General features: G+C 59.6%; 55 protein-coding genes, 1 tRNA gene and 2 pseudogenes (1 of these 58 cut by a window edge). 32 read left to right on the top strand and 26 right to left on the bottom strand.

Going from position 1 to position 56,389, the window contains the following annotated elements; all coding sequences use genetic code 11:
• Nucleotides 1-129: 129 nt before the first annotated feature.
• Nucleotides 130-330: a hypothetical protein gene (locus D882_RS0124150; protein WP_007935837.1), complete on the bottom strand. Its 201-nt coding sequence runs from the start codon at nt 328-330 to the stop codon at nt 130-132.
• A gap of 675 nt (nt 331-1,005) precedes the next feature.
• Here D882_RS0124150 and pcaR point away from each other — a divergent pair.
• The 11 genes from pcaR (at nt 1,006) to pcaC (ending at nt 11,869) form a co-directional block, all read left to right on the top strand.
• The gene (gene pcaR / locus D882_RS0124145) at nt 1,006-1,848 is read left to right on the top strand and encodes a pca regulon transcriptional regulator PcaR (protein WP_027925617.1); all 843 of its coding nucleotides are present in this window, start codon (nt 1,006-1,008) and stop codon (nt 1,846-1,848) included.
• 142 nt (nt 1,849-1,990) lie between these two features.
• The gene (locus D882_RS0124140; protein WP_027925616.1) at nt 1,991-3,337 is read left to right on the top strand and encodes an MFS transporter; all 1,347 of its coding nucleotides are present in this window, start codon (nt 1,991-1,993) and stop codon (nt 3,335-3,337) included.
• 270 nt (nt 3,338-3,607) lie between these two features.
• On the top strand, nt 3,608-4,465 hold the full coding sequence (locus D882_RS0124135; protein ID WP_027925615.1) for a CoA transferase subunit A: 858 nt from the start codon (nt 3,608-3,610) through the stop codon (nt 4,463-4,465).
• Nucleotides 4,465-5,244, top strand: coding sequence for a CoA-transferase subunit beta (locus tag D882_RS0124130; RefSeq protein WP_027925614.1), 780 nt, complete (start codon nt 4,465-4,467; stop codon nt 5,242-5,244). The genes D882_RS0124135 and D882_RS0124130 overlap by 1 nt, the downstream gene beginning before the upstream one ends.
• Nucleotides 5,241-6,446: a 3-oxoadipyl-CoA thiolase gene (gene pcaF, locus D882_RS0124125; protein ID WP_172825950.1), complete on the top strand. Its 1,206-nt coding sequence runs from the start codon at nt 5,241-5,243 to the stop codon at nt 6,444-6,446. Before D882_RS0124130 ends, pcaF begins: the two co-directional genes overlap by 4 nt.
• A 37-nt stretch (nt 6,447-6,483) precedes the next feature.
• Nucleotides 6,484-7,188 (top strand): protocatechuate 3,4-dioxygenase subunit beta, encoded by a 705-nt coding sequence (gene pcaH, locus D882_RS0124120; RefSeq protein ID WP_027925612.1) that lies wholly within the window; start codon nt 6,484-6,486, stop codon nt 7,186-7,188.
• A 1-nt stretch (nt 7,189) separates the two neighbouring features.
• Nucleotides 7,190-7,756 (top strand): protocatechuate 3,4-dioxygenase subunit alpha, encoded by a 567-nt coding sequence (pcaG, locus tag D882_RS0124115; protein WP_027925611.1) that lies wholly within the window; start codon nt 7,190-7,192, stop codon nt 7,754-7,756.
• Between the two features lie 192 nt (nt 7,757-7,948).
• Nucleotides 7,949-9,253 (top strand): MFS family transporter, encoded by a 1,305-nt coding sequence (locus D882_RS0124110; RefSeq protein ID WP_027925610.1) that lies wholly within the window; start codon nt 7,949-7,951, stop codon nt 9,251-9,253.
• Between the two features lie 45 nt (nt 9,254-9,298).
• Nucleotides 9,299-10,663, top strand: a complete 1,365-nt coding sequence (locus tag D882_RS0124105) for a 3-carboxy-cis,cis-muconate cycloisomerase (RefSeq protein WP_027925609.1) — start codon at nt 9,299-9,301, stop codon at nt 10,661-10,663.
• A gap of 11 nt (nt 10,664-10,674) precedes the next feature.
• Nucleotides 10,675-11,463, top strand: a complete 789-nt coding sequence (gene pcaD, locus D882_RS0124100; RefSeq protein WP_027925608.1) for a 3-oxoadipate enol-lactonase — start codon at nt 10,675-10,677, stop codon at nt 11,461-11,463.
• Between the two features lie 13 nt (nt 11,464-11,476).
• Nucleotides 11,477-11,869, top strand: a complete 393-nt coding sequence (gene pcaC / locus D882_RS0124095; protein WP_027925607.1) for a 4-carboxymuconolactone decarboxylase — start codon at nt 11,477-11,479, stop codon at nt 11,867-11,869.
• 129 nt (nt 11,870-11,998) lie between these two features.
• On the opposite strand, the gene D882_RS0124090 is transcribed toward pcaC, so the two are convergent.
• From D882_RS0124090 to emhA, 7 genes are all read right to left on the bottom strand, one after another.
• On the bottom strand, nt 11,999-12,817 hold the full coding sequence (locus tag D882_RS0124090) for a methyltransferase domain-containing protein (protein ID WP_027925606.1): 819 nt from the start codon (nt 12,815-12,817) through the stop codon (nt 11,999-12,001).
• A complete protein-coding gene (locus D882_RS0124085) occupies nt 12,814-13,206 on the bottom strand; it encodes a DUF1641 domain-containing protein (protein WP_027925605.1) in 393 nt (130 codons plus the stop codon). Before D882_RS0124085 ends, D882_RS0124090 begins: the two co-directional genes overlap by 4 nt.
• A gap of 26 nt (nt 13,207-13,232) precedes the next feature.
• Nucleotides 13,233-14,423, bottom strand: coding sequence for an FAD/NAD(P)-binding oxidoreductase (locus D882_RS0124080; RefSeq protein WP_027925604.1), 1,191 nt, complete (start codon nt 14,421-14,423; stop codon nt 13,233-13,235).
• Nucleotides 14,424-14,615: 192 nt separating this feature from the next.
• Nucleotides 14,616-15,875, bottom strand: coding sequence for an OprD family porin (locus D882_RS0124075; RefSeq protein WP_027925603.1), 1,260 nt, complete (start codon nt 15,873-15,875; stop codon nt 14,616-14,618).
• 437 nt (nt 15,876-16,312) lie between these two features.
• A complete protein-coding gene (gene emhC, locus D882_RS0124065) occupies nt 16,313-17,773 on the bottom strand; it encodes an efflux RND transporter outer membrane subunit EmhC (RefSeq protein WP_027925602.1) in 1,461 nt (486 codons plus the stop codon).
• The gene (gene emhB, locus D882_RS0124060; RefSeq protein WP_027925601.1) at nt 17,770-20,934 is read right to left on the bottom strand and encodes an efflux RND transporter permease subunit EmhB; all 3,165 of its coding nucleotides are present in this window, start codon (nt 20,932-20,934) and stop codon (nt 17,770-17,772) included. The genes emhC and emhB overlap by 4 nt, the downstream gene beginning before the upstream one ends.
• Before the next feature lie 3 nt (nt 20,935-20,937).
• The gene (gene emhA, locus D882_RS0124055) at nt 20,938-22,095 is read right to left on the bottom strand and encodes an efflux RND transporter periplasmic adaptor subunit EmhA (RefSeq protein WP_027925600.1); all 1,158 of its coding nucleotides are present in this window, start codon (nt 22,093-22,095) and stop codon (nt 20,938-20,940) included.
• Between the two features lie 265 nt (nt 22,096-22,360).
• Here emhA and emhR point away from each other — a divergent pair, with 265 nt between their 5' ends.
• A complete protein-coding gene (gene emhR, locus D882_RS0124050) occupies nt 22,361-22,993 on the top strand; it encodes an efflux system transcriptional repressor EmhR (protein WP_027925599.1) in 633 nt (210 codons plus the stop codon).
• A 223-nt stretch (nt 22,994-23,216) separates the two neighbouring features.
• Here emhR and D882_RS0124045 read toward each other — a convergent pair whose 3' ends face one another.
• Genes D882_RS0124045 through D882_RS0124035 form a run of 3 tightly spaced genes read right to left on the bottom strand, consistent with a single transcriptional unit; the run spans nt 23,217 to nt 25,798 of the window.
• Nucleotides 23,217-24,266, bottom strand: coding sequence for an alkene reductase (locus tag D882_RS0124045; protein ID WP_027925598.1), 1,050 nt, complete (start codon nt 24,264-24,266; stop codon nt 23,217-23,219).
• A gap of 28 nt (nt 24,267-24,294) precedes the next feature.
• Nucleotides 24,295-25,461 (bottom strand): MFS transporter, encoded by a 1,167-nt coding sequence (locus D882_RS0124040; protein WP_027925597.1) that lies wholly within the window; start codon nt 25,459-25,461, stop codon nt 24,295-24,297.
• A gap of 34 nt (nt 25,462-25,495) precedes the next feature.
• Nucleotides 25,496-25,798: a helix-turn-helix transcriptional regulator gene (locus tag D882_RS0124035; protein ID WP_007983055.1), complete on the bottom strand. Its 303-nt coding sequence runs from the start codon at nt 25,796-25,798 to the stop codon at nt 25,496-25,498.
• A 171-nt stretch (nt 25,799-25,969) separates the two neighbouring features.
• On the opposite strand from D882_RS0124035, the gene D882_RS0124030 reads away from it, so the two are divergent.
• Nucleotides 25,970-26,548, top strand: a complete 579-nt coding sequence (locus D882_RS0124030; protein ID WP_027925596.1) for an ACP phosphodiesterase — start codon at nt 25,970-25,972, stop codon at nt 26,546-26,548.
• Nucleotides 26,549-26,655: 107 nt separating this feature from the next.
• Here the strand turns inward: D882_RS0124030 and D882_RS0124025 are convergent, their stop codons facing one another.
• Both D882_RS0124025 and olsB read right to left on the bottom strand, forming a co-directional pair.
• Nucleotides 26,656-27,447, bottom strand: a complete 792-nt coding sequence (locus D882_RS0124025; protein WP_027925595.1) for a 1-acyl-sn-glycerol-3-phosphate acyltransferase — start codon at nt 27,445-27,447, stop codon at nt 26,656-26,658.
• Nucleotides 27,447-28,202: an L-ornithine N(alpha)-acyltransferase gene (gene olsB, locus D882_RS0124020; protein WP_027925594.1), complete on the bottom strand. Its 756-nt coding sequence runs from the start codon at nt 28,200-28,202 to the stop codon at nt 27,447-27,449. The genes D882_RS0124025 and olsB overlap by 1 nt, the downstream gene beginning before the upstream one ends.
• Nucleotides 28,203-28,356: 154 nt before the next feature.
• Here olsB and D882_RS0124015 point away from each other — a divergent pair, with 154 nt between their 5' ends.
• The 5 genes from D882_RS0124015 (at nt 28,357) to D882_RS0123995 (ending at nt 32,763) form a co-directional block, all read left to right on the top strand.
• Complete coding sequence (locus tag D882_RS0124015; protein WP_027925593.1) at nt 28,357-29,235, top strand: acyl-CoA dehydrogenase; 879 nt, start codon at nt 28,357-28,359, stop codon at nt 29,233-29,235.
• A gap of 157 nt (nt 29,236-29,392) precedes the next feature.
• On the top strand, nt 29,393-30,487 hold the full coding sequence (locus D882_RS0124010) for a serine hydrolase (RefSeq protein WP_027925592.1): 1,095 nt from the start codon (nt 29,393-29,395) through the stop codon (nt 30,485-30,487).
• The gene (locus D882_RS0124005) at nt 30,484-30,804 is read left to right on the top strand and encodes a hypothetical protein (protein ID WP_027925591.1); all 321 of its coding nucleotides are present in this window, start codon (nt 30,484-30,486) and stop codon (nt 30,802-30,804) included. The genes D882_RS0124010 and D882_RS0124005 overlap by 4 nt, the downstream gene beginning before the upstream one ends.
• A gap of 209 nt (nt 30,805-31,013) precedes the next feature.
• Nucleotides 31,014-31,604, top strand: a complete 591-nt coding sequence (locus tag D882_RS0124000) for a YceI family protein (RefSeq protein WP_027925590.1) — start codon at nt 31,014-31,016, stop codon at nt 31,602-31,604.
• A gap of 1 nt (nt 31,605) precedes the next feature.
• Nucleotides 31,606-32,763: a phosphatidylserine/phosphatidylglycerophosphate/cardiolipin synthase family protein gene (locus D882_RS0123995; RefSeq protein WP_027925589.1), complete on the top strand. Its 1,158-nt coding sequence runs from the start codon at nt 31,606-31,608 to the stop codon at nt 32,761-32,763.
• Between the two features lie 149 nt (nt 32,764-32,912).
• On the opposite strand, the gene bglX is transcribed toward D882_RS0123995, so the two are convergent.
• A complete protein-coding gene (bglX, locus tag D882_RS0123990; protein WP_027925588.1) occupies nt 32,913-35,204 on the bottom strand; it encodes a beta-glucosidase BglX in 2,292 nt (763 codons plus the stop codon).
• A gap of 235 nt (nt 35,205-35,439) precedes the next feature.
• On the opposite strand from bglX, the gene D882_RS0123985 reads away from it, so the two are divergent.
• From D882_RS0123985 to D882_RS0123970, 4 genes are all read left to right on the top strand, one after another.
• Nucleotides 35,440-36,048: a LemA family protein gene (locus tag D882_RS0123985; RefSeq protein WP_027925587.1), complete on the top strand. Its 609-nt coding sequence runs from the start codon at nt 35,440-35,442 to the stop codon at nt 36,046-36,048.
• 34 nt (nt 36,049-36,082) lie between these two features.
• Nucleotides 36,083-36,838: a YgcG family protein gene (locus D882_RS0123980; RefSeq protein ID WP_027925586.1), complete on the top strand. Its 756-nt coding sequence runs from the start codon at nt 36,083-36,085 to the stop codon at nt 36,836-36,838.
• A 28-nt stretch (nt 36,839-36,866) separates the two neighbouring features.
• Nucleotides 36,867-37,484, top strand: a complete 618-nt coding sequence (locus D882_RS0123975; RefSeq protein ID WP_027925585.1) for a TPM domain-containing protein — start codon at nt 36,867-36,869, stop codon at nt 37,482-37,484.
• A 123-nt stretch (nt 37,485-37,607) separates the two neighbouring features.
• Entirely contained in the window at nt 37,608-38,822 is a 1,215-nt protein-coding gene (locus D882_RS0123970) for an SAM-dependent methyltransferase (RefSeq protein ID WP_027925584.1), read from the top strand.
• Nucleotides 38,823-38,908: 86 nt separating this feature from the next.
• Here D882_RS0123970 and D882_RS0123965 read toward each other — a convergent pair whose 3' ends face one another.
• Complete coding sequence (locus tag D882_RS0123965; protein WP_027925583.1) at nt 38,909-39,799, bottom strand: DMT family transporter; 891 nt, start codon at nt 39,797-39,799, stop codon at nt 38,909-38,911.
• A 301-nt stretch (nt 39,800-40,100) separates the two neighbouring features.
• On the opposite strand from D882_RS0123965, the gene D882_RS0123960 reads away from it, so the two are divergent.
• From D882_RS0123960 to D882_RS0123950, 3 genes are all read left to right on the top strand, one after another.
• Nucleotides 40,101-40,682, top strand: coding sequence for a DJ-1/PfpI family protein (locus tag D882_RS0123960; RefSeq protein ID WP_027925582.1), 582 nt, complete (start codon nt 40,101-40,103; stop codon nt 40,680-40,682).
• 14 nt (nt 40,683-40,696) lie between these two features.
• Nucleotides 40,697-41,002: a ribbon-helix-helix domain-containing protein gene (locus D882_RS0123955; RefSeq protein WP_027925581.1), complete on the top strand. Its 306-nt coding sequence runs from the start codon at nt 40,697-40,699 to the stop codon at nt 41,000-41,002.
• Between the two features lie 165 nt (nt 41,003-41,167).
• Nucleotides 41,168-41,512: a YegP family protein gene (locus tag D882_RS0123950; RefSeq protein WP_027925580.1), complete on the top strand. Its 345-nt coding sequence runs from the start codon at nt 41,168-41,170 to the stop codon at nt 41,510-41,512.
• A 118-nt stretch (nt 41,513-41,630) separates the two neighbouring features.
• On the opposite strand, the gene D882_RS0123945 is transcribed toward D882_RS0123950, so the two are convergent.
• Nucleotides 41,631-42,650: a DUF4917 family protein gene (locus D882_RS0123945; protein WP_027925579.1), complete on the bottom strand. Its 1,020-nt coding sequence runs from the start codon at nt 42,648-42,650 to the stop codon at nt 41,631-41,633.
• 156 nt (nt 42,651-42,806) lie between these two features.
• Between D882_RS0123945 and yiaY the strand changes: the two genes are divergently transcribed.
• Nucleotides 42,807-43,955 (top strand): L-threonine dehydrogenase, encoded by a 1,149-nt coding sequence (gene yiaY, locus D882_RS0123940; protein ID WP_027925578.1) that lies wholly within the window; start codon nt 42,807-42,809, stop codon nt 43,953-43,955.
• Here yiaY and D882_RS0123935 read toward each other — a convergent pair.
• Nucleotides 43,952-45,118: a multidrug effflux MFS transporter gene (locus tag D882_RS0123935; protein WP_027925577.1), complete on the bottom strand. Its 1,167-nt coding sequence runs from the start codon at nt 45,116-45,118 to the stop codon at nt 43,952-43,954. The two genes, yiaY and D882_RS0123935, sit on opposite strands and share 4 nt — an antisense overlap.
• An 18-nt stretch (nt 45,119-45,136) precedes the next feature.
• Nucleotides 45,137-46,369, bottom strand: coding sequence for an aminotransferase class I/II-fold pyridoxal phosphate-dependent enzyme (locus tag D882_RS0123930; protein WP_027925576.1), 1,233 nt, complete (start codon nt 46,367-46,369; stop codon nt 45,137-45,139).
• Between the two features lie 446 nt (nt 46,370-46,815).
• On the opposite strand from D882_RS0123930, the gene D882_RS0123920 reads away from it, so the two are divergent.
• The 4 genes from D882_RS0123920 (at nt 46,816) to D882_RS0123905 (ending at nt 49,676) form a co-directional block, all read left to right on the top strand.
• A complete protein-coding gene (locus D882_RS0123920; RefSeq protein ID WP_027925574.1) occupies nt 46,816-47,454 on the top strand; it encodes a LysE family translocator in 639 nt (212 codons plus the stop codon).
• 18 nt (nt 47,455-47,472) lie between these two features.
• Nucleotides 47,473-48,822, top strand: coding sequence for a bifunctional diguanylate cyclase/phosphodiesterase (locus tag D882_RS0123915; RefSeq protein ID WP_027925573.1), 1,350 nt, complete (start codon nt 47,473-47,475; stop codon nt 48,820-48,822).
• A 116-nt stretch (nt 48,823-48,938) separates the two neighbouring features.
• Nucleotides 48,939-49,097 carry a KGG domain-containing protein gene (locus D882_RS1000000132320; RefSeq protein ID WP_081744010.1) on the top strand — a complete coding sequence of 53 codons (159 nt, stop codon included), beginning with the start codon at nt 48,939-48,941 and terminating at the stop codon, nt 49,095-49,097.
• A gap of 75 nt (nt 49,098-49,172) precedes the next feature.
• On the top strand, nt 49,173-49,676 hold the full coding sequence (locus D882_RS0123905; RefSeq protein ID WP_027925572.1) for a DUF4142 domain-containing protein: 504 nt from the start codon (nt 49,173-49,175) through the stop codon (nt 49,674-49,676).
• A 66-nt stretch (nt 49,677-49,742) separates the two neighbouring features.
• Here D882_RS0123905 and D882_RS0123900 read toward each other — a convergent pair whose 3' ends face one another.
• Nucleotides 49,743-50,153, bottom strand: a complete 411-nt coding sequence (locus D882_RS0123900) for a low affinity iron permease family protein (protein ID WP_027925571.1) — start codon at nt 50,151-50,153, stop codon at nt 49,743-49,745.
• Nucleotides 50,154-50,444: 291 nt separating this feature from the next.
• Between D882_RS0123900 and tam the strand changes: the two genes are divergently transcribed.
• Nucleotides 50,445-51,215 (top strand): trans-aconitate 2-methyltransferase, encoded by a 771-nt coding sequence (gene tam, locus D882_RS0123895; protein ID WP_027925570.1) that lies wholly within the window; start codon nt 50,445-50,447, stop codon nt 51,213-51,215.
• Nucleotides 51,216-51,476: 261 nt separating this feature from the next.
• On the opposite strand, the gene D882_RS0123885 is transcribed toward tam, so the two are convergent.
• Nucleotides 51,477-52,205 carry a bifunctional 2-polyprenyl-6-hydroxyphenol methylase/3-demethylubiquinol 3-O-methyltransferase UbiG gene (locus D882_RS0123885; protein ID WP_027925569.1) on the bottom strand — a complete coding sequence of 243 codons (729 nt, stop codon included), beginning with the start codon at nt 52,203-52,205 and terminating at the stop codon, nt 51,477-51,479.
• A gap of 612 nt (nt 52,206-52,817) precedes the next feature.
• Between D882_RS0123885 and D882_RS0123880 the strand changes: the two genes are divergently transcribed.
• Nucleotides 52,818-53,003: a hypothetical protein gene (locus D882_RS0123880; protein ID WP_027925568.1), complete on the top strand. Its 186-nt coding sequence runs from the start codon at nt 52,818-52,820 to the stop codon at nt 53,001-53,003.
• 491 nt (nt 53,004-53,494) lie between these two features.
• On the opposite strand, the gene D882_RS0123875 is transcribed toward D882_RS0123880, so the two are convergent.
• The 6 genes and pseudogenes from D882_RS0123875 to D882_RS0123860 all read right to left on the bottom strand — a co-directional run.
• Nucleotides 53,495-53,764: a hypothetical protein gene (locus D882_RS0123875; protein WP_027925567.1), complete on the bottom strand. Its 270-nt coding sequence runs from the start codon at nt 53,762-53,764 to the stop codon at nt 53,495-53,497.
• A 709-nt stretch (nt 53,765-54,473) separates the two neighbouring features.
• Nucleotides 54,474-54,839 (bottom strand): hypothetical protein, encoded by a 366-nt coding sequence (locus D882_RS0123870; RefSeq protein ID WP_027925566.1) that lies wholly within the window; start codon nt 54,837-54,839, stop codon nt 54,474-54,476.
• Nucleotides 54,824-55,069: pseudogene (locus D882_RS1000000133280) on the bottom strand (hypothetical protein); the annotation flags it as partial. The pseudogene D882_RS1000000133280 and the gene D882_RS0123870, both read right to left, overlap by 16 nt.
• Nucleotides 55,066-55,320: pseudogene (locus tag D882_RS1000000132310) on the bottom strand (PAAR domain-containing protein); the annotation flags it as partial. The pseudogenes D882_RS1000000133280 and D882_RS1000000132310, both read right to left, overlap by 4 nt.
• A 328-nt stretch (nt 55,321-55,648) precedes the next feature.
• Nucleotides 55,649-55,722 (bottom strand) — tRNA-Gly (locus D882_RS0123865).
• Nucleotides 55,723-55,903: 181 nt separating this feature from the next.
• Nucleotides 55,904-56,389 carry the 3' portion of an alpha/beta fold hydrolase gene (locus tag D882_RS0123860; RefSeq protein ID WP_027925565.1) on the bottom strand. 399 nt of this gene lie beyond the right edge of the window, so only the last 486 of its 885 coding nucleotides appear in the window; the start codon falls outside the window, past its right edge; it ends in the stop codon at nt 55,904-55,906.

Here is a 56,389-nt window from a genome sequence, read left to right as displayed (position 1 = left end):
AGCCATTTGCCTCATCCGAGGGGTGAGGAGGCCGCTGCCCGCTTGTAGCGGGCACGAAAGGCTTGATCGATGCCACCCGCTTTTAGCGGGAGCAGACGCAGACCCCTGAAAGAATTCGGGCCGAGTCGGTCAAGGCTCTTCGGCTTTGAGTTCCTTTTCCATCTTCTGCAGTTCTTGGGTGAACGCCTGGTCCTGAACGGTGGCGCGTTTACGCCAGGGTTTACGTTCCGGTTCGGGCTGGGCGGCGTAGGTGGTGACTTCCCCGCCGTAAACTTCCTTGTAACGTTGTTCCTGGCGCTCAAGTTCCGCGCGCAGTTCGTCTTTCGTCACAGTGCTACCTGTATGAGTTGGGATAATTTCCGGTGAAACGCGCTGCATCGAGTCGATTGACCACGCTCATAAAAGGGTAATGCCCGGGAAGGCAACCTTTTGACGGCATGTGAACAATACTTCCATGTTGCAGGCGGCCACGACACCAGAGAAAAACAGCTGACGTAGCATCAGGTTCCTGTTTCAGCGAGCGCATTGGCGGAGCATATGAAATGAGCGTCAGGCGCTTGCTGTGGGCAACGACAATGGGACATCGCGCTGCCGGGTGACAGAGTCGGTGGATAAAAAACCGCTTCGCCACTGGATTGCATTATAGCGGTCGATTCGAAGAACACTATCACCGAGGCGTTAAAAGTAGTTCGTCATGTGTGATTGTTTTGTTACTGACAAGTGTTAACGGCAACTAGGAGGCCGATGATGTCATTGTGCAGCGATGTCTTTCTGGCGCCATTAAGGCGAACAACTTAAACCGCTTACATCGACCTTTAAGAAGTCGACCAGACAAAAAATAAAAACGGGCAGTTAATGGCGTGAGTCGCATCAGGCCTTGCGTGGCATTGATTGCGATTATCGGCCTGCCGTCCGATAATCGCCCAATCTTGGCGGTCCCGGACTTGTGTGCAGAAGCAGGGGCCGCGTGTAATAGCCGCTGATCCGCCTCGGAAAGGACCTGTCATGAATGATCAAATGCGCAACTCTTTCACTTCAGTGGCGCCGCCGATCGTCGCCTCACCCGCGAAGCGAATCCAGGCCCTGACCGGCGACCCTGATTTCATGACGTCCCTGGCGCGTGGCCTGGCGGTGGTGCAAGCGTTTCAAGAGCGCAAGCGCCACCTGACCATTGCCCAGATCAGTCACCGCACGGAAATTCCCCGCGCCGCCGTGCGCCGTTGCCTGCACACCCTGATCAAACTTGGTTACGCCACCACCGACGGTCGTACCTATTCGCTGCTGCCCAAGGTGTTGACCCTGGGTCATGCTTATTTGTCTTCGACGCCACTGGCGGTATCAGCCCAGCCGTACCTGGACCGCATGAGCGAGCAACTGCACGAAGCCTGCAACATGGCCACGCTGGAAGGCGATGACATTTTATACATCGCGCGCTCGGCGACCACACAGCGGCTGATTTCGGTCGACCTTTCAGTCGGCGGTCGCCTTCCGGCCTATTGCACGTCAATGGGCCGGATTCTGCTCGCCGCACTGGACGATACCTCGCTGCGCGAATATCTCGATCACGCAGAGTTGCAAGCCAAGACCAGCCGCACCCTGCATACACCCGAGGCGTTGCTCGAATGCCTGCAAGAGGTGCGGCAACAAGGTTGGTGCATCGTCGATCAGGAGCTGGAACAGGGTCTGCGTTCGATTGCTGTGCCGGTGTATGACGCATCCGGTCAGGTGGTGGCCGCCTTGAACGTCAGCACCCACGCTGGCCGTGTCAGTCGCAACGAACTGGAACAACGCTTCCTGCCCGGACTGCTCAGCGCCAGTCGCGACCTCAGCGCACAGCTCTTCGCCTAAGCCTCTTCTATTTAAGCTGTTCGATAAACGCACAGACTCGCGTTTATCGAATTGACGCTCTTTCCCTTGGATCATTACTGTCGCGGCAGCGCCAGCTCAGGCTGGCACCTGTCCGACTGCGTTCTTGCGTGGAATAAAAATAATGAACCAGCCCCAGTCTGCTGTAGGTCACTGCCTCGATGTGCAGTCCTTCATCAATGCTCAACCCATTTCGCGCTATCAGTGGCGAGTGGTGATCCTGTGTTTCCTGATTGTCTTCCTCGATGGCCTCGACACCGCGGCCATGGGCTTTATCGCGCCTGCGTTGTCGCAGGATTGGGGGATTGACCGCGCCAGTCTCGGCCCTGTGATGAGTGCCGCGTTGATCGGCATGGTCTTCGGCGCGCTGGGTTCCGGCCCGTTGGCTGACCGCTTCGGGCGCAAAGTCGTGCTGGTGGGGGCGGTGTTGTTGTTTGGCGCGTTCAGCCTGGCGTCGGCCTACAGCACCAATGTCGATCAATTGCTGGTGCTGCGTTTCCTCACCGGCCTGGGTCTTGGTGCCGGCATGCCGAACGCCACCACCCTGCTGTCGGAATACACCCCGGAGCGCAAGAAGTCCCTGCTGGTGACCAGCATGTTCTGCGGCTTCAACCTCGGCATGGCCGGTGGCGGGTTTATCTCGGCCAAGCTGATCCCGGCGTTTGGTTGGCACAGTTTGCTGCTGATCGGCGGGATTCTGCCGCTGATCCTCTCGGTCGTCCTGCTGTTGTGGCTGCCGGAGTCGGCGCGCTACCTCGTGGTCCGTAACCGTGGCACCGACAAAGTGCGCAAGACCCTGGCGCCCATCGACCCGACCATCGTCGCCCAGGCTTCAAGCTTCAGCGTGCCGGAACAGAAAACCGTGAAGGCGCGCAACGTGTTCGCGGTGATCTTCTCCGGCACCTACAGCACCGGCACCTTGCTGCTGTGGCTGACCTATTTCATGGGCCTGGTGATCGTGTACCTGCTGACCAGTTGGCTGCCGACACTGATGCGTGACAGCGGCGCGAGCATGGAGCAGGCCGCGTTCATTGGCGCACTGTTCCAGTTTGGCGGGGTGCTGAGCGCGGTGGGCGTGGGCTGGGCGATGGACCGGTTCAATCCGCACAAGGTCATCGGCATTTTCTACCTGCTGGCCGGGGTGTTTGCCTACGCGGTAGGGCAGAGCCTGGGCAACATCACGCTGTTGGCGACGTTAGTGCTGGTGGCGGGCATGTGCGTCAACGGTGCGCAATCGGCGATGCCTTCCCTGGCGGCGCGGTTTTATCCGACACAAGGGCGGGCGACCGGGGTGTCATGGATGCTCGGGATTGGCCGGTTTGGCGCGATTCTCGGGGCTTGGATGGGCGCGACGTTGCTCGGGCTGGGCTGGAATTTTGAGCAAGTGCTGACGGCGCTGGTGATTCCGGCAGCGTTGGCGACTACGGCGGTGGTGATCAAGGGCATGGTCAGTCATGCGGATGCGACTTGATCGCCTGATCTGGAATCTTCAGCGGCTCTGATGGCCTCTTCGCGAGCAGGCTCACTCCTGCAGGTGACCGCGTTCCCCCTGTGGGAGTGAGCTTGCTCGCGATGCTTTTGATCTTCGATAGGCAGACAACAATCTGTTCGATAAACGAACGCTTAGTCGATTATCGGATTGTTTGGTGTTTTGCATAGGCTTAACCTTCAGTCATTCCGGCGCTGCGCATCGCGCCTTTTTCTTCCACTGTCGGTTGATCACAAAACGGGAGCCTGCCCCATGGCTGAAATCCTTTCGCTGCACGACGCGGTGAAGCAATTCGTAAACGACGGCGATACGGTCGCGCTCGAAGGCTTCACCCATCTGATCCCTACGGCGGCGGGTCATGAAATCATTCGTCAGGGCAAGAAAGACCTGACGCTGGTGCGCATGACCCCGGACTTGATTTACGACCAGTTGATCGGCGCCGGTTGTGCTCGCAAATTGATTTTCTCCTGGGGCGGCAACCCGGGTGTGGGTTCGCTGCACCGTCTGCGTGATGCCGTCGAAAAGCAGTGGCCGCATCCACTGGAGATCGAAGAGCACAGCCACGCCGACCTGGCCAATGCCTACGTCGCCGGCGCATCCGGCCTACCGTTCGCGGTGCTGCGGGCCTACGCCGGCTCCGACCTGCCGAAGGTCAATCCACTGATCAAGACCGTGACCTGCCCATTCACCGGTGAAGTGTTGGCGGCCGTGCCGTCGGTGCGTCCGGACATCACCGTGATTCACGCGCAGAAGGCTGACCGCAAAGGCAACGTGCTGCTGTGGGGCATTCTTGGTGTGCAGAAAGAAGCCGCACTGGCCGCCAAGCGTTGCATCGTCACCGTCGAAGAAATCGTCGACGACCTCAATGCCCCGATGAACGCCTGCGTCCTGCCAACCTGGGCCTTGAGCGCGGTTTGCCTCGTCCCTGGCGGCGCACATCCGTCCTACGCCCACGGTTACAACGAGCGCGACAACCGCTTCTACCAGGCCTGGGACCCGATTGCCCGCGACCGTGAAACCTTCACCGCGTGGATCAACGAATACATCCACGGCTGCGCTGACTTCAGCGAGTTCCAGGCCAAGCTGGCCGATGCTTCGGAGGCCAAGTAATGACTTACACCACCAATGAAATGATGACCGTCGCCGCCGCGCGCCGTTTGAAGAACGGTTCGGTGTGCTTCGTCGGCATCGGCCTGCCGTCGAAAGCGGCCAACCTGGCGCGCCTGACGTCGTCGCCGGATGTGGTCTTGATCTACGAATCGGGTCCGATCGGTGCCAAGCCGAGCGTATTGCCGCTGTCGATTGGTGACGGTGAGCTGGCGGAAACCGCCGACACCGTGGTCCCGACCGGTGAGATTTTTCGCTATTGGTTGCAGGGCGGGCGCATCGACGTCGGTTTCCTCGGCGCTGCGCAGGTCGACCGTTTCGGCAACATCAACACCACCGTGGTCGGCGATTACCATGCGCCGAAGGTTCGCCTGCCGGGTGCCGGTGGCGCGCCGGAGATCGCCGGTTCGGCTAAAAGTGTGCTGATCATCCTCAAGCAGTCGGCGCGTTCCTTCGTCGATAAACTGGACTTCATTACCTCGGTCGGCCATGGCGAGGGCGGTGATTCACGCAAGCGTCTCGGTCTGCCGGGCGCTGGTCCGGTCGGCATCATTACCGACCTGTGCGTCATGGAACCGGAAGCCGGCACCCATGAATTTGTGGTCACCGCGCTGCACCCCGGCGTGACCCGTGAGCAAGTGGTCGCCGCCACCGGTTGGCCGATTCGTTTTGCCGACACGGTTGAAAACACCGCTGAGCCCACCGACGTCGAACTGACGGCGCTGCGGGATCTTGAAGCCCGCACTGCCGCCGCCCACGGCCAAGCACCCGGAGAAGCCTGATGCGTGACGTTTATATCTGCGACGCCATTCGCACCCCTATCGGCCGTTTTGGCGGCGGTCTGTCGACCGTTCGCGCTGATGATCTGGCCGCTGTGCCGATCAAGGCGCTGATGGAACGCAACCCGTCGGTGGACTGGACGGCGGTGGACGAGGTGTTCCTCGGCTGCGCCAACCAGGCCGGCGAAGACAACCGGAACGTCGCCCGCATGGCATTGCTGCTGGCCGGGCTGCCGGAAAGCATTCCCGGCGTCACGCTCAATCGCCTGTGCGCATCGGGCATGGACGCCATCGGCACGGCGTTCCGCGCCATCGCCAGCGGTGAAATGGAACTGGCGATTGCCGGCGGCGTCGAGTCGATGTCCCGCGCACCGTTCGTGATGGGCAAGGCCGACGCGGCGTTCTCGCGCAACATGAAGCTGGAAGACACCACCATCGGCTGGCGTTTCATCAACCCGTTGATGAAAGCGCAATACGGTGTGGATGCGATGCCGCAGACCGCCGACAACGTGGCCGACGATTACGAAGTGTCTCGCGAGGATCAGGACGCTTTCGCGCTACGCAGCCAGCAGCGCACAGCCGCCGCGCAGGCCGCAGGATTTTTCGCTGAAGAAATCGTCGAAGTGCGGATTGCCCACAAGAAGGGTGAAACGGTCGTGACGCAGGACGAGCATCCTCGTGGCGACACCACGCTGGAGATGTTGGCCAAACTCAAACCGATCAATGGCCCCGACAAAACCGTCACTGCAGGCAACGCTTCGGGCGTCAACGACGGTGCAGCAGCGCTGATTCTGGCCTCGGCCGAAGCCGTGAAAAAACACGGCCTCACCGCCCGCGCCAAAGTGCTGGGCATGGCGAGTGCCGGTGTCGCCCCACGGGTGATGGGCATTGGCCCGGTCCCGGCGGTGCGCAAACTGACCGAGCGTCTGGGCGTGGCGGTCAGCGATTTCGACGTCATCGAACTCAACGAGGCCTTCGCCAGCCAAGGCTTGGCGGTGCTGCGTGAACTGGGCATTGCCGACGACGCGGCCCAGGTCAACCCGAACGGTGGCGCCATTGCTTTGGGCCATCCGCTGGGCATGAGCGGTGCGCGCCTGGTCCTGACCGCGTTGCATCAGCTGGAAAAAACCGGTGGCAAGAAAGGCCTGGCGACCATGTGTGTCGGTGTCGGCCAAGGTCTGGCCCTGGCGATCGAACGCGTCTGACACGTCGCGTCGACAAATAAGAACAGAGGAAAGCGCAATGACTGACAAGCCTGGTTACCGTCGTCCGCAGGAAGGCACTCAGCCGGAATACCTGCACCCGACGTATCAATCCACCAACCTTCGCTCGCCGTCCAAACCGTTGGTGTTTCTGCCCCATTCGCTGTCGGAAATCACCGGCCCGACCATCGGCGCCGAACGCGTCAACGAGAAGGACAACGACCTGACCGTTCAGCACAAGGGCGAGCCGCTGGGTGAGCGGATCATCATTCACGGCCGTGTGCTCGATGAAAACGGTCTGCCGGTGCCGGGTATTCTGGTAGAGATCTGGCAGGCCAACGCCGCCGGTCGCTACAACCATGCCCGCGACCTGCACGACGCGCCGCTCGACCCGAATTTCACCGGCACCGGCCGCACCGTGACCGATGCCGATGGCTGGTATCAATTCCAGACCATCAAGCCCGGCGCCTATCCATGGGGCAACCACCACAACGCATGGCGTCCGGCGCATATCCATTTCTCGTTGTTCGGGCCGAGCATTCTCACGCGGCTGGTCACGCAGATGTATTTCCCGGGTGACCCGTTGCTGGCTTACGACCCGATCTACAACTGCGTGCCGGACACCCGCGCCAAAGAGCGTTTGATCGCCACGTTCGATCTGGAAAAAACCGTCCCTTCCTACGCCCTCGGTTATCGCTGGGACATCGTCTTGCGCGGCCGCGACGCCACGCCGATGGAGAAATAAGATGACGCTGAACGCGACCACGTCCCACACCGTCGGGCCGTATTACCACATCGGCCTGACCTGGCTGAACCGCGAAGACCTGACCGTCGAACAAACCCTGGGCCAACGCGTGGCGATCACCGGGCAAGTCATCGATGGCAACGGTGATGTCGTCAACGACGCGATGCTGGAAGTCTGGCAGGCCAACGCCGCCGGCAAATACGACCATCCGGAAGACGACCAGGACAAACCGCTGGACCCGAACTTCGAAGGCTTTGGCCGGGTGCCGGTGGATGCAGAAGGGCGCTTTCGTTTCACCACCATCAAGCCGGGCACGGTCGAAGGCCTGAAAGGCTCGACCCAGGCGCCGCATTTGGTGGTGCTGGTGTTTGCGCGCGGGTTGGTGAAGCATTTGCTGACGCGGATTTACTTTGAGGGTGACGCGGCGAATGTGTCGGATCCGCTTCTGGAGTGTGTACCGGCCGAGCGTCGCAGCACGTTGCTGGCGAAGCAGGATGCGTCCGGCGTGTATCAGTGGAATGTGATCCTGCAAGGGACTGAAGCCGAGACGGTGTTCTTCGACTATTAAACGTACACCGCAAATCCCTGTGGGAGCGAGCTTGCTCGCGATGGCGGCCTGTCAGTCAACGTTGACGACAGTTACACCGCTATCGAGAGCAAGCTCGCTCCCACAAGGGGATTTGTGTGCCTGATCTATCTGGGGAACAGGACTGTTGCGAAGTGTGTCTAGACTCTCACTGTCCCCATTGAGTGAAAAACAATGACAACGACCGCTGCTTCAACAGAACACTACACCGGCGAAGAGCGCAGCAAGCGCATCTTCGCCATTGTCGGCGCCTCGTCCGGTAACCTCGTGGAATGGTTCGACTTCTACGTCTACGCCTTTTGCGCGATTTATTTCGCCCCGGCCTTTTTCCCCTCCGACAACCCCACGGTGCAGTTGGTCAACACCGCTGGCGTGTTCGCCGCCGGGTTCCTGATGCGCCCCATCGGCGGCTGGATTTTCGGCCGGGTAGCGGACAAGCACGGGCGCAAGAACTCGATGATGATCTCGATTCTGATGATGTGCTTCGGTTCGTTGCTGATCGCTTTCCTGCCGACCTACAAGGACATCGGCGTCTGGGCGCCGGTGCTGTTGCTGCTCGCGCGTTTGATTCAAGGGTTGTCGGTGGGCGGCGAGTACGGCACCACCGCCACCTACATGAGCGAAGTCGCGCTCAAGGGCCAGCGCGGCTTTTTCGCCTCGTTCCAGTACGTGACGCTGATTGGCGGGCAATTGCTGGCGGTGTCGCTGGTGGTGATCCTGCAACAGTTTCTCACCGAGGATGACCTGCGTGCCTACGGCTGGCGGATTCCGTTTGTGGTCGGTGCGGCAGCCGCGCTGATTTCATTGTTCCTGCGCCGTTCGCTGAAGGAAACCAGCAGCAAGGAAATGCGTGAAAACAAGGACGCAGGCAGTATCGCAGCACTATTCCGCGACCATAAAGCCGCGTTCATCACCGTGCTCGGTTACACCGCCGGTGGCTCGCTGATTTTCTACACCTTCACCACGTACATGCAGAAATATCTGGTGAACACCGCCGGCATGCAGGCCAAGACCGCCAGCTACATCATGACCGGTGCACTGTTCCTTTATATGTGCATGCAGCCGTTCTTCGGCATGCTCGCCGACAAGATCGGCCGGCGTAATTCGATGCTCTGGTTCGGCGCCCTCGGGACCTTGTGCACCGTGCCGATTCTGTTGAGCCTGAAAAGTATCAGCAGTCCGTTCCTGGCCTTTGTGCTGATTACCGTGGCGCTGGCGATCGTGAGTTTCTACACCTCGATCAGTGGCCTGGTGAAAGCCGAGATGTTCCCGCCGGAAGTGCGCGCCCTCGGCGTTGGCCTGGCGTACGCGGTGGCGAATGCGATCTTCGGTGGTTCGGCGGAATACGTGGCCCTGAGCCTCAAAGCCGTGGGCATGGAAAACTCCTTCTACTGGTATGTCACGGTGATGATGGTGGTGGCGTTCCTGTTCAGTTTGCGCCTGCCCAAGCAGGCAAAGTATTTGCACCACGACCTCTGATCTTTCCGCGCGGGCCTGACGGGCCCGCGCCATCAAGGACTGTTTATGAACGATCGACCGGGCAATCAATTGTTCGATGCCTATTTCACTGCCCGCGATATGCGTGAAGTGTTCTGCGATCAGGGCCGCGTGCAGGCCATGCTCGACTTCGAAGCGGCACTGGCCCGGGCCGAGGCGCGTGTCGGGCTGATTCCGCAAACGGCTGTCGCTTCGATTGAAGGCGCGTGTCAGGCCGGGCATTACGACTTCGCCGCCCTCGGCGAGGCGATTGCCACTGCAGGCAATTCCGCCATTCCGTTGGTCAAGGCGTTGGGCAAGCGGATCGCGGCCAATGATGCTGACGCCGAGCGCTATGTGCATTTGGGCGCCACCAGCCAGGATGTGATGGACACCGGACTGGTGTTGCAACTGCGCCAGGCACTGGCCTTGATCGAAAGCGATCTTGCGCAACTGGGCGACACCCTCGCCACTCAAGCCCAGCGTTATGTCGCCACGCCGCTGGCTGGACGCACCTGGTTGCAGCACGCCACACCGGTCACCCTCGGTATGAAAATCGCCGGGTGGCTGGGGGCGGTCACCCGCAGCCGTCAGCGCTTGCAAGAACTCAAGCCACGTTTGCTGGTGCTGCAATTTGGTGGCGCCTCGGGAACCCTGGCCGCCCTCGGCGCGCAAGCGATGCCGATTGCCGAAGCGCTGGCCGGCGAGTTGCAACTGACCTTGCCGGATCAGCCTTGGCACACTCAACGTGATCGTCTGGTGGAGTTTGGCTCGGTGCTGGGACTGATCGCCGGCAGCCTCGGCAAACTCGGTCGCGACATCAGTCTGTTGATGCAGACCGAGGCGGGCGAAGTATTCGAACCCTCGGCGCCGGGCAAGGGTGGATCCTCGACCATGCCGCACAAGCGCAACCCGGTGGGTGCTGCGGTGCTGATCGGTGCGGCGACTCGGGTTCCCGGTTTGCTCTCGACGCTCTTCAGCGCCATGCCCCAGGAACACGAGCGCAGCCTCGGTCTGTGGCATGCCGAATGGGAAACCCTGCCGGAGATTTGCTGCCTGGTGTCCGGCAGCCTCAAGCAAGCCTTGCTGGTGGCGCAGGGGCTGGAAGTGGATGCGGCTCGCATGGCGCACAACCTTGATTTGACCCAGGGCCTGGTGCTGGCCGAAGCGGTGAGCATCGTCCTTGCCCAGCGGGTCGGCCGCGACACCGCGCATCATTTGCTGGAACTCTGCTGCAAACGTGCGGTGGCTGAACAGCGGCATCTGCGCGCCGTCCTGGGTGACGAGCCGCAAGTGACCGCCGAGCTTTCGGCGGCTGAACTCGATCATTTGCTGGACCCCGCCCATTACCTCGGCCAGGCCCATACCTGGGTCGAGCGGGCGGTGGCTGAACATTCTGCGTTGACTGCCTGAAGGAGATTGCTGTGGCTTTTGTACAACTCGCCGAGGGCGAACTGCACTACCAAATAGAGGGGCCTGAAGATGCACCGGTCCTGGTGCTGTCCAACTCGCTGGGCACCGACCTGCACATGTGGGACGCACAGATTGCAGCGTTCACCGAACACTTCCGGGTGTTGCGTTTCGACACCCGTGGCCACGGCCTGTCTCTGGTGACCCCCGGCCCGTACAGCATCAAGCAACTGGGCCATGACGTGCTGGCGCTGCTGGATGCCTTGCACATTGAGCGTGCGCATTTCTGCGGGTTGTCCATGGGTGGTTTGATCGGCCAATGGCTGGGGATCAACGCCGCTGATCGACTGAACAAACTGGTGGTGTGCAACACCGCGGCGAAAATCGGCGATCCGTCGATCTGGAACCCGCGCATTGAAACCGTGCTGCGTGACGGTCCGGCCGCGATGGTCGCGCTGCGCGATGCCTCGATTGCGCGCTGGTTTACTCCGGACTTTGCTGCCGCCAATCCGTCTGCCGCGAAGCGAATCACCGACATGCTGGCCGCCACGTCGCCAGAGGGGTACGCCGCCAATTGCGCAGCCGTGCGGGATGCCGATTTCCGTGATCAGTTGTCGTCGATCAAGGCGCCGCTGCTGGTGATCGCCGGCACCGAAGACGCCGTGACGCCGCCGTCCGGTGGGCACTTCATTCAAGAGCACGTGGCGGGCGCCGAATACGCCGAGTTCTACGCCGCGCACTTGTCCAACGTCCAGGCCGGCGCCGCGTTCAGCGCGCGGGTGTTGGCGTTTTTGTCAGCTTAGTAAGGGGATGGTTGTGGACGAAAAACAACGTTACGACGAGGGCATGAAAGTCCGTCGCGCAGTACTCGGCGACGCTCACGTCGACCGCAGCCTGACCGCCCTGACCGAGTTCAACTCGGAGTTCCAGGAGATGATCACCCGCCACGCCTGGGGTGATATCTGGACCCGCCCGGGCCTGCCGCGCCACACCCGCAGCCTGATCACCCTTGCCATGCTGATTGGCATGAACCGCAATGAAGAACTGAAATTGCACCTGCGCGCCGCCGCCAATAATGGCGTATCCCGTGGCGAGATCAAGGAAGTGATCATGCAGAGCGCAATCTACTGCGGCATCCCGGCGGCGAATGCGACGTTCCATTTGGCGGAGTCGGTTTGGGATGAGTTGGGGGTTGAATCGCGGGAGTGACCTCGGGTTTTGATGGTGCCTGAGCTGAGGCCTTCGCGAGCAGGCTCGCTCCTACATTAGACCGCATTCTTCCGGGAGGATTTCGGTCAACTGTAGGAGTGAGCCTGCTCGCGATAGCGATGCCATGGCTTACACAGTAGCCACAATGAAAACCCGCTTGAACGGAAACAACGTGTGCCCATCCCCCTCCCGCGGATATTGCGCATGCACCCGCATCATGAAGTGATAGATGAACCTCGCCTGTTCGTCATCCTTCAATCCCTGCATGACCTCCCTTAACGCCGACACCTTGATCCAGTCATAAATCGGCGACTTGCCGTCAACCACCTGTAGCTGCTCGGTTTCCCAGATATCCAGCGTGGCACAGAGCGGCGCCAGTAATCGGTAGTAGTCCTCCAACGACAACAGTGGCCGCCGGGTCATGGTTTCGCGCAACTGCGGTGTGCCCAACGGCTGACCGTTGTGGCCGCCATCGTCGAGGGTTTCGAGCATCAGCTGATACCACGGCGCATCCCGCCAGTCAGGCATGTGCGCCGCCAGACAACCGCCCGGGTCGAGGTGTGTGAGCAATCGGGGCAACAGCCGTTGATGATCGTCGATGAAATGCAGCACGGCGGCGGCAAATAGCAGATCGGCGGGTTGTTCGGGCTGCCAGTTTTGCAGGTCGCACTGCTTCCAGTGGGCCCTGATCGGCAAGGCTCTGGCCTCCTGAAGCATTTGCTCAGAACTGTCGATACCCATCAAGTGCGCGCGGGGCCAACGCTTGGCCAGCAGCTGTGTCGCAATGCCCGTGCCGCAGCCCAGGTCGTAGATGCGACGGGGGTTCTTGATGTCGACACGGTCGAGCAGTTCGTTGACCGGTCGTTGCCTGAGGCGGGAAAACTGCTGGTACGCCTTGGCGTCCCAGTGAGTACAGGCGTTCCCTGCCGTTTCGAGTTTGACGCTCATGAGGTGATCCTCTCTGGCGATGACAGTTGCCTTCCGATGACATTCAGGGATTTCAGGACAACCGCCACGCCTTTGCGTGTGTCCGGATCGTTCAGCATTTTGATCAGCGCATAGGCGCCTGGTGGGGCGGCGGCGCTGACCTCGGCTTTGGCCAGGCGCACGGCATTGCCAATCATCCAGGTGGACGCCGTGGCGTTTTCGAACAGCTGCGCCAGTTTTTCTACCATTGCAGGGTCCAGCAGGTCGATCATGTCCGAGACCAGCGACAGCGCATCGACAATATTGTCCAGCCGCCCGCCGTCGAGCAACGGCTGAAGTTTGGCCATCAAGGCGTTCAGCCCCGGCGTTCCGGTCGCACCGACCGCCAGTGTTTCATCCAATGAGTTCATCACCGTTCACTCCTCCCTGTGCAGGGTCAAAGCATTCCGCGGGCAACCGCCCAATACAGGCCACGATTGAAGCCATGCCTGAGCAGGCCGCCAAGTTTGGTCGGCGGAGTCGGCGACACGTCACGGGCATAGTTGTACACCAGTGGCATGCCGGCATTGAGGCCCATTTGCGCGACGGCCTGAACACGCCCGTCATAGACGCTGTTGGGCGCGCCAAGGCGAATCTGCGCGGTAATATTGTTGGCGATCACCGGCGCCTGGTTGTGGCAGGCGCCTCCGGCCTTGCTCACCGGCAGGTCGACGGTGTCGCCAATCACGTAGACGTTTTCGAGGCCATAAACCTGCAGGGTTTCGTGGTTAGTCGGCAGCCAGCCTTCGTTATTCGGGGCTTGCGAAACGCCGCACTCCAGCACTGCATCCACGGCGCGGATCGGTGGCGTTGCCATCAGGATGTCGAACGGTTGCGCGTCGCCTTCTGCCGAGTAGGCGATCTTCTGATCCGGATCGACCCGGTCGAGGGTGAAGCCGCGTTGGAAGTGAATGTTTTTCTGCTCGAAAATGCCGGGCAGTATTTCTCCCGTAGGCCTTTGCAGAAACAGGCAGTTGCGCAGCAGCTGAGCGGTGGTCGGGTAGGTGTAGATGATTTCCACCTTGTCGCGTACACCCCGAAGCCGCAGAAAATCATCGAGCATCAGCGTGGTTTCCACCGGGGCAATGCCGCATTGATGCGGCACGTTGGGTGTGTGCGGAAAGGACACTGTGATGAAAATCCGGCCCTTCTTGATCGTGCTCAGGCGTTCTGCCAGTTGCCGGGCGGGTTGATATTGGTAGAAGTGGTCGCCGGCTTCTTTCAAGCCTTCGATACGCTCCGGTGCGGGTACGCAACCGGTGGCGATGACCATAAAGTCATAGCCATAACATTTGCCGCTGCGGGTTTTCAGGCTTTGGCCGGGAAAATCGAAGTGTACGACTTCCTCGATGTGAAAGCTGATTTCCGGGCGCAACAATGAACGTTCCGGGCGCTTGAGTTCTTCTTCAAAGAACTGATTGAACGCCACATACATGAACGCAGGTTTGTAGAAGTGATCGGGGGAATTGGACAGTAATGCAATCGAGACTTCGCCACGCAGGATTTCTGGATACAACTTGCTGGCCAGTTGATTGGCCAGCATGGTTCCACCTACGCCGCCACCGACGATAACTATTCGCTTGCTCATACCTGACCTCCATGGTCATGGCAGCTTCGCGTACAGCATCCGGAGATAACGGAAGAAAAAATGGGGCTCCTACATCAGGCTGGAGAATTTAAACGCACAGCCTGACTGTATCTGCGCTTGTGCAAACCGCCAGTACCAAGTGACCAGTGGTTAGCGCCGGCATTACCTGAGCGCGCATGCCGGCGCTGAGTTTTATAACAAACTGATCGGATAGCTGACGATCAACCGGTTCTCGTCGAATTCGTTGTTGCTGAAGTCGCGGCGGATGGTCGAGTTGCGCCATTTGAGGTTGAAGTCCTTCAGCGCGCCGCTTTGCACGGTGTAGCCCAGTTCCGACTCGCGGCCCCATTCCTTGCCGTCGGTGACGGTGCCGGTGTGGACGTTGTCGCCGCTGATGTAGCGGTTCATCAGGGTCAGGCCCGGAATGCCGAGGGCGACGAAGTTGTAGTCGTGGCGCACCTGCCAGGATTTTTCCTGTGCGTTGTCATAACTGGCGTTGTAGCTGTCGTTGGCCAGGGTGCCGCCGCTGGTGCCGTTGACGCGCATCCAGGCGCTGTCGCCAGTGAGTTTTTGCAGGCCGACGTAGAAGGTGTTGCCGCCGTATTTGGCCGAGAACAGGCCAGACCAGGTCTTGTTGTCGAGATCGCCGGCGCGGGCGCTGCCGTCATCCTTGCCGTAGAAAAAGCCGAGGTTGGCGCCCAGGGTCCAGTCGCCCAGTGGCTGGCTGTGGATCAGATTGACGAATTGCTGGCTGTAGATGTCCTTGAGTTCGGCGTTCCACAGGCCAATCTGGGTGCGCTTGTCGTTGAAGGCGTATTCACCGCCCTGGAAGTTGAAGCGGTCGGAGGTGAAGGCCGGTTTCCCGTTCATCGACATGTCGCTCATGCTGCTGTCGTCGCGTGGGCTGTTGGCGCGGAACTGGCCGCCGTAAAGCGTCAGGCCGGCGATTTCCTTCGAGGTGATCTGGCCGCCACGGAAGGTTTGTGGCAGGGAGCGACCATCGTCTGAACGCAGGATGGGCAGCACCGGCATCCATTCACCGACCTTGACTTCAGTCTGGGACAGCTTGGCCTTGAACGCGACGTTGGTGCGACCGAAGTTGTCCGCCGGGCGTCCGTCATGGTCCAGTGGCAGCAACTGCGTACCGCCGGTGCCTTTGCCGCCGTCGAGCTTCACTGAATACAAACCCAACACATCCATACCGAAACCGACAGTGCCCTGGGTGAAGCCGGATTTGGCGTCGAGGATGAAGCTTTGCGTCCACTCTTCAGCCTTGCCTTGAGCCTTGGTCGGGTTGGTGAAATTGCGGTTGATGTAGAAGTTGCGCAGGTTCAGGTTGACCTTGGCGCCGTCGACAAAACCCGCTTCCTCGGCCATGACAGGCAGGGCAGCGCTGGCCAGGGCGATGGCGATTAGGCTGGGAAGATAATACTGCGCGGTGGAAGGCGTCATGGGGCGGTCTCTCTAATTGTTAGGGATGAAACAGGGCGCTGCCGCAACGTCGGAATTGCGGACAAAGGATTCGAAGTTGTGAAAATCGGAACGGATCAGCCGGACAGGGCAGGGCGCGGGGACATGGTGTCGAACCTGATGTTATTGGTCTTGTGGGGGCAGATGGTGAGGGGAATGAACCAGCTGGTTCAATTGGCAAAAGCGGGTTTTGGGCGATAATCGAACGTAAGATTGGATTAGATTTTGTGTCGTTTGCGCGGGCCTCATCGCGGGCAAGCCCGCTCCCACAGGTTTCTATGTTTGCCGCAAATCACATACACACAGAAATCCCCTGTGGGAGCGGGCTTGCCCGCGATGAGGCCAGTGCTGACAACACAGTGTTCGGCAGACAACAAAAAGCCCACCAAAAGGTGGGCTTGATGTTTTTCATAACGCGATCAGAACAACTTCATCTTCGGCGCGTCTTCTTTGAGCGGTTCGACTTTCGCCGTCTGCTCATTCCAGCCACCGCCCAAGGCCTTGTACAGATTGACCGCACTGACCAACTGCGCCAGGCGATCAGTGATCAGCACTTGTTGCGCGTTGAACAGCTGACGCTGGGCGTCGAGGAAGGTCAGGTTGCTGTCGACACCAATGCGGTAACGACGCTCGGCCAGGCGGTAGTACTCCTGGTTGGCGGTGACGTTGTCACGCTGCGCCTGCAACTGGTGGGTGTAGGTCTCGCGGGCAGCCAGGCCGTCGGCGACTTCCTGGAAGGCCGTTTGAATGGACTTCTCGTAGTTCGCCACGCCGATGTCTTTCTGGATTTTCGAGTAATCCAGGCTGGCGCTCAGGCTGCCGGCGTTGAAGATCGGCAGGTTGATCTGCGGCGAGAACAGCCAGGTGCCCGAACCGCCCTTGAACAGACCGGACAAGTCCGGGCTCAGGGTGCCGGCGTTGGCCGTCAGGCTGATGCTCGGAAAGAACGCAGCCCGTGCCGCGCCGATGTTGGCGTTGGCAGCTTTGAGGTTGTATTCGGCCTGGAGGATGTCCGGACGACGTTGCAGCAAGTCCGATGGCAGGCCGGCGGGTACGTCGCTCAGCAAATCGTCGGACAGTGGCTTGGCCGCTTGCAGGTTGGTCGGGATGCCGGTGCCAAGCAGGAGCACCAGGCTGTTTTCATCCTGAGCGACCTGGCGGGTGTACTTCGCCAGTTGAACCCGGGCGGTTTCCACCGAGGTGCGCGACTGGGCGAGGTCCAGCGCAGACGCAACACCGACTTCGGCACTGCGCGCGGTGAGCTTGTAACTCTCCTCGAACGCACCGAGGGTGTCCTGGGTCACTTTCAGCAGTTCCTTGTCGGCTTGCCAGGCCAGGTAGGCGTTGGCCACGCTGGCCACCAGGCTGAGCTGCGTGCTGCGTCGACCTTCTTCAGTAGCGAAGTACTTCTGCAGCGCTTCTTCGCTCAGGCTGCGAACCCGACCGAACAGGTCGAGTTCATAGGCACTGATGCCGACCGTCGCCGAGTAGGAACTGGTGATGCCCGCCTGGCCGGACTGCGAAGCGTCAGCCGGAACGCGCTGACGGCTGCCGGTGCCGTTGGCCGACACGGCCGGGTACAGGTCGGCGCGCTGGATGCGGTACTGCGCTGCAAAGGCGTCAATGTTCAAGGCAGCGACACGCAGGTCACGGTTGTTTTCCAGTGCGACCTGGATCAACTGTTGCAGGGCCGGGTCATGGAAAAACTGCTTCCAGCCTTGCTCCGCTGCCGCCTGGCCAGGCGCCTGGGCCGGCGAATACGCCGGGCCTTGCGGGTATTGGGCTGCCACCGGTGCCGCAGGTTGCTGATAATCAGGTATCAGCGAGCAACCACCGAGCACAAACGCGGCAACGGCTAGGGAGAGTAGCGACTTGCTCATTGGCCAGCCTCTTTAGGAGTTTCAGTGGCGTCATCCTGGTCGACTTTTTTGCGCTGACCGATGGACGACACAGTGACGAAGAACAGTGGGACCCAGAAGATCGCCAGAACGGTGGCGGTGATCATACCGCCAATCACCCCGGTGCCGATGGCATGCTGGCTGCCCGAACCTGCACCGGTGGAAATCGCCAGGGGTACCACGCCCAGAACGAAGGCCAGCGAGGTCATGATGATCGGTCGCAGACGCATCCGGCAGGCTTCAATCGCCGCATCGCGCAAGCTACGCCCTTGTTCATGCAGTTCCTTTGCAAATTCGACAATCAGAATGGCGTTTTTCGCCGCCAGGCCGATGGTCGTCAACAGGCCCACCTGGAAGTACACGTCGTTGGACAGGCCACGCAGGCTGGTCGCCATCAGTGCACCGATGATCCCCAGCGGCACCACCAGCATCACCGCAATCGGGATCGACCAGCTTTCGTACAGCGCCGCCAGACACAGGAACACCATCAGCAACGACAGGGCGTACAGCGCTGGCGCTTGCGAACCGGACAAGCGTTCCTCGTAAGACAGGCCGGTCCAGGAAATACCGACACCCGCCGGCAGTTTCGCGGCAATGGCTTCGACTTCGGCCATGGCTTCACCGGTGGAGTAGCCCGGCGCCGGGGAACCGAGGATTTCCATCGCTTCCACGCCGTTGTAACGGGCCAGCTTCGGCGAGCCGTAAATCCATTCACCCTTGGCAAACGCCGAGAACGGAACCATGGTGCCGACGCTGTTGCGCACATACCATTTCTTCAGGTCTTCCGGGCTCATACGCGAGCCGGGCTGGCCTTGCACGTACACCTTCTTCACTCGACCACGGTCGATGAAGTCGTTGACGTAGCTACTGCCCAACGCAATCGACAGGGTGTTGTTGATGTCGGCGATGGTCACGCCCAGGGCGCTGGCCTTCTCGTCGTCGATTTCCAGTTGGTATTGCGGTTCGTCGTTCAGGCCGTTCGGGCGCACTTGCGTCAGAATCTTGCTTTGCGCGGCCATGCCGAGGAACTGGTTACGGGCAGCCATCAGCTTTTCGTGACCAATGCCGGCACGGTCTTGCAGGAACACGTCGAAACCGGTGGCGTTACCCAGTTCCAGTACCGCCGGTGGCGCAAAGGCAAACACCATGGCATCGCGGAAGGTGAAGAAGTGCTGCTGTGCACGGGCCGCCACCTTGAACACGTTGTTGTCGGCGTTACGTTCGTCCCATGGGCGAAGCATGATGAACGCCATACCCGAGCTCTGGCCGCGACCGGCGAAGTTGAAGCCGGTCACGGTAAACACCGAGTTCACTGCATCGCCTTCACCGCCATCCTTGCCCGGACGCAGCAGGAATTCACGCATCTCGTCCACGACCACCTGGGTTCGCTGGGCCGTTGAACCGGCCGGCGTCTGCACCTGGGCGAACAGTACACCCTGGTCTTCTTCCGGCAGGAACGCTGTTGGAATACGGGTGAACAACCAGATCATGCCGACAATGATGATGAGGTAGGCCAACAGGTACGGCGCCTTGTGCGCGAGCATGCTGCCCACGCCGCGCTCGTAGCGTTTTACGCCACGGTCGAAATTACGGTTGAACCAGCCGAAGAAGCCGCGCTTGGGTGTGCCGTGCTCACCCTTCGGAATGGCCTTGAGCATGGTGGCGCAGAGCGCCGGTGTGAAGATCAGTGCAACCAGTACCGACAAGGCCATGGCCGAGACGATGGTGATCGAGAACTGCTTGTAGATCACGCCGGTGGAGCCGCTGAAGAACGCCATTGGCAGCAGAACCGCCGACAGCACCATGGCGATACCGACCAGTGCGCCCTGGATCTGCCCCATGGATTTCTTGGTGGCCTCCTTGGGTGACAGGCCTTCTTCACTCATGACCCGTTCGACGTTTTCCACCACGACGATGGCGTCGTCCACCAGCAAGCCGATGGCCAGGACCATACCGAACATGGTCAGGGTGTTGATGCTGAAACCGGCGGCCGCGAGGATGCCGAATGTACCGAGCAGTACCACCGGCACGGTCATCGTGGTGATGATGGTGGCGCGGAAGTTTTGCAGGAACAGGAACATCACCAGGAACACCAGCACGACGGCTTCGACCAACGTGTGAACCACACCTTTGATCGACTCGGTCACCACTGGAGTGGTGTCATACGGAAACACCACTTCCATCCCTTGCGGGAAGAACGGCTTGAGGTCGTCGATGGTCTTGCGCAGGGCTGTGGCGGTATCCAGGGCGTTGGCGCCGGTGGCCAGCTTCACGGCCAGGCCGGACGCCGGAGCGCCGTTGAACTGGGCGTTGATGCTGTAGTTTTCACCGCCCAGACCCACCTCGGCGACATCTTTCAAGCGAACCTGAGAGCCGTCCTTGTTGACCTTGAGCAGGATTTTATTGAATTGCTCAGCGGTCTGCAGACGGGTCTTGCCGATGATCGTGGCGTTCAGCTGCGTGTCGGGCAGGGCCGGCAAACCGCCGAGTTGACCGGACGAGATCTGCACGTTTTGCGCGGCAATGGCGGTTTTGACGTCAACCGGGGTCAGGTTGAAGTTGTTCAACTTGGCCGGGTCGAGCCAGATACGCATGGCGTACTGGGAACCGAACACCTGGAAGTCGCCGACGCCGGCGGTCCGCGAGATCGGGTCCTGCATGTTCGACACGATGTAGTTGGACAAGTCGTCCTTGGTCATGCTGCCGTCACGCGAGACCACGCCGATGACCAACAGGAAGTTCTTCACGGCCTTGGTCACGCGGATACCTTGCTGCTGCACTTCTTGCGGCAGCAGCGGGGTGGCCAGGTTCAGCTTGTTCTGGACCTGAACCTGCGCGGTATCGGAGTTGGTGCCTTGCTCGAAGGTCGCGGTGATGGTCATGGTGCCGTCGGAGTTACTTTCCGAGGACACATAACGCAAGTGGTCGATGCCGTTGAGCTGTTGCTCGATCACCTGCACCACGGTGTCCTGTACCGTTTGTGCCGAAGCACCCGGGTAGGTCACAGAGATGGCGATCGCCGGAGGCGCGATGCTCGGGTATTGGTTGATCGGCAGCTTGAGGATCGATAGTGCCCCGACCAGCATGATCACCAGGGCAATTACCCAGGCGAAAATCGGACGGTCGATAAAAAATTTCGACATGGTTTACTCCCCTTTGCCGCTGGAAGCCTTATCAGCTGCCTGTGCGGGGGCCGGGTTCTTTACGCCAACGTTGGTCGCTTCACTGGCTTTGACTTCGATACCAGGTTTGACGAATTGCAGCCCTTCGGTGATCAGGCGATCGCCTGCCTTCAGGCCGTCCTCGATCAGCCATTGGCTGCCGACGGTGCGGCTGGCCTTGAGCTGACGCAACTCGACCTTGTTGTCAGGACCGACGACCAGTGCAGTCGGGGTGCCTTTCAGGTCACGGGTCACGCCTTGTTGCGGCGCCAGAATGGCTGCTGCGTTCACACCGGACTGCAACTGGGCGTGCACGAACATACCCGGCAGCAGGGTGTGTTCCGGGTTCGGGAACACGGCGCGCAAGGTCACGGAACCGGTGGTCTGATCAACCGAGACTTCGGAGAATTCGAGCTTGCCGTCCAGCTTGTACTGGCTGCCGTCTTCGAGGGTCAGCTTGACCGTTGCCGCGTTGTCGCCAGCCTTTTGCAGGCGACCGCTTTCCAGTTCACGGCGCAGTTGCAGCAATTCCACCGAGGACTGCGTCACGTCGACGTAGATCGGGTCGATTTGCTGGATCACTGCCATCGGATCGGCCTGGCCGCTGGTGACCAGCGCGCCTTCGGTCACGTTCGAGCGACCGATACGACCGGTCAGCGGCGCGTAGACCTTGGTGTAGCGCACGTTGATCTGGGCGGTTTGCAAGGCGGCTTCCGATTGCAGGCGGTTGGCCACGGCCGTGTCGTATTCCTGACGGCTGACGGCTTGCTCGTTGACCAGTTGCTTGTAGCGGTCGGAGATCGACTTGGTCTGTTGCAGGTTGGCTTCGGCACTTTTCAGGGTGGCGTCATACACCGACGAATCGATCTGATAGAGCTGTTGGCCAATCTTGACGTCGCCGCCTTCCTTGAACATGCGCTTGAGAATGATGCCGTTCACCTGAGGACGCACTTCGGCGATGCGGTACGCGCTGGTACGGCCCGGCAGGTCGGACGTCAGCGTAAACGTTTGCGGTTGCAGGGTAACGACGCCGACCTGAGGAGGCGGTGCGGCTGGTGCCGCTTCTTCCTTTTTGCATCCGCTGAGCAGCGATGCCAAGGCGACGGCAGTGACCAGAGCGGTAACAGCTGGCTTGAATTGCATGAAAATCCTCGGGTCAGGCGCGCAAAGTGCGCACTAGAAAGGTGGAAGGGTAAAAATAGGGTGCTGAGTGGATAAGTAGCTTGCTAAGGAATATACTTACGTTCATGGTTGTTTGTAAACACCTTGGCTGTGTACCCACTTCGCTACAAAAGCCGTTCGAAGGTTTGAATTCTAAGACGGGGACGGCGCCCAAGAGCGAACGCTCCACTTTTATTCAGCTGATGTTCAGACATCACTGAAGCATCCTGATTGAGGTTTTACTGCCATGGTCCGTCGCACCAAAGAGGAAGCTCAAGAAACCCGCGCCCAGATACTCGAAGCGGCAGAGAAAGCCTTTTATGAAAGGGGCGTGGCACGCACGACACTGGCGGACATCGCGACCCTGGCCGGCGTGACTCGCGGTGCCATCTACTGGCATTTCAGCAACAAGGCCGATCTGGTGCAGGCCATGCTGGATACCTTGCATGAGCCACTGGATGAGATGGCCAGGGCCAGCGAAAGCGAAGAAGAACTCGACCCGCTCGGCTGCATGCGCAAGCTGCTGATTCATTTGTTTCATCAAGTTGCACTGGACCCGAAAACCCGACGCATTAATGAGATTCTGTTTCATAAGTGCGAATTCACCGATGAAATGTGCGATCTGCGCCAACAGCGCCTGACGGCCAGCCTTGATTGCAATGTGCGCATCGGCCTGGCCCTGCGTAATGCCGTGAATCGGGGGCAAATGCCCGCAGACCTCGACACGGCGCGCGCGGCCATCAGCCTGCACGCGTACATCGATGGCATCCTGTACAAGTGGTTGCTGGCCCCCGACAGCTTTCAATTGCACGCCGAAGCCGAGCGTTGGGTCGAGACCGGGCTGGACATGCTGCGCTTGAGCCCAAGCCTGCGCAAATGAAACAAAATGCGTAATCGGCGTCGCCACTGTCAACTTTCCAGGCGGGGGCCGATGCCATAGGGTGCTTTTATATACGGACGCTCGCCAGGATGACAGGTAGCGAGCTACGTATTTTGTAGGAATTTTGTGTCTTGGATGTGAACGTGTGTGATCACGCCACGTTAAAAACCAAAAAGCCCCGGCTCTCACGAGTCGGGGCTTTTTGCATTTCAGTGACGGATGCTTACAGCGCAGGGTAGTCGATGTAACCGACCGGGCCTTTTGCGTAGAACAGTTCTGGACGTGCTTCGTTCAGCGGCGCATCGGCCTTCAAACGGGCCGGCAAGTCCGGGTTGGCAATGAACGGCACACCAAAGGCGACCGCATCGGCCTTGCCGCTGGCCAACCAGGCGTTGGCGCTATCCTTGGTGAAGCGTTCGTTGGCGATGTACGGGCCGCCGAAGGCTTCTTTCAGTTGTGGGCCGAGGCTGTCGCCGGCTTCTTTCTCGCGGGAGCAGATGAAGGCGATGCCACGCTTGCCCAGTTCGCGAGCGACGTAGGTGAAGGTTTCGGCCAGGTTGTCGTCGCCCATGTCATGGGAGTCAGCACGCGGTGCCAGGTGCACACCCACGCGGCCGGCGCCCCAGACTTCGATGGCTGCGTCGGTCACTTCCAGCAGCAGGCGTGCACGGTTTTCCAGGGAACCGCCATAGTTGTCGGTGCGCTGGTTAGTGCTGCTTTGCAGGAACTGGTCGAGCAGGTAACCGTTGGCGCCGTGGATTTCCACACCGTCAAAACCGGCAGCCTTGGCGTTCTCGGCACCGGTGCGGTAAGCGTCGATGATGTCGGCGATTTCAGCGGTTTCCAGGGCACGCGGCGTTGGATAGTCGGCCAATGGGCGAACCAGGCTGACGTGACCTTTTGGCTGGATGGCGCTCGGTGCGACCGGCGCTTCGCCGTTCAGGTACGAGGTGTGGGACACCCGGCCGACGTGCCACAGTTGCAGGAAAATCTTGCCGCCCGCGCCATGGATCGCTTTGGTCACGTTAGCCCAGCCACGGACCTGGTCGTTGGACCAGATGCCCGGGGTGTCCGGGTAGCCGACACCCATTGGCGTGACCGAGGTGGCCTCGCTGAGAATCAGGCCGGCGGAAGCGCGCTGGACGTAGTATTCGGCCATCAGCGCGTTTGGCACGCGGCCTTCGTCGGCGCGGCAACGGGTCAGCGGCGCCATGATGATGCGGTTGGCCAACTCGATGTCGCCCAGTTTGATCGGATCGAAAATAGTCGTCATGAAAACACCCTCGTGAGGTTCAAGTGGATTAGTGAGTCGCTGGAGCCAGTTCGGGATTGCCGCTCTGGCGGAAAGTAATCAGGGTCACCAGCAGGGCGAGTACCGCCAGTGCGGCAGCCGCGAGCGGTACGCTGGTCAGGCCGAAGCCGTGGGCGATGACACTGCCGCCGACCCAGGCACCGAGGGCGTTGCCGATGTTGAAAGCGCCGATGTTCAGGGTCGACACCAGGTTCGGTGCCGCTTTGCCAAAGGTCACCACGTTCACTTGCAGGGCCGGCACGGCGGCAAAACACGCGGTGGCCCAGAGGAACAGGGTGATTTCGGTCGGGATCAGCGCAACGCTGGTCCACGTCAGCACGGTGGAGACCACGGCCATGCTGATGAACACACCAATCAGCGTCGCAGCCATGCCTTTGTCCGCCAGTTTGCCGCCGATGATGTTGCCGACGGTCAGGCCCAGGCCGATGAGCATCAGGGTCCAGGTCACGCCACGTGGCGAGACGCCGGTAACTTCGCCCAGCAACGGCGCGACGTAAGTGAAGAGGGTGAAGACCGAGGCCGCGAACAGCGCAGTCATGCTCAGGGACAACCAGATCCCGGCACCCTTGAGCGCAGCCAGTTCGGCACGCATGTCGAGTTTTTCTTCATCACGCTTGGCCGGCAGGAAGCGGATCAGGCCAATCAGGGCGATCACACCAATTACCGTCACGGCCCAGAAGGTCGAGCGCCAGCCGGCCTGTTGGCCGAGCGCGGTGCCCAGTGGCACGCCGAGCACGTTGGCCAGGGTCAGGCCGGTGAACATCAAGGCCACGGCCGAAGCGCGTTTGTTGGCCGGCACCAGGCCTGCCGCCACCACCGAACCGATACCGAAGAAGGCACCGTGGCAGAGCGCCGTGACAACGCGTGCAAACATCAACACGTTGTAGTCACTGGCGAGGGCGCAGAGCAAGTTGCCGATGATGAAGATCCCCATCAACGCCACCAGTGCAGCCTTGCGCGGCAGTCGGGCGGTGGCCAGCGCCATGAACGGCGCCCCGATGGCCACGCCCAGGGCGTAACCGGTCACCAACCAGCCAGCGCCGGGGATCGACACACCGAGGTCAGCCGCCACATCGGGCAGCAGGCCCATGATGACGAACTCGGTGGTGCCGATGGCGAAGGCACTCAAGGCCAGTATGAGAAGCGAGAGGGGCATTGTTGATTCCTTGTCGGCTGACTGACGTTAAGGGTCAGAGCTCTTTACTGAAGGTCTTGAGGAATTCCTGGATGGTTTCCTCATTACGTTTGAAAAAATGCCACTGGCCGACTTTGCGGCTGCTGATCAGGCCGGCGCGTTGCAGCGTCGCCAGGTGCGCGGACACCGTGGACTGCGACAAGCCGCAACGTTGATCGATCTGCCCGGCACAAACGCCGTGCTCGTTGCTGTGGGACTGGTCAGGAAATTCGACGGTAGGGTCTTTGAGCCAGTGCAGGATTTCTCGCCGTACTGGGTGTGCCAGGGCTTTTATTATTTCGTCGAGATTAATGGTCATGGGGGTGAGCTCGTGATGGTTAAAACGCTATATCGCGATGAGGCGAACTTTAAATCGGTATTTCGCGATATACAAATATGATTTGGCTCTGAGCCGCTAACAATTCGGTATATCGAGTTATAACGATACGTGGGATGTAAAGATCCAAAGGCGCAGTGCTAAGCTGCGCCTATGAACTATCTCGCACATCTTCACCTCGGTGGCCAGCGTCCCGGTCAATGGCTCGGCAGTCTCTATGGCGATTTCGTCAAAGGACGGCTGCAAGGGCAATACGCGCCGGAGATCGAGGCGGCCATTCAGCTGCACCGCAGCATCGACGTGTTTACCGACCGCCATCCGCTGGTGGATGTTGCGTTGTCGCGGTTTTCCACGACACGCCGGCGTTACGCCGGGATCGTGCTCGACGTGTTTTTCGACCACTGCCTGGCACGGGACTGGACGCTGTACGCCGACCGGCCGCTGGAGTTGTTCACGTCGGATGTGTACCGGGTGCTGGCGGCCGAGCCGCAGTTGCCGGAACGGTTGGCGAGCATCGCGCCGCACATGGTGGCGAATGACTGGTTGGGGTCGTATCAGGAATTCGAGGTGCTGGAACAGGTGCTGCGGGGGATTTCTCGGCGGTTGACCCGGCCGGAGGAACTGGCGGGGGCGATGCAGGAATTGCGGGTGTTGTATGAACCGTTGAGTGACGATTTCAGGCTGTTCTACCCACAGCTCCAAACCTTTGCCCAACACTACCCAACACCTTGAACCCAATGTAGGCGTGAGCCTGCTCGCGATGGCGGCATAACATTCAACAATGATGTGAATGAAAGACCGCTATCGCGAGCTGGCTCACTCCTACAGGGGATGTGTGTTTAAGCAGCGATGGCCGGGCGCATCGGGATTGGCTGCTTCTCCGCAATCGCCCCAAACAACGCTTTCTGCACCGCTTGCTGCGCTTCGAACGCCAGCGCTGCACGTTCGCGACCTTCGCAAGCAATCGGCTTGAGCAGGTGAATCTCCACATCCCCCCGGTCATTGGCAAACAAGCGCATCAAATGCGACAGCAGATCATCGTCGCCAATGAACGGTGCCAAGGTGTCGAGCTGACCGTCACGCAAATAACGAATCGCCACCGGTTGCAGCTGCACCTCTGAATCAATTGCCGCCGACAGCAAGCGACCATGAAAGGTACGCAACGACCGGCCATCGGTGGTGGTGCCTTCCGGGAACATCAGTAGCGGATGCTCCTGTTCCAGGTGGCGGGTCATTTGTTTGCGGATCAGTTGACTATCGCCCGACCCACGACGAATAAACAGACTGCCAGCCTTGGCCGCCAACCAACCCGCCACCGGCCAGGTGCGCACTTCGGCCTTGGACAGGAACGACATCGGCGTGAGCATGCCCAGCAGCGGGATGTCAGTCCAGGACACATGATTACTGACCCAGAGCATCGGTTGCTTGGGCAATTCACCCTGAACAGTCACGTGGAAGGGCAGGGCATTGCTCAACCGCGTCATGAAAAATCGCGACCAGCGTTGGCGGCGGACCATCGAGTGGGCGATGCCCATGCGCTCGAACAGACCGAACACGCAGGCCATGCTCAATCCCAGCGCGACCACCACCAGCACTCGCGCAATCCGCGCGTACACCCGCAACCGATTCATCACATGGCCGCCTTGAAGTGCTTGGCGTAACGCGGGCAGAGCTCGTCGCGCTTGAGCAGGATGAACACGTCGGCCACCTGGAAATCTTCGTCCCAGCAAGGCTCGCCGCAGATCTTCGCGCCGAGGCGCATGTAGGCCTTGAGCAGCGGCGGCATTTCGGCGATCACGTTAGAAGGAATATCCAGCGTCGGCAGCGGCTTTTTCGGCTCGGCGCGCAGGTGTTCGGTGCACAGGTAGCGTTCGCGCAGGCGCTGCATGATCGCGTGGGCCTGGATGCCGCCGTCCTGCATCGGGATGCTCGCGCAGCCCATCAAATAGCTGTAGCCGCCCTGATTCAATACTTCGGCCAGTTCACCCCAGAGCACAGCGATGGTGCCGCCGTTGCGGTAGGCCGGGTCGACGCAGGTGCGGCCGATTTCCAGGATCGGGCCTTTGAGATGCACCAGGCCGTGCAGGCTGAATTCTTCTTCGCTGTAAAACTTGCCCAGGCTGCTGGCCGCCGTGTGATCGAGCAAACGGGTGGTCGCCACCAGGCGCCCGGTATTCAAGTCACGCACGCCGATGTGGGCGCAATGAACATCATAGTCATCCATGTCCAGACCCAGCTCAGCGCCCTTCAGCTTGGCGTTGAACTCGCCGCTGAACACGTTGAAGCGCAAGGCCTGGGCTTCCTGCAAGGCCTCGCTGCCGATCAGGCGTTCGGCTTGCAGGCGGCGGTCGTTGCCGGTGTCGCGGATGCGGGCGATCTGAGTCATGGCGATTCTCCGTGCGGGCTGCTCACCCGTCTTGGGTTACAGCGGATCGACTTTCTTTATGCAGCCGTTTTGTGCAAGGTCAGGCTATGTAGCCCCGGTGTCATCGCCATTAAGCTTTGGTGATGCTTATATGACAGCCCACGAGGAGCCTCTTATGCCCTGGCAAAACCTGTTGAACCGCCAAGAACGCCTGCCCGCCAACCCGGATCTGGCGGAAGGTTTCGTGACCTTGTTGCACCAGTTGGGCACGGTGACGCCGTTTGAACTGGCCGTGGCTGGCGGGCGTTTGATGGCCACGCCGGGGCTGGCGTTTCTGGTGGGGTATCAGGCAGCGTTGCGCATGCTCTGGCCGAGCGCGCCGCTGAGCCTCGGCGCGCTGTGTGCGACCGAACAGCGCAGCCTGCGACCGGCGGACATGCAAACCCGTCTCACGGATTTGCGCCTGAGCGGGCGCAAGGATTTCGTCACCGCCGGTGATGCCGCCGAATGGCTGCTGATCGCTGCCCGCAGTGAAGCGCCCGGCGACCCTGTAAGCCTGAGCCTGGCGGTGGTCTATCCCGACGAACCCGGCGTGCGCCTGGAAAAGCTGCCGGCGATCCCGCTGATGCCGGACATCAGTCATGGCCGCTTGTTTCTCGACAATGCCCAGTGCGAGTTGTTGGCGGGGGATGGTTGGGATGCCTACGTCAAACCGTTCCGCACCCTTGAAGATGTGTACGTATTGAGCGCCATGACGGCGTGGCTGTATGGCATTGGCCAGGACAGCGACTGGCCGCAAGCGTTGCAGTTGCGGTTACTGGCGCTGCTGGCCGGGTGCGCGGAAGTCAGCCGTCAGGCACCGAACAATGCGGCCGGGCATGTGTTGTTGGGTGGGTTGTTTGCGCAGTTCGAGGGGCTCAAGGTTGAAATTGATCTGGCGTTGGCCGATGGGCCGGGGCATTGGGCGGCGATGTGGCAGCGGGATCAGGCGGTGATGGATTTGGCGGCGGGTGCCAGAGGTAAGCGGTTGGCCAAGGCATTAGCCGTGAATTAAAGGGCCCCATCGTGAGCAGGCTCACGCCTACAGTTTGAAATGCATTCCCCTGTAGGAATGAGCCTGCTCGCGATGGGGCCAGTATGGGCAACACAGATCCCAAAACTGTCATCAACCTCAACTAGGCTCAGCAAGTTAATCCTCCCGAGCCCACGCCATGTTCAAAGGCTTGTCCCTCATTGTCATGCTGCTGCTCAGCCTCCCGACCCACGCCGAAAACTGGCCGGCCGAGCAATGGTCAACCGCCCCGGTCATCACCGGGCCAGCGCTTCAAGCCCTGGAAACCTACGCCTTCCCACCCCGTGACGACAGCACCCGAAAAGGCGTGCGCACCGACGCCTTGCTGGTGATCCGCGACGGTCAATTGATCTACGAACGCTACGCCGGCCCGACCACCGCCGACACGCCACACCTGACATGGTCGATCAGCAAAAGCCTCATGGCCACGGTGCTGGGTGTGGCCTATGGCGAAGGCCTGTTCAAACTCCAGGACCCGGTGCAGACGTTTTATCCGCCGATGAAAAAACACCCCGGCGTGACCATGGCCGACCTGCTGCATTGGGCTTCGGGGCTGGACTGGCAGGAAGACTATGAATACGCCCCGTTGAAGTCCTCGGTGGTGGCGATGCTCTACACCCGTGGTCATCAGGACATGGCTGCGTTCACCGCCGAGCATCCCGAATACGCCGAGCCCGGTCAGGCCTTTCGTTACTCCAGTGGCGACAGCGGTTTGCTCGCCGCCGCGCTGAAAAATATCGTCGGCCCGGCACGTTATCCAGACTATCCGTGGACTGCGCTGTTCGAGCCCTTGGGCATCCACCATGCCGTTTGGGAAACCGATGCCACGGGCACTTTCGTCGCTTCGTCCTACGCCTATCTCACGGCTCGCGATCTGGCACGCATCGGGTTATTGATGGCGCGCGACGGGCGCTGGCAGGGTCGTCAGTTGCTGCCCAAAGACTGGGTCGCCTTCAATCGCGAACCGTTCGCCCGCTATCACGCTCATCAGGATGACGCCGTACCTGGCGGTCAATGGTGGCTCAATCGCGCAGTGGACGGGGCGGCACAACCCTGGCCCGATGCGCCGGCCGATACCTTCGCCGCACTGGGTCATTGGGGGCAGGCGATGTACGTTATTCCCAGCGAAAACCTGGTGATCGTGCGCTATGGCGATGATCGCGACGAGAGCTACCAGCACAATGAATTGCTCAAGCTCGCGCTCAAGGCGTTTGCTCAAAAGGTGCAGCCATGAGTTTTCTTCGACACAGACCGTTCAGCGCGTTGTTCCTGGCAATGCTGGTCGCGCTGCTCGGCTGGATCTGGCAGGAGCGAGTGGCGCTGTGGGCGTTCCCTGACATCATCAGCGCCTACACCGCCAAGGAATATTGCTCGTGCCGGTATGTGATGAACAACGAGATCGGGTATTGCCACCGCTATGTAAAGCAGTGGCTGCCGACCAGCAGTTTTGTCGATGATGCCGCCAGCAAACGGGTCACGGTCAGTGGCATGGGCCGTAGCAACAGCGCTGTGTGGATCGGCGAACGCCAAGGTTGCCGTCTGCAACCCTGACGCCCACGAACCTTTGTAGCCGCTGCCGAAGGCTGTGTTCGGCGGCGAAGCCGTCGTAAAACCAAGCGCCGCGGTACTTCAGGTTGCCTCGCTTCGCAGGATTTCACGACGGCTTCGCCGCCGAACGCAGGCTTCGCCAACGACTACAGGTTTGCATCTTGCTGCCGGGCGGTTAAGGTTCGTGCAGGTTTATCTGCACACGAGTCTCTATGTTCAACCGCTCCCTCTCTAAAACCCTCGCGCTCCTGCTGTTGGCCGGTGCCACGCTGTCGGCCCGCGCCGATTGGTATCTGGACGGGGAGTCCTCGCGGCTGTCGTTCATCAGCACCAAAAACGCCAACCTCTCCGAAGTGCAGCGCTTTCTGGTGTTGCACGGCAAGGTCGACGCCAAAGGCCTGGCCGAGGTGGAAGTCGAACTGGAGTCGGTGAACAGCGGCATCCCCTTGCGTGATGAACGGATGCGCAAAGAGCTGTTCGAGATCCAGACCTATCCTGAAGCGTTGATTACTGCGCAGATTGATCTGCGTCCAATCAACGACCTCGCGCCCGGCGCGCAGTTGGAGTTGCGCTTGCCGCTGACCGTCAACCTGCATGGCAAGCAACATCAATACAACGCCGAATTGCTGGCGACGCGCCTCGATGACCGACGCTTTCAAGTGGTAACCCTGGAGCCGCTGGTAATCAATGCCGAAGATTTTGATCTGGCTCCCGGGCTGGAAACGTTGCGCAAGGTTGCCGATCTGTCGGCCATCAGTCTGTCGGTACCGGTGGGTGCGGTACTGATTTTCACGGCGCGCTGACATGGCCGGCGCAATCTTTCCCTGGCGTGAAGGCAACCACTTCGAGCTGCTGATCGACGGTCCGCAGTTTTTCCCACGCATGCTGGTCGCGATTGCCCGCGCCGAAGAACAGGTCGAGCTGGAGCTGTATCTGGTGGAGGCGGGCGCCTGCGCCGAGGCCATGGTGCAAGCCCTGGTGTCGGCAGCCGAACGCGGTGTGCGCGTGCGCTGCCTGTTCGATGACTATGGCAGCCTGGCGTTTACCCTGACCTTGCGTCAGCGCCTGACGGCGGCCGGGGTCGAATTGCGTTTCTACAATCGCCTGAGCTGGCGGCGTTGGGTCGGCAACTTCTACCGCGATCACCGCAAGCTGTTGCTGGTCGATCAAAGTCTGGCGGTGGTCGGTGGCACGGGCGTCACCGATGAGTTCTGGACGCCGGGTGAAGACACCAGCGAATGGCACGAAGTCATGGTGGAAATCACCGGGCCTTTGGTCATTGACTGGCAATTGTTGTTCGACCGCCAATGGATCGCCAACCGCCATCGACGGGCCTGGAAACCGGCCTCGCATTTTGGCTTGCCGCGCCTGCCACGAGTGCCGTCGATGGGTGAAGGCATGGGCCGGGTGGCCTATGCCGACGCCCGCCAGCACCGCGACATTCTGCAATCGCTGGTTCGCGCGCTGAACAGCGGCCAGCAACGCATCTGGCTGGCGACGCCGTACTTCCTGCCGACCTGGAAAGTCCGCCGCTCACTGCGCCGGGCCGCCGGTCGGGGTGTTGACGTGCGCCTGTTGTTGACCGGGCCGCGCACCGATCACCCGTCGGTGCGTTACGCCGGGCATCGCTACTATCCGCGATTGCTCAAGGCCGGGGTGAAAATTTTCGAGTACCAGCCGTGTTTCCTGCACCTGAAAATGGTCCTGATCGATGATTGGGTGAGCATCGGCTCATGCAATTTCGATCACTGGAACTTGCGCTTCAACCTGGAAGCCAACCTTGAAGCGCTGGACCCAGGGCTGACGCTGGCAGTGGCGGGGAGTTTCGAACGGGACTTTGCGCAGAGCCAGGAAGTCAGCCTCGAAGAATGGCAACGCCGGCCATTGTGGAAGCGGGTCAAGCAACGGATCTGGGGCTGGGTGGATCGGCTGGTGGTGAACCTGCTGGATCGCCGCGGATAGCCGCCGTACCCAAAAAACCATTGGAGGAAAACCACTGTGGGAGCCGAGCTTGCTCGCGATGGCGGCGTAACAGTCAACATAGGTGTTGGATGTTATGGCCTCATCGCGAGCAAGCTCGGCTCCCACAGGTTTTTGCGGTGTTTGAATAATTACAGCAACTCAAAGCTCTGCTGTGTCACGTCCTGGGAGTCCAGGCCGATCTGCACGTTGAACTTGCCCGGCTCGGCAGCGAACTTGAGCTGGGTGTTGTAGAACTTCAAGTCGTCCTCGGTGATGGTGAAGTGCACGACTTTCTGTTCGCCGGCCTTGAGCATGACTTTCTGGAAGTTCTTCAGCTCCTTGATCGGTCGGATCATCGAGCCAGTCACGTCCTGGATGTACAACTGCACCACGGTTTCGCCGTCGCGTTTGCCGGTGTTTTTCAACGTGACGCTGGCGTCGAGCTTGCCGGTCTTGTTCAGTGTGGTCGACGACAGGGCCATGTCGCTCAGGCTGAAATCGGTGTAGCTCAGACCGAAACCAAACGGGAACAGTGGGCCGGTGGTGTCATCGAAATACTGCGAGGTGTAGTTGCCCGGTTTGCCCGGCGTGAATGGCCGGCCAATGCTCAGGTGGTTGTAGTAGGTCGGAATCTGACCCACCGAGCGCGGGAAGGTGATCGGCAGTTTGCCCGACGGGTTGTAGTCGCCGAACAGCACGTCAGCGATGGCGTTGCCGCCTTCGGTGCCGCTGAACCAGGTCTCCAGAATCGCGTCAGCCTGTTCCTTTTCTTCGAGAATCGACAGCGGGCGGCCGTTCATCAACACCAGCACCAGCGGCTTGCCGGTGGCTTTCAGGGCGCGGATCAGTTCACGCTGGTTTTGCGGAATGTTGATGTCGGTGCGGCTCGACGATTCGTGGGACATGCCACGGGACTCGCCCACCGCTGCCACCACCACGTCGGCATCCTTGGCGGCTTTCACCGCTTCATCGATCAGCACTTGCGCCGGACGCGGATCATCCACCACTTCCGGGGCGTCGAAGTTGAGGAAGTTCAGATAATCCAGGACCTTCTTGTCACTGGTGATGTTGGCGCCACGGGCGTAGATCAGCGTGGCCTTGTCGGCGACGGCGGCGTTCATGCCGTCGAACAGGGTCACCGATTGTGCCGGTTTACCCGCCGCTGCCCAGCTGCCCATCATGTCGATTGGCGCCTTGGCGAGCGGGCCGACCAACGCGATTTTCGCGGTTTTCTTCAGCGGCAGGGTTTCGTTCTGGTTCTTCAGCAACACCAGGCTGCGACGCGCGACGTCACGGGCCTCGGGGCGATGCAGGCGGCTGTCGGCGTAGGTGTCGGCCGGATCATCTTCAGCCTTGCCGATGCGCAGGTACGGGTCCTTGAACAGACCCATGTCGTACTTGGCGCCGAGCACTTCACGCACGGCGTTGTCGATGTCGCTTTGCGCGATCTCGCCCGATTTCAACAGCCCCGGCAGTTCTTTGCCGTACAGCGTGTCGTTCATGCTCATGTCGATGCCGGCCTTGATCGCCAGCTTCGCGGCTTCGCGACCGTCAGCGGCGACGCCGTGCTTGATCAACTCGAAAATCGCCCCGTGGTCGCTGACCGCCAGGCCTTTGAAGCCCCATTCCTTGCGCAACAGGTCATTCATCAGCCAGGTGTTGGCGGTGGCCGGCACGCCGTTGATCGAGTTCAGGGCAACCATCACCCCGCCGGCACCGGCGTCAATCGCCGCGCGGTAAGGTGGCAAGTAGTCCTGGTACATCTTGACCGGGCTCATGTCGACCACGTTGTAGTCGCGACCGCCCTCGACCGCGCCGTACAAGGCAAAGTGTTTGACGCTGGCCATGATGCTGTCAGCCGCGTTGGCGCCTGAACCCTGGAAGGCTCGGACCATCACGCCGGCAATGCGCGACACGAGGTAGGTGTCTTCACCGAAGCCTTCGGAAGTCCGGCCCCAGCGCGGGTCGCGGGAGATGTCGACCATCGGCGCGAAGGTGATGTCGAGGCTGTCCGCCGCGGCTTCCTTGGCGGCGATGCGCCCGGAGCGGCCGATCGCGTCCATGTCCCAGCTCGAAGCCAGGGCAATCGGGATCGGGAAAATGGTGCGGTGGCCGTGGATCACGTCATAGGCGAAGAACATCGGGATCTTCAACCGGCTGCGCATGGCCGCGTCCTGCATCGGGCGGTTTTCCGGGCGGGTGATCGAGTTGAACGTGCCGCCGATGTTGCCGGCCGCGATTTCCTTGCGGATCAGTTCGCGTGGCATTTCCGGGCCGATGCTGATCAGGCGCAATTGGCCGATCTTTTCATCGAGGGTCATCTGCTTCATCAGGTTACTGATGAAGGCGTCCTTGTTCTCCAGAGGTGCGGGGGTCGTGGCGGCCAATACGTTATGACTGGCCAGGCTGACGAACAGGCCCAGCAAATACAGCTTCTTCATGAATTGTTTTCTCAAAAGCCTAAACGGCAGTGAATACGCGCCGATCAGCCAAAAGTTAGGGAGCGACTATTGTTGTTCAAGTAAATGCAGCACACTTCTGCGTGTTTTTTGTGCAGGGGCATCTTTTAGCCCATTGGCTCGTTGCAATCCAGTGGCGGCGGCAGATTATGCCCCAAGTGCCCGGTCAGAAGAGTGTGATTGGTTTTTCAACGGAATGTGCCAGGGAGTGACCCAGATGAATGCAAGACACCACTATCGCTCGAGCTTGCAGGTGGCAGCCCTGATGCTGTTGACCACTGTGCTCGCGGGCTGCGGCATCAATACGATTCCGACCCTCGACGAGCAGGCCAAGGCCGCGTGGGGCCAGGTGCAGAACCAGTATCAGCGTCGCGCCGACTTGATCCCCAACCTGGTGGAAACTGTCAAAGGCTATGCCAAGCACGAAGAAGAAACCCTGACCGCGGTGATTGAAGCACGGGCCAAGGCAACGTCTATTCAGGTGGACGCCAAGACCCTGGATAACCCGGAAAAACTCAAACAGTTCCAGCAGGCCCAGGATCAACTGACGGGGGCGTTGAGCCGTTTGATGGTGGTGTCCGAGCGTTATCCGGACCTGAAGGCCAACCAGAACTTCCTCGCCTTGCAGTCGCAACTTGAAGGCACCGAAAACCGCATCGCCGTGGCCCGTCGTGATTTCATCCTCGCGGTGCAAAAGTACAACACTGAGATTCGTACTTTTCCCGGTCGCTTGTGGCACACCGTTTTGTACAGCGATTTGCCGATCCGCGAAACCTTCGAGGCGACCACGCCGGATGCCGATAAGGCACCTCAGGTAAAGTTCTGACCGGCTAAAAGCATTACCACGGATGAGGTTGCCAATGCGCGTGTTGAAAGTGGGGCTGATGCTGTTGTTCTGGGTGTGTGCCCTGACGGCGCAGGCCGAGTTGAAGTTTCCGGCGCTGACCGGGCGGGTGGTCGATAACGCCCAGATGATCGAGCCGTCGGTGCGCGAGCAACTGACACAACAACTTCAGGCCCATGAAAGCGCCACTGGCGAGCAGTTGGTGGTGGTCACGTTGCCGGACTTGCAAGGCACCGACATCGCGGACTTCGGCTACCAATTGGGCCGAGCCTGGGGCATTGGCCAGAAAGATAAAAATAACGGCGCGCTGCTGATCGTTGCGCGCGATGAGCGTAAATTGCGCATCGAAGTCGGGTATGGCCTCGAAGATCGACTGACCGACGCGCAAAGTTCGGTGATTATCAATCAGGTGATCACCCCCGCGTTCAAGGCGGGTAACTTCAGCAAAGGCATCAGCGACGGGGTCGCGGCGATGCTGGTGGTGTTGGGCGGCAGCCCGCTGGATGAACCCTCAACGGTCTATGAGCCGCGCGGTGATGAGGACAGCGACTTCGTGGCGCGTCATCCCGGCGTCTTCGTGTTTCTGGTGATGCTGTTCATCCTGACGATTTTTGTCTTGCAGATGCTCGGGCTTCTGCCCTCCGGCCGTGGGGGTTCGGGTGGTTCGGGCGGCGGTTTCGGCGGCGGTGGTTTTGGTGGCGGCGGTGGAGGCGGGGGCTTCAGCGGCGGCGGGGGCAGTTTCGGGGGCGGCGGTTCGTCGGGCGGCTGGTGATAACAATAATGAGCAGGCACTTTTCAACATGGCATTACTGACTGAACACGAACAACGCAAAGTCGCCGAGGCGATTGCCCGGGTCGAGCGCGACACTGACGCCGAACTGGTGACCGTGCTCGCTGCCCGCGCCGACGACTACGCATACATTCCGCTGCTGTGGGCCAGCCTGCTGGCGCTGATGGTGCCGGGGATCGTGCATTACCTCAGCGGCTGGCTGACCCTGCACAGCTTGCTGCTGGTGCAATGGATCACTTTTGTGGTGCTGTGCCTGGTGTTCCGCCTGCCGAAAGTCACCACGCACCTGGTCCCGCGTTCAGTGCGGCACTGGCGCGCCTCGAACCTGGCGCGCCGGCAATTCCTGGAGCAGAACCTGCACCACACGGTCGGTAGCACCGGAATGCTGATTTTTGTCTGCGAGGCTGAGCGCTATGTGGAAATCCTGGTGGATGAAGGGATTTCCAGGCGGCTGGACAACAAGAACTGGGACTCGATTGTGGCGGCGTTCACCCAGCAGGTGAAACAGGGGCAGACGTTGCAAGGGTTCGTGACGTGCATCGAGGCGTGTGGTGAATTACTTAAAGTGCATGTGCCGGTAACGCAGGTGCGCAATGAATTGCCGAACCGGTTGGTGGTGTTAGGCTGATGCTTGACCACGCGCCAGCTGCTACAGATCGTGCCGTTCGGGAAATTACCCGTGCCCTGCATCGACATCCCCCCTAAAATACCCGCCATTCCCCGATTCGCTCCGCCCGAGGCCGTTTTGCCCATGTCCGTCACCGCCACTCCCGCCAGCCTCGCGCCGGATCACCACGCCCAGTTCATCGACCTGCTGCAAACCAGCCTCGACGCCAACGCCTTTATCAAGCTGGTGCTGGCCAAGTACGTCGGTACCGAAGCGGATTTACAGCGCCTGATCATCAAGCAGCTGACGGTCAAGGATCAGCCTTGCCTGTCCTTCGTCTATCGCTACAAAACCCGCGACATCACCAAGAACCTGCCGCTGGCCGAAGGTGTCGCGACCATCGCCGCGCTGCTGCCGGCCTCGTTCAAAAATGCGCATTTGTTGTCATTGACCGATGAAGCCCAGCTCGAATACAGCAAAAAGGGCAAGTCTTCGCTGTTCAAGAGCAAACCTCAGCAATTGCGTGAAGTGCCATCCGCCGAGCACAACCGCGAAAAAAACCGCTTCCTCGACCTGAGCCGGCCGTTCCTCGCCGACCTTGGCGTGACCAACAGCAAACACGAGCTGATTCCGGCGATGTCGCGCAAGTGGAAGCAGATCAACAAGTTCATCGAAGTCTTCAGCCATGCGCTGACTACCTCACCGCTGGCGCTGGACAAGCCGGTGCAGGTGGCGGATTTCGGTTCGGGCAAGGGTTACCTGACGTTCGCCATCCACGACTACCTGCGCAACACCTTGAACGCTGAAGGCGTGGTGACGGGTGTCGAGCTGCGTGAAGAAATGGTCAACCTGTGCAACGCCGCTGCGGCGAAACTCGAGCACCCGGGGCTGGTGTTCAAATGCGGTGACGTGCGCAGCGTGGCACCGAGCAAGCTGGACGTGATGATCGCCCTGCATGCCTGCGATATCGCCACCGACTACGCGATTCACACCGGCATTCGTTCCGGCGCCTCAATCATCATGTGCTCGCCGTGCTGCCACAAACAGATCCGCCTGCAAATCCAGAGCCCGGCACTGCTCAAGCCGATGCTGCAATACGGTCTGCATTTGGGCCAGCAAGCTGAAATGGTCACCGACAGCTTGCGCGCGTTGTTCCTTGAAGCCTGCGGTTATGAAACCAAGGTGTTCGAGTTCATCTCGCTGGACCACACCAACAAGAACAAGATGATCCTGGCGGTCAAACGCGCCGAGCCGGTGGACCCGGCCCAGCTGTTGGTGAAGATTCAGGCGCTGAAGGATTTCTACCACATCCGCGAACACTGTCTTGAAACCCTGCTGCGGGCTGACGGCTACCTCTGAGCCCTGTAGGAGCCCGGCTTGCCGGCGATGGCGATGGCGATGGCGATTTCGAATACGCCATCGCCGGCAAGCCGGGCTCCTACCGTTCAGGCGGTGGCGATGCGTGCGGGTTTAACCGCGGTCTTGCGGCCCAGCATCACGGTCACGATCACCCCGGCGGCAAACAGCCAAGTGATCGGCTCGATGTGTTCACCAAAGAACAACGCCGAAAATGCAATCGTGAAGAAGATCTGCAACAACTGAATCTGACTGACCCGAGCAATCCCGCCCATCGCCAACCCGGCGTACCAGGCAAAAAAACCAATGAACTGCGAAAACAGCGAAACATAACCAAACGCCCACCAGGTCTTCGCTGAAATTTCGCCTTGATGTTGCAGCGCCAGATACACCACCGGTCCGATCAACAGCGGTGTCGACAACACCAGCGCCCAGCAGATCACCTGCCAGCCGCCCATTTCCTTGGCCAATCGACCGCCCTCGGCGTAGCCCAGACCACCCACCGCAATTGCCCCGAGCATCAACAAGTCACCGGCCTGAATGCTGCCGGCACCGCTGATCAACGCATAACCCAGCACCAATGCACTGCCCAACGCGGCGCAGGCCCAGAAGGCTTTTGACGGCCGTTCGTGGGATAACCACGCGGCGTACAGCGCCACGCACAGCGGTTGCAGACCGTTGACCAGGGCACCGTGGGACGCCGGCAAGGTTTGCATGGCCCACGCCGACAACACCGGAAAACCGAGAATGACCCCGGCGATCACCAGGGTCAGGCCTTTGACCTGTTTCCAGGTCGGCCATTTCTCCCGTCGCCACAGCAACAGCAACGCCGCCGGCACCGCCGCGAACAGCGCCCGGCCGAGGCCATTGAGCAGGGGATGCAGTTCCTGCACGACGATTCGCGTGAAGGGCAGGGTGAGGCTGAAAATCACAACGCCGAGCAGGCCGAGGGCCATGCCGGTGTTTTCGCGCGAGGACATGATTTGGGGACCAGAATTCAGGGTGAGGGGAAGTGCCTTCATCTAGCCACAAACCGCGTTGGCTGCGCTGTTACAGCTAGGCGCAGAGTTATCCGTACAGTTTGAGGGCGCCATCGCGGGCAAGCCACGCTCCCACAGTTGATCGCATTCCCATGGACGACTCGGTCAACTGTTGGGCGCGTGGCTTGCCCGCGATGAACGATGATGCGGTCCATCAGGTAGTAGCAGGTTATTACCCGACCCACTGGATAAGGACTACCTTGAATACTCCTGCCAATGTTCCCCCAGAGGAGTCCTCCCCATGGCTGCCAAGAAAATCCTGATGCTGGTCGGCGATTACGTCGAAGACTACGAAGTGATGGTGCCGTTCCAGGCGCTGCTGATGGTCGGTCACACCGTCCACGCCGTGTGCCCGGACAAAACCGCCGGCCAGACCGTGCGCACCGCGATCCACGACTTCGAAGGCGACCAGACCTACAGCGAAAAACCCGGCCACCTGTTTGCCCTGAACTTCGATTTCGCCAAAGTCGCTGAGTCCGACTATGACGCGCTGCTGATCCCCGGCGGCCGTGCGCCGGAATACCTGCGCCTGAACGACAAAGTCCTGGACCTGGTGCGCGCCTTCGACAAGGCCGGCAAGCCGATTGCTGCCGTGTGTCATGGCGCGCAATTGCTGGCAGCGGCCGGAATTCTCGAAGGCCGCGAGTGCAGTGCTTACCCGGCCTGCGCCCCGGAAGTCCGTCTGGCGGGCGGCACGTTCATCGATATCCCGGTGACGCAAGGCCATGTTCAAGGCAATCTGGCCACTGCCCCGGCCTGGCCGGCGCACCCGAGCTGGCTCGCCGGTTTCCTCGGGTTGCTGGGCACCAAAATCACGCTGTAACGAGGGACCTGTCCATGTGCGAGCTTTACGTCAAGGCCGATCCGATCCTCTACGAATCGCGCTCCCGCTCGCTGCGCATCTGCGGGGTGGTCACCACCCTGCGGCTGGAGAACCAGTTCTGGGACATTCTCAGCGAAATTGCCGAAGTCGATGGCATGACCACCAACCAACTGATCGCCAAGCTGTATGAAGAGGTGATGGATTACCGGGGGGAAGTGGTGAATTTTGCCTCGTTTTTGCGGGTGAGTTGTATGCGGTATTTGAGTCAGCGGCGGGTCGCTGTGCCGGAATTGTCGGTGGTTCGGGCGGTGGTGAAGTAGCGAATACCGCGTAGACCCATTCGCGAGCAGGCTCACTCCTGCAGGGGATCGCATTTCCATCGTAGGAGTGAGCCAGCTCGCGATGGGGCCTGTGCAGGCGACAGAAACCGTGGTGTGGTCTTTACTCTGAAACGCGAAACCTCTCAATCGCCAAGGAGAAAGAGCATGTCCGGATGGTACGAAGTGAGCAAAAGCAGCAGTGGCCAGTTCAGGTTTGTTCTCAAGGCCGCCAATGCCGAAACCATTCTGACCAGCGAGCTGTACACCACCCGCGCCGCCGCCGACAAAGGCATTGCATCGGTTCAGTCCAACAGCCCGCTGGATGAGCGCTACGAAAAAAAGACCACCAAGGATGGCCATCCTTATTTCAACCTCAAGGCCGGTAACCACGAGATTATCGGCAGCAGCGAGTCGTACGCCTCCGCTGCCGCGATGGATAAGGGCATTGCCAGTGTGAAAGCCAATGGGCCGACCACGGTGATCAAGGACAAGACCTTGCCGGTGCTCTAAACACACATTTCAAACTCACACACATCCCGCTGTAGGAGTGAGCCTGCTCGCGATCGCTGCTTAGCATTCGACGAAGAGGTTGAATGTCAGACCGCCATCGCGAGCAGCCGCCTCGCCGCTAAACCTCAACCGGAACCGTAAGCTTCGGATTCCCCAACGCGTGCGTCTTCGAATCAAAAAACCGCAGCGCTGATCCCGTCCCCTCAAACACCTTCGCGTAATGCCGCTTCTGATGCTGGATAAACGCCTTGCTGCGCGGATAAATCGAGATCGCCACCACCGACGGTTTCGCCTGGCGCAACGCATGAACGATATGGCTATCCTGCTCGCCCAGCGCATGTCCAAAGACACACAACCCGTCGCCATGCCCCAATAACTGGTCATAACAGAACGACAGATAATCCGAGCTGCGAATGGTCTTGAGCTTGTCCTGCGCCGGCCCTTCGTTCACGAACAGCGGCACGTCATCCAGGGTCTTGATCGTATTGTTGATCGCGAAACTGCCGAGCAGCGTGCCCTCGGTCGACATCAGCTTGCGCGCCGTGCCGTCCTGATTGCGCACCAGGTGCAAACCACCGTGCAGGTACAGCAAACGGGTTTTATCGGTCGCCGTGACGCTCAGGTCAAAGCCCGGCTCGGCGCCCTGGAACAGGTCGGTGATCGCGTCCGGCTGATGCTGGATGGACCAGTAATTGAGCAAGTCATAGTTGGTGGTAAACACCGTCCGATAGTTGCCCAGTTCCGAGCTGATGGTCGCCAGCGTCGAAGGCACGACCAGTCGCCATGGAATATGTACTGCATGCACGGTGTTGATCAGCGCTTCCTTGATCGCGTAATAGCGATTGCGCGGTGCGGCGGAGCTGACGGCCAACGCCTTGTTCACGCGACTGGTGGTTTTCAGCGCGCTCAGCACTTGTTCGAAACTGCGTGTCTGCATCGCCTCGAACACGCTCAGCTCGGACTGGCTCAGCGGTTTTTCTTCGACGGTGCGCGCATTCTCGAACAGCGAGTCGTAACCAAAGTCGTCCCACACCGCACGGCTGGCGCCGTTGCCCACCAGCAGGCCGCTGAACGAGGCGGTGGCGCGCAAGGCGTTCCAGTCTTCAAGTTGGGCATCAACATCCTGGAAATCGGTCATTGCGGTCAAAGTCTCAAAGCAAAAGGTCTGATGGGCGGCGACTTTATCACGACCATGACTTGAGCCAGATCAAGTTACTGCGTGAGCGAAGGGTCGAAGCTGTGGGCGTCCCGCTGGATCGGCGTCGCCGATTCGGCCCAGCCAGGAGAATCGCTCATGAGCAGCACGTTTTTCATTCCCGCCGTGAACATCATGGGCACGGGTTGCCTCGACGAAGCCATGGACACCATTGGCAAGTATGGCTTTCGCAAAGCGCTGATTGTCACCGACGTCGGGCTGGCCAAGGCCGGCGTTGCGAAAATGATTGCGCAAAAACTGGCGATGCAGGACATCGATTCGGTGATCTTTGACGGCGCCAAACCAAACCCGAATATGGCCAACGTTGAGCTCGGCCTGGGCTTGTTGAAGGAAAGTTGCTGCGATTTTGTGGTGTCTCTCGGGGGTGGTTCGCCCCACGACTGCGCCAAGGGCATCGCGTTATGTGCGACCAACGGCGGGCAGATCCGCGACTATGAAGGTGTCGATCAATCAAGCAAACCGCAGCTGCCGCTGATCGCGATCAACACCACCGCCGGCACCGCCAGCGAGATGACGCGTTTTTGCATCATCACCGACGAATCGCGCCACGTGAAAATGGCCATTGTCGACCGCAACGTCACGCCGCTGCTGTCGGTCAACGACCCGGCGCTGATGGTCGCCATGCCCCAGGGGCTGACGGCCGCCACCGGCATGGACGCACTGACCCACGCCATCGAAGCGTACGTCTCCACCGCCGCCAACCCGATCACCGATGCTTGTGCACTGAAGGCGATCACGTTGATCAGCAACAACCTGCGGCTGGCGGTGCGCAACGGCGATGACATGGCGGCGCGGGAAAACATGGCCTACGCGCAATTCCTGGCGGGCATGGCGTTCAATAACGCGTCCCTGGGTTATGTCCACGCCATGGCTCACCAATTGGGTGGGTTCTACGACTTGCCTCATGGCGTCTGCAACGCAGTGCTGCTACCCCACGTTCAAAGCTTCAACGCTCAGGTGTGCGCCCCGCGCTTGACCGACGTGGCTCATGCGATGGGCGCCGACATCCGTGGTTTCAGCCCTGAAGAGGGTGCTCAAGCGGCTATTGCCGCGATCCGTCGCCTGTCCAGTGATGTGGACATCCCGGCCGGATTGCGTGAGCTCGGCGCCAGACTCAATGACGTCCCCATGCTTGCCACCAATGCGCTGAAAGACGCCTGCGGTTTTACCAATCCCCGGGCGGCGGATCAGCGCCAGATCGAGGAGATTTTCCGCAGCGCCTTTTAGGCCGTTTTGCGACCGGGTGCGAGCATGACGCACAGCATCGCGCCCACCGCCAGCAAGGTGCAGAGCAACGACAACGGCCATGCCTGCTGACTGGCGATCAGGCTGGCAACACCGCCAATGATCGCTGCCATCAGTTGATGAATAAAGCCGCTCAACGCCATCGCATAGGCACCCCCGACCGGTGAACCGTCGTTCGCCAGCGACAGGCTGATCGGGTACGTCAACGACTGCCCGAACACCGCCACGCAATAGGGCAACCAGAACAGCAGCGCAATGGGGGTGCCGACGAGGCTGCCCAGCAACATCACCGCGCTCCCGGTCAGCACCAGAGCGACGCCCACCGTTATCAACCGGCGCTGACCGGTGCGCAGTACCAAGGCATTGACCCCCAGTGCTCCCAGAAAGTACGCCGCGCTGATCGGCCAGCCCAGCAGGCCATATTCCACGGCCGACCAGTTGAACGGCCCTTGCAGAATCAGCGGCGCGGCCGTGTTGAAGGCAATAATCACCCCGTAGCCGAGGCCACCGGTAAGCGCCGGCAGCAAGAACGCCCGATCACGCAGAATGCGCCCGTAACTGGGCCACGCAGACGTCTGAACGTTGTCCTCGACCAGCACCGCAAAAGAAACCCGCGCCACGACGATCGCCATCAACAGGCTCGTGCCACCCAGCAGATAGAAAATCCCCGGCCAGCCCAGTGCGACCTGAATGACCGACCCCAGGTATTGGCCGATGCCCAGCGCTATCACGAACGAAATCGAAATCCACGACAACGCCTTGGCCAACAGCTCACCGCGGAAACTGTCGCGGATCAACACCCGTGCCATGACTGAAATCCCGCTGGCACCAATGCCTTGTAACAGCCGAAAAAACAGAAACGCTTCAAGCGTCTGGCCCAGCGGCAGCGCAAGGTTGGCCAAGCCATAAATGCCAAGTGCCGCGAGCAGCACCGGTTTGCGGCCGATGCGCTGGCCGAGGCTGCCCCAGAACAACATCGGCAGTGCCATGCCGATCAGATACACCGCCAGTCCCCAGGACACCTGCGAAGCGTCGGCGGACAGGTGCCGAGCCATCTCCGGCAGCGCCGGCAGGTAAATGCTCATGCCCAGTTGCGCGAGGAAAACCGTGCTGCAGGTGACGAGGAGGGTGGTGCTGCTCTTCATGGAATCATCCCTGGATGTCTAGCGGGCGTCCCCGGCGCAGGTGCGTAAAAGCTCGGTGACGAGTTCACAAAAATGTCGAATCAGCGTCGGCTCCATGTCGGCGCGTAGCGTGATTCTGATGGCGGCCTTGCCTTGTGCAACCACGGGGAAAAACACCGCCGAGGTAAAGAAACCCAGATTGGATAATTCGATGGCAATACGGTTGGCCAGCCTCGCTTCACCGCAGTGGATCAAGCGAATCGGCATGTTGCTGGCGTATTGTGCGGTTCGAATCAGGCTGTCAAAGAGGCGGATATTAACCTGAAGCTTTTCCTGTAACGCAGTCAATGCAGGCGTGTGATGCAGCTGGATGGACGCTCTGCCCGCACCGATGGACGCGCTGTTCAGGCTTTGCGACCAGTTACTGGGGCCGCCGTAGCGTTGAATCAGTTTTTTCTGCCGTTCGTTGCCCAGCATCACCATTCCGCCGCTGGCGCCAAATGACTTGGCCAATGAGGCGACAATCAAGGCGTCATCCTCCAGCGCCTGCAACCTGGGACGCACGAGGCCCGCACCGAACGTGCCGACAGCGGACAACGCGTGGGAGTCGTCGAGGTAAAGAAACAGGCCGTAACGGTCCTTCAGGTACAACAGGCTGTCCAGGTCGGCGACCCCGCCCATGCTGTACGCGCCGTCGGCCACATACGCGACCCTGGCATGTTGCTGGCACTGCGTTTCCAGAAAATCCATGTCGTTGTGCGGGCTGGTCACGACCCTGGTTTCGTCGGCGCAGGCGGCTTTGAGGTGACTCATCGAATAGTGTGCCAAGCGGTCAAACACCATCACCGGCGACCGGTTCTCGGTGAACACGCCGCTGGCCAGCAGCGGCAGGACGCCGGCACTCGCCGCGCTGCACGACAAGGTGCTCAGGCATGTGGCGCCGAACAACGCTGACAGCTCCGTTTCGTACTGATCGAGGATTGCCAGTTTGCAGCGATTTTTCGAGTTGGCGATGCGCAGGGTGCCGGTTTCCCACAAGGTGGTCATGGCGCCATCGAGTAAGTCGGGATGGTGATCCAGGCCCAGGTAGGAGGTGGTGCAGAAGTGATGAAAAGCGCGTCCGTGCTGGTCAACCATGCGGTTGCTGCTTCTGATGTCGACGTTCAGCCCCGCGACTTTTCCCGCTTCCGCGGTTTCCCAGTCGTGATCGGCCAGCGAGATCAGTTTTCGATAGTTGGTGAAAGTGTTTGCCGCGTGCGTTGTCTGGTCCATGTGACGTGTCTGTCCTTGAGTGATGAAACCGTCCGTGTGTTTCCAGACTTTACAGCGTGGGGTGTGGGCGCTGAATCGGCCGTTTCCTGTTCGGTTGAGTGTTACAAGAGATTTACATGTAGGGCGATGGCGTGTGAGGTTGTGGGCAAAAACCGAGCTATCTGCCGACTCAGCCGAACTGAAGTCATCGAGCCCTCCATGCTGCCAAAAAGCCTGATCCGCCGTCTCGACCTGATCACCCTAGTGATATCGATGTGGCGGCGCGTCGTTTACGTTTGTGTTGGCGTGGCACACGTGGCGGGGTGGGGATCAGGCGTTGGATTGGCTGAATGGGCGGAACGACGACCCAACGCAGGAATGAAGTTCTTCGACGATCAGTAAGTCCACGCACAAGGACCTGAGATAGACTGGCGCCCATTCACCAGACAGTTCAAAAGGATTTCCTGATGACCCCATCGCTGCTAATGGCTGTTCTCGCCTCGGGCTTTATCTACGGCATCACGCCGGGGCCGGGTGTGTTGGCGGTGTTCGGCATTGGCGCGGCGCGCGGTCGGCGGGCGGGGGCGGGGTTTTTGTGCGGGCATTTGCTGGGCGATGTGGTCTGGTGCAGTACCGCGTTGATTGCAATAGTCGGGGCGCGGGAAATCGGTAGCACGGCATTCGATGTGTTGGGCGTGTTCAGCGGGTTGTATTTGTTCTGGCTCGGTTTGCGCGCCGTGCGGGCGAAACGCAGCAGTGCCGAAGCGCCTCAAGGCCCGGCCCGCCAGCCGTTCTGGCACGGCATTCTGTTCGGTTTGACCAATCCCAAGGCTTACCCGGTGGCGGTGGCCACGTTTACCGCACTGCTCTCGAGCCGCGCGGAGCTGCTGCACTGGTCGATGCTGCCGTGGTTGATTGTGCTGAGCTTCGTCGGTGGCCTGATCGCCTACGCTATTCTCATCGGCATCGTCGGTGCGCGGCAGGTTCGGACCCTGTATCAACGTCACGAATTGGCCATCACCCGGTTGTGCGGGGTCATGTTTATCGGTTTTGCCATTAATGCCCTGGCGCACGCGTTGCCGGGACTGGTCACAAACAAGACTTGAGGCCATATGCAAGACACCATGGCATCCAGAAATTCCGCGCCGTTGGCGAGCTACATCGATCTGTTGCTGGACGCCGTTTGTGCGGTCGACAAGCAAGGTCGCTTCGTTTTTGTCAGTGCGGCGTGCGAGCGCATTTTTGGCTATACCCCCGACGAGCTGATCGGCCAAGTGATGATCGACATGGTGCATCCTGGCGACCGCCAGCGCACCCTCGACGCCGCGCGGGAAATCATGGGCGGTGAGCCCAAACTCAACTTCGAAAACCGCTACCTGCGCAAGGACGGCCAGGTGGTGCACATCCTCTGGTCGGCGCGCTGGTCGGAAGTCGATCAATTGCGCATCGCCGTGGCCCGGGACATCACCGAACGCAAGCAGGCCGAGTCCCGGCAAGCAGCGTTGTACGCGATTTCCGAAGCGGCTCACGCGGCGGAAGACTTGCTGGCGCTGTTCAAGCGCATTCACCTGATCATCGGCGAATGGCTGCCTGCGCTGAATTTCTCCGTGGCGCTGTATGACGAACACTGCGCGCAGCTGAATTTCCCCTATCACGTCAACGACCACGAACTGCAACCCGAGCAGCCCGGCACCATCACCGGGCGCCTGTGTGCAGAAGTGATCCGCAGCGGCTTGCCCATTTTGCTGACCCCGGACCAGGGCCATTCGCCCGCAGGTTTTGAGACGTTGGTCGAGGGCCCGAATTCACCGTGTTGGCTGGGCGTGCCGCTGAATTCGCAAAACGGCACCATCGGCGCGCTCATCGTCAAAAGCGTTGCGGGTGGCGAGCGCTACACCGAACGGGACAAGGAGCTGCTGCAATACGTCTGCGCCCAGGTCGCGACCGCCATCGAGCGCAAGCAGTTGCATGCCCGGTTGCAGCGAATGGCGCAGTACGACCAGTTGACTCAATTGCCCAATCGCGAGCTGCTGCGTGATCGTCTCAAGGCTTCGCTGGCGCTGGCCCGGGCCGATGGTGGGCGCATGGCGTTGCTGTACGTCGACCTCGACCGTTTCAAGGACGTCAACGACACCCATGGCCACGCGGTGGGCGACATGCTGTTGCAAGCGGTGGCCAATCGGATCAAGGGGTGCGTACGCGAAACCGATACCGTGGCGCGCATCGGCGGGGACGAGTTTGTGGTGTTGTTGCACAGCATCCACGGCCTGGAAGACGCCGACGGCGTGGCGGAAAAAATTCTTCAGGTCCTGGCGCAGCCGCTGCGTCTGGACGGGCACAACCTGAACATCCACACCAGTATCGGCGTCGCTCATTACCCCGAGCACGGCACCGAGGAAAAGCAGTTATTCAGGCATGCCGACGAGGCCATGTACGCTGCCAAACGCCAGCATCATCTACGACTCGAAGTCTGAGAGTTCGCCGCCGTTCGTCGCGGCGTTTTCAGGTTTTCTAAACCTTTTGGGGCTCGTTCATTCTGATTTTATGCGGGCTGTTGCTCGCCTGGATCATCACCAAGAGGTAGAGAATCATGCCTAACTCAAGAAACTCGAACTCGGGAAACTTCGCCAACGATCGAACGAAGGCGTCTGAAGCCGGTCGCAAAGGTGGGAAAACCACCACAACGACGGTCGATAAAGACTCTACGAAACCCGAAATGGGCCGCAAAGGTCCTCAGAAGTCCAAGTAGTGATTGAAGGTGGTTTTGATCGAGAGGCGGGGGCGCAAGCTCCCGCTTGAATTTTTTCAGAAGGAGGGCGCGACCATGAGCCGGATGGCCACCCGAATACGTCATGCAAGTTTTGCCACGTTCCTGGGATTGTTCGCAGGCAGTGCCTTTGCCCAGTCCCCCGCCGAATTCATCAACGATGCCTCGGCCCAAGGCATGGCTGACATCGAAGCCAGTCGCCTGGCGCATCAAAAAACCGAATCCAAAGAGGTCAAGGACTACACCATCGTCGTCATCAACGACCGCACCACCGCCAACCAGCACCTGGCGAAAATCGCCAAGCAACTGGATCTGCCAGTGGCCCCTCGCGAAGAAGTGGTCGATAAGGCCAAAGCCTTGATGCCGCAAGCGATGGACGGCGCAACCTTTGACCAGGCCTACGCCGCCAGTCAGGTGAAAACCACGCAGCAAGCCATCGAGCAACTTCAACAGGAAGCGCAAACCACGGACATTCCGCAAATCAAAGCATTTGCTGAAGAAACCCTGCCCAAACTGCAAAACCATCTGCAAATGGCCAGGGCGTTGCAGGCCGGTCGCTAGTTCAAGTCTTTACGCCATTCAGAGCAAACGGCGCGTGATTCACATCACGCGCCGTTTTGTTTGTGCTCAGCACTTGTTCAAACCCTGTTTGCGCGGGCTCGTCGTCGCCAGCCCCGCCAGGTCATGCACATCTTTTTCGCCCATGGCGCGATAGTGGCGGCGCAGCGCCTCCAGTTGTTTGAGGTCCAGTAGTTCCAGCCCCAACATCGCGTTCTGCGCCTCCTTGTTCACCCGCAGCAACTCATCGATTTTCAGATGCAGAATGTCGGTGTCGCGGTTCTGCGTGTTCTGGATCAGAAACACCATCAGAAACGTGATGATCGTGGTTGAGGTGTTGATGACCAGTTGCCAGGTGTCGTTGAAACCAAAAATCGGACCGCTCGCGGCCCACAGAATAATAAGAATAAGCGCCCCCATGAATGTCTTGGGACTGCCGGCCCACAGGGCGAGTTTCTGCGAGATTTTTGCGAATTTCATTGCCGTGTTCCTTATTGGGATGCGCCTGAATTTCAGACAGCGACGGCGTGTTGAAAATTCTACTTACATTTTCGGATCCGGCAGTGACGCTTTTTTGTAGCAGCTGGCGAAGCCTGCGTCCGGCTGCACAGCCGTCGTAAAACCTGAGTTCCCGGTCTCCCTACAAGTTGCGTTTGGACAGTCAGGGTTATTTCTCAAAGATCGGGATAGGGCTGCATATACTGGTCGAGGTATCGTATCGGACCGGTTGTCAGCCTCTGGCCCACAACAACGCACCGACAGGAGAACGCAATGAGTTGGTCCGCCAAACAATACGTCGCTTTTGAAGATGAACGCACCCGCCCGGCGCGAGACCTGCTCGCCGCCATCCCGCCGGTGGATGCGCGCTCGGCCATCGACATCGGGTGCGGTCCCGGCAATTCGACCGAGTTGCTGGTCGAGCGCTTCAGCGGCGCCACGGTGCGTGGGGTCGACAGTTCGAGCGACATGATCGAGGCCGCTCGCAAGCGCTTGCCAAACGTGCAGTTCGACACTGTTGATATCGGAACCTGGGACGATAACGGCCCGTTCGACGTGATTTTCGCCAATGCCGTGCTGCAATGGCTGCCCGATCACGCGACGTTATTGCCGTCGCTGGCCGCCCGACTGACCGAGGGCGGCAGCCTGGCCATCCAGATGCCCGACAACCTCAACGAACCTTCCCATCGCCTGATGCGCGAAGTGGCCGCCGAAGGCCCTTGGGCCAGCAAACTGGCGGACGCCGCCGGGCAACGCACAGAGATGGCCAGTGCCAGCGATTACTACTCGATGCTGCGGCCACACTGTGCGCGCGTCGATGTGTGGCGCACCACGTACCATCATCCGCTGGCAGGTGGCGCGTCGGGTGTGGTCGAGTGGTTCAAGGGCAGCGGTTTGCGGCCGTTTCTCGAACCGCTGGATGACACGGAAAAGACGCAATACCTCAAGCAATACCATGCCGCGATCGAGCAGGCTTATCCGGCGTTGAGCGATGGTTCGGTGCTGTTGCCGTTTCCGCGGTTGTTTATTGTCGCAACCCGATAGTGCAAAAAGGGACGGATCTCGCTGAGCGTTATCTGTCCCTGTACTTGGCACTCAAATATTCAAAAACAAACGAAGCAAAGCCGAACAACCCGATCATCGAAATGATCATGATCCCCAACTCTGAATTGTCCATGTTGATCTCTAGGTGAAAGTTGAGCCGACAGAATAAGGCACCTTTAGTCAGGCCCAACATCGCGCTACTGCTTCTTTACCGGATTTCAAAGACCTATACGTAAAATATACGAGAACCCGACGCGGCTCTTAGCGATGAACGCTAACCAGCAACATCATCGGCCGTTCCCGCTCTTCGGCCAGCGCCGGTTGAGCCGCCACTTCTGTATCACTCGGCCCCCATTCGTTGACATGCTGAATACTGAAACCCGCGCCAATCAGCGTATTGAACAGCGTGCCAAGGGTTCGGTGCTGCTTGATCACGCCTTCCGCCAGCCAGTTCGTCACCCGCTCACCTTCCCGTTGATAGCTGTCTACCGGCCAACGCTTGCGTCCCTCGCCGTCGATCAGCCAACCCGGATTGCGCGGGGCCATGAAGATCGGGTGCTCGATGGAAAACACAAAGCGCGAACCAGGTTTAAGGGCCGCGTGGATCGTGGCGAACAACCCGGACAGATTCTTGATGTAGTGCAGCGCCAGTGAGCTGTAAGCCAGGTCGAAACCAGCTATGGGTAAATCAAGCTGTTCCAGATCTGCCCGTGAATAGTGGATGTTGCCCACCGATGTGGTCTTGCGAGCCTGCTCCAGCATCTTTTCCGAGACGTCCAGACTAAGCACGCTATCAGCGCCTTGCTCACTGGCCCAGCGGCTGAACCAGCCGTAACCGCAACCGAGGTCCACTACCTTCAGGCCTTTCATCGGCGGCAGCATTGATTTGAGTGTTGGCCATTCCGGTGCCGCGTCGAGGCCTCCAAGGGAACGGCCCATTTGGCTGTAACCGTGGAAAAACTCCGGATCGTCGTAGATGTTTTGAGTCATGTCGGGTTGCTCTATTGAGATCGTTGGTGGGCGGAATTTGGGCCGCGCCGATTGGTTTCCCTCGAAGCGTTGTGGCGCGTATTCGTTGATGGCCGCGCGGTGGGGAGGGGCGTTGGAGATGGTGGAAATGCTAGCGGGTCGGGCGGGGAGGGGAAACGGGTTGAGCGTTGCGGATTTGTAACCAAGGCCCATGTAAAAAATCGGCGATTCGGTTAAGGCCGAACTGCAAGACGATCAACCGACCGAAAAACAGTTAACGCTCCTTCATGCGCAGCTCTCGGATGTTGCCTACAACCTAAGCGGGAATCACCCGCTATCCGCTGGTGGGTAGATAGGAAATAGTGCTCCGCAGAACGGACTGCACGATAGGTGATGAGTGATTGACGTCCGACAGATTTTGCCGGCTTCGCAGACAACGACGCTTAGGTTGGCGGCTAAAAGCCGAGAAGGATGATCAATGCACCAGAACGATCGCGAAAATTTAGAACTCGATAAGCTATTGGTCGCCGATACTCAACATACATCGCTGGTACTTGAGCTTTGCAACCACACGGCTCACATTGTCAGGAACAGTTCACGGACTCAACACGGACTGCGAGAGGAGAAAGAAACATGTCCACTCATCGTAGTAACGGAGCAAGCATCGAGCAATTGCATCGTGAAATGGAGGCTTTAGCTGAAGAGATGAGACGCCCGGCCCCGACCAAAATCCGCACTACGTTGTTGCCGTTCAGCATCGGTGCTGCATTCGCGCTGACCCTGTTTGTCGCCGTCGCTTTTGTCGCAAAACATCTTTAATTCTCTGTCGGCTCAGATACCTTTTTTTCGTACTATCTGAGGCGCTGAAACAAACCTCATCGCTGTGCCCTCCTGGCAACCTCCCACCAACTAGCGCTTGTCGGCTATCTACCGTGCACAACTGATCAGCGGCGTCGTATAACTCACATCCGGTCCTGCCGCATAATCCAGTCCGGATTAGTCGGCACATCGTCCCTCGTCCTGAACGCCAATCTGACCAAACACCGTTATTAACCGAGTCGCCTCGGTTGTGTACCGCAGAAGTCACCACCCTGTTCTCCCTGCAACCGTGCCTTTTGGAAATGCCGCAGAAGGTGAAGTCGCTACGCTAAGTAGGGTGTGCCTGCCATATCTTGGCTTCCATCATTTGCGTAGCCGCGAGGTCTTCCTGAAACACCGCGTCACCTGATTCCACGACTGCTGCGCAGCCGGACGCAGGCTTCGCCAGCTGCTACGAATCGAGGGCGCCCCGAAAGGCGCCCCTTATCACATCAGGACGGCTCTGCATCCATGCGTCGAGCGATCACGTCCAGCACATCGCAACCGTCGCGCAAAGGCACGCAGCAGAGCAATGCAAAATCGCTGAGGATGACCGAGTCGGTGGTGATGTCACCTCGCATGGCGAGGTTTTCGAGCATCTGCGTCACGGCTCGAATTCTGTAACTGGCCGTGCTGAGCAGTGAGTGCAGCGGTTGGGTAGTGTTGACGAACAGGGAAGGGAGATCGTCGGCGTTGCTGGTTAAAGCCATATATTCTTTCATGCGTGATTACCGTTAGTAGGTGAAAGACCTACCACTCAATCGTCGCCAAACAATAGGGTGGTAGCTGTACGCAGGTTGGCGAACCGGACAACGGTAAAACCGGCAGACCCGAAGGTCTCCCACGCACAGCCACCATAAAAAGCGCAGCAAAGTGCAGTCAGAAACTGCTCCGAAAATCTCGGAAATTCCTGAATCGTTGTCATCGAGTCGCCAAACCCGATACGCCATTTGGACGCGCTCGGACTATAGGCCTCGTGACAAAGGCACAGCAATGCGCAAGTGTACGGACAATTCCCAGTGTCGTGTAGGACGTTGCCTTTTCGAAGATTGGCCACTTTCGTGCCACCAGTGAATCGGTGATCGACACCTGCTAGGCAGACGTTGACTGGCTTGTTCAGAATGAAGAATCAGCGTTCTACACAAATTTCACGGAAAAAAACCGGTCACTAAGGACCGGTTTTTTGTCTTGGCTGTCCGTCAGGCAGGACCAACGCTTGTACCGATGAAAGGCTCCAGATCGCGAGACACGGTCTCCGCGTTGATCTGATCATACTGAGCGTGAGTGCCGAGGAAACCTTTATGAGCGCAAGAAAAGCACTTACAAAGCATCAACTTTACGCGAAATCGTTAATTTCCCCACTCGGCCAATTCAGTCAAACACCAGCCCCAAAAAACCAGACATCAAGTCCGGTTTGGGCGCGGTTTGCAATTACTGGAAATGATGAAATTTCATGAGTTCCTTCCAGATGTAACCGTAGCTGTAGCGTAGCCATGCCACTTTGAACAGGTCGAAGCGACGACGAAACCAACTGTGTTCTCGCGCTTTGAGTTCTTTGGCTATTTCATCGAGTAACCATTCATCCTTAAAACCAGTCCACACAGGAGGGACGGGCGTTTCAAGGTTGCTGAAGCACACAGGTGCGACCTCTGAGTACAAGATTTCTTCAACAACCTTTGGGTCATAGCCTCGAATTCGCTCTGCGATAGACGCGTAGTCAACAGTGCTGTCTACAAAGGCCTCTGCCAGCGCGATCTGGATGCTCGCTCGTTCCGCAGGAGTCAGAATATATCCCAATGGGCCAGCTCCTCTAGCTCTGCGTCGAACGTATCAGATGCGACCCCGCCGGCAAAGCCGCCGACAACGCTACCGATGAGAACGACGGCGATGGCGCAGGCCGGAGCTCCAGGACCACAAAGAGCGGATATGCCCAAGCCCGCCAAAAATCCCCCTGCCGCACCACCACCCAGGATGGTGGCTTGACGCGCCGTTTCCTTGGCCTTGTCGTCAGCGTTCAGGATTTGGTACCCGAACCGCCGATCACGACATCGCCATGGGTGCCAATAGATCCGTCCAGTGCGGCATTTTTGCCGTTGATAAACACTGTGCCGGACACTTCCGAGGCTAGCGCACTACCACAGGTGCACGTGTCACCTTTGCGAGCGGCTGCAAGTCCGTCGAAGAACACATCAGGAGAACCGGAGGCGATAGCTTTGGGGCCGTGCCCAGGGATGGGGCAGCTGGTTGGGTCGGTGATACGTGCAGCTGGCTTTGCCATGCTTGACTCCCTGTCAACGAATTTAACGGGGACGACAGTATCAGACTTGCTCTGAGAAATGGCTCGCGAAGATGTCAGCAAGATCATCCCTGGGTATGCGGCGGGAGATGATGAGCAGAGTTAAACGACTAAGCTTGATCAGCTGCAGGTGGTGGCTTGCAAATAGTGATGTGATGCCGGCAGACAGGACGCCGGAGAGGGCTGAATAGATTGAGGGTGGCTGAGCGCAGGTGTGTGTTTAATTGCGTTAGGCATCTGAGAAAACCAGAAACAGACACCTTAACAGACACCAAGTTGAAGCGGGGTAGGCTGGAGGCCTTGAAAATAGTGGAGCGGGTGAAGGGAATCGAACCCTCGTTATCAGCTTGGGAAGCTGGAGTAATGCCATTATACGACACCCGCTCAGAGCGGCTGACTTTGTACCAGATGTGCGCGTGGAAATGAAGTTTTTCTTTGCGCTGGACTGCTTTAGCGCAGAGGCAACACGGCACACACCACAAAACGGTCTATCGCGGGCAAGCCTCGCGCCTACAGAAATGCGTTCAACGACTGTAGGGCGATGCTTGCTCGCGAGGACGCTGTTTCAGATTGCCAGTGCATGGTGATCCTGGACGTAGTGGTAACGCGTTCGGCTGGCGTGTGGTTCAGGTTTCAGGAATCCCAGCAGTGCATTGCGGCTGTCTCGGCAGGCGGCTTTGTGTTCCATGTCGAGAAAGTGGCCGGTGGCTTCCAGGGTCGTGAAGGTGGCGTGTTGCACATGGTTGGCGAACAAGCGCGCGCCATCGGCGGCGGTGTATTCGTCCCATTCGCCGTTCATGAACAGCACCGGTACATTGATTTTCTCCGCCGCCTTCAGGAAGCACTGGCGGTCACTGTGCAGCAGGTCGCTGATGTGGAAGTGCATCTGCCCGTATTCGTGATCGGCCAGGCTGCTGACGTGCCGGTAGTTGAAGCGCTTGAACAGAGTCGGCAAGTGTTTACCGATGGTGCTGTTCACCAGGTTACCGACCCGGTCGCCGTCGCGGCTGCCGAGGTAGTCGACGCCGCGCTCGAGGTAGTCGAGCATGTG

The organism is Pseudomonas sp. URMO17WK12:I12 (assembly GCF_000514395.1).
Taxonomy (GTDB): domain Bacteria; phylum Pseudomonadota; class Gammaproteobacteria; order Pseudomonadales; family Pseudomonadaceae; genus Aquipseudomonas; species Aquipseudomonas mucoides.
Note: the sequence above shows the minus strand (reverse complement) of the source record. Positions and strands in the feature narration are given on the sequence as shown.

Coding starts and splice junctions, on each gene's coding strand:
- pcaR (WP_027925617.1), top strand. CDS start 1,006: ATGAATGATCAAATGCGCAACTCTTTCACTTCAGTGGCGCCGCCGATC.
- D882_RS0124140 (WP_027925616.1), top strand. CDS start 1,991: ATGAACCAGCCCCAGTCTGCTGTAGGTCACTGCCTCGATGTGCAGTCC.
- D882_RS0124135 (WP_027925615.1), top strand. CDS start 3,608: ATGGCTGAAATCCTTTCGCTGCACGACGCGGTGAAGCAATTCGTAAAC.
- D882_RS0124130 (WP_027925614.1), top strand. CDS start 4,465: ATGACTTACACCACCAATGAAATGATGACCGTCGCCGCCGCGCGCCGT.
- pcaH (WP_027925612.1), top strand. CDS start 6,484: ATGACTGACAAGCCTGGTTACCGTCGTCCGCAGGAAGGCACTCAGCCG.
- pcaG (WP_027925611.1), top strand. CDS start 7,190: ATGACGCTGAACGCGACCACGTCCCACACCGTCGGGCCGTATTACCAC.
- D882_RS0124110 (WP_027925610.1), top strand. CDS start 7,949: ATGACAACGACCGCTGCTTCAACAGAACACTACACCGGCGAAGAGCGC.
- D882_RS0124105 (WP_027925609.1), top strand. CDS start 9,299: ATGAACGATCGACCGGGCAATCAATTGTTCGATGCCTATTTCACTGCC.
- D882_RS0124090 (WP_027925606.1), bottom strand. CDS start 12,817: ATGAGCGTCAAACTCGAAACGGCAGGGAACGCCTGTACTCACTGGGAC.
- D882_RS0124085 (WP_027925605.1), bottom strand. CDS start 13,206: ATGAACTCATTGGATGAAACACTGGCGGTCGGTGCGACCGGAACGCCG.
- D882_RS0124080 (WP_027925604.1), bottom strand. CDS start 14,423: ATGAGCAAGCGAATAGTTATCGTCGGTGGCGGCGTAGGTGGAACCATG.
- D882_RS0124075 (WP_027925603.1), bottom strand. CDS start 15,875: ATGACGCCTTCCACCGCGCAGTATTATCTTCCCAGCCTAATCGCCATC.
- emhC (WP_027925602.1), bottom strand. CDS start 17,773: ATGAGCAAGTCGCTACTCTCCCTAGCCGTTGCCGCGTTTGTGCTCGGT.
- emhB (WP_027925601.1), bottom strand. CDS start 20,934: ATGTCGAAATTTTTTATCGACCGTCCGATTTTCGCCTGGGTAATTGCC.
- emhA (WP_027925600.1), bottom strand. CDS start 22,095: ATGCAATTCAAGCCAGCTGTTACCGCTCTGGTCACTGCCGTCGCCTTG.
- emhR (WP_027925599.1), top strand. CDS start 22,361: ATGGTCCGTCGCACCAAAGAGGAAGCTCAAGAAACCCGCGCCCAGATA.
- D882_RS0124045 (WP_027925598.1), bottom strand. CDS start 24,266: ATGACGACTATTTTCGATCCGATCAAACTGGGCGACATCGAGTTGGCC.
- D882_RS0124040 (WP_027925597.1), bottom strand. CDS start 25,461: ATGCCCCTCTCGCTTCTCATACTGGCCTTGAGTGCCTTCGCCATCGGC.
- D882_RS0124035 (WP_007983055.1), bottom strand. CDS start 25,798: ATGACCATTAATCTCGACGAAATAATAAAAGCCCTGGCACACCCAGTA.
- D882_RS0124030 (WP_027925596.1), top strand. CDS start 25,970: ATGAACTATCTCGCACATCTTCACCTCGGTGGCCAGCGTCCCGGTCAA.
- D882_RS0124025 (WP_027925595.1), bottom strand. CDS start 27,447: ATGAATCGGTTGCGGGTGTACGCGCGGATTGCGCGAGTGCTGGTGGTG.
- olsB (WP_027925594.1), bottom strand. CDS start 28,202: ATGACTCAGATCGCCCGCATCCGCGACACCGGCAACGACCGCCGCCTG.
- D882_RS0124015 (WP_027925593.1), top strand. CDS start 28,357: ATGCCCTGGCAAAACCTGTTGAACCGCCAAGAACGCCTGCCCGCCAAC.
- D882_RS0124010 (WP_027925592.1), top strand. CDS start 29,393: ATGTTCAAAGGCTTGTCCCTCATTGTCATGCTGCTGCTCAGCCTCCCG.
- D882_RS0124005 (WP_027925591.1), top strand. CDS start 30,484: ATGAGTTTTCTTCGACACAGACCGTTCAGCGCGTTGTTCCTGGCAATG.
- D882_RS0124000 (WP_027925590.1), top strand. CDS start 31,014: ATGTTCAACCGCTCCCTCTCTAAAACCCTCGCGCTCCTGCTGTTGGCC.
- D882_RS0123995 (WP_027925589.1), top strand. CDS start 31,606: ATGGCCGGCGCAATCTTTCCCTGGCGTGAAGGCAACCACTTCGAGCTG.
- bglX (WP_027925588.1), bottom strand. CDS start 35,204: ATGAAGAAGCTGTATTTGCTGGGCCTGTTCGTCAGCCTGGCCAGTCAT.
- D882_RS0123985 (WP_027925587.1), top strand. CDS start 35,440: ATGAATGCAAGACACCACTATCGCTCGAGCTTGCAGGTGGCAGCCCTG.
- D882_RS0123980 (WP_027925586.1), top strand. CDS start 36,083: ATGCGCGTGTTGAAAGTGGGGCTGATGCTGTTGTTCTGGGTGTGTGCC.
- D882_RS0123975 (WP_027925585.1), top strand. CDS start 36,867: ATGGCATTACTGACTGAACACGAACAACGCAAAGTCGCCGAGGCGATT.
- D882_RS0123970 (WP_027925584.1), top strand. CDS start 37,608: ATGTCCGTCACCGCCACTCCCGCCAGCCTCGCGCCGGATCACCACGCC.
- D882_RS0123965 (WP_027925583.1), bottom strand. CDS start 39,799: ATGTCCTCGCGCGAAAACACCGGCATGGCCCTCGGCCTGCTCGGCGTT.
- D882_RS0123960 (WP_027925582.1), top strand. CDS start 40,101: ATGGCTGCCAAGAAAATCCTGATGCTGGTCGGCGATTACGTCGAAGAC.
- D882_RS0123955 (WP_027925581.1), top strand. CDS start 40,697: ATGTGCGAGCTTTACGTCAAGGCCGATCCGATCCTCTACGAATCGCGC.
- D882_RS0123950 (WP_027925580.1), top strand. CDS start 41,168: ATGTCCGGATGGTACGAAGTGAGCAAAAGCAGCAGTGGCCAGTTCAGG.
- D882_RS0123945 (WP_027925579.1), bottom strand. CDS start 42,650: ATGACCGATTTCCAGGATGTTGATGCCCAACTTGAAGACTGGAACGCC.
- yiaY (WP_027925578.1), top strand. CDS start 42,807: ATGAGCAGCACGTTTTTCATTCCCGCCGTGAACATCATGGGCACGGGT.
- D882_RS0123935 (WP_027925577.1), bottom strand. CDS start 45,118: ATGAAGAGCAGCACCACCCTCCTCGTCACCTGCAGCACGGTTTTCCTC.
- D882_RS0123930 (WP_027925576.1), bottom strand. CDS start 46,369: ATGGACCAGACAACGCACGCGGCAAACACTTTCACCAACTATCGAAAA.
- D882_RS0123920 (WP_027925574.1), top strand. CDS start 46,816: ATGACCCCATCGCTGCTAATGGCTGTTCTCGCCTCGGGCTTTATCTAC.
- D882_RS0123915 (WP_027925573.1), top strand. CDS start 47,473: ATGGCATCCAGAAATTCCGCGCCGTTGGCGAGCTACATCGATCTGTTG.
- D882_RS1000000132320 (WP_081744010.1), top strand. CDS start 48,939: ATGCCTAACTCAAGAAACTCGAACTCGGGAAACTTCGCCAACGATCGA.
- D882_RS0123905 (WP_027925572.1), top strand. CDS start 49,173: ATGAGCCGGATGGCCACCCGAATACGTCATGCAAGTTTTGCCACGTTC.
- D882_RS0123900 (WP_027925571.1), bottom strand. CDS start 50,153: ATGAAATTCGCAAAAATCTCGCAGAAACTCGCCCTGTGGGCCGGCAGT.
- tam (WP_027925570.1), top strand. CDS start 50,445: ATGAGTTGGTCCGCCAAACAATACGTCGCTTTTGAAGATGAACGCACC.
- D882_RS0123885 (WP_027925569.1), bottom strand. CDS start 52,205: ATGACTCAAAACATCTACGACGATCCGGAGTTTTTCCACGGTTACAGC.
- D882_RS0123880 (WP_027925568.1), top strand. CDS start 52,818: ATGTCCACTCATCGTAGTAACGGAGCAAGCATCGAGCAATTGCATCGT.
- D882_RS0123875 (WP_027925567.1), bottom strand. CDS start 53,764: ATGAAAGAATATATGGCTTTAACCAGCAACGCCGACGATCTCCCTTCC.